At 35.9% G+C, this 57,671-nt stretch carries 51 protein-coding genes (1 of these 51 running past the window's edge); 33 read left to right on the top strand and 18 right to left on the bottom strand.

The annotated features are described in order from the left end of the window. A protein-coding gene (locus A9G09_RS10860; RefSeq protein ID WP_141671575.1) for a hypothetical protein crosses the window boundary here: on the top strand, positions 1-139 show its 3' end. 1,106 nt of this gene lie to the left of the window's left edge; only the last 139 of its 1,245 coding nucleotides appear in the window; the start codon falls outside the window, past its left edge; its stop codon occupies positions 137-139. A gap of 698 nt (positions 140-837) precedes the next feature. Here the strand turns inward: A9G09_RS10860 and A9G09_RS10850 are convergent. The 6 genes from A9G09_RS10850 to A9G09_RS10825 form a co-directional block, all read right to left on the bottom strand. Next, entirely contained in the window at positions 838-1,953 is a 1,116-nt protein-coding gene (locus A9G09_RS10850) for an ABC transporter permease (protein ID WP_065634856.1), read from the bottom strand. Between the two features lie 19 nt (positions 1,954-1,972). After that, positions 1,973-3,091 carry an ABC transporter permease gene (locus A9G09_RS10845; RefSeq protein ID WP_065634855.1) on the bottom strand — a complete coding sequence of 373 codons (1,119 nt, stop codon included), beginning with the start codon at positions 3,089-3,091 and terminating at the stop codon, positions 1,973-1,975. After that, entirely contained in the window at positions 3,088-4,818 is a 1,731-nt protein-coding gene (locus tag A9G09_RS10840) for an ATP-binding cassette domain-containing protein (RefSeq protein WP_065634854.1), read from the bottom strand. The genes A9G09_RS10845 and A9G09_RS10840 overlap by 4 nt, the downstream gene beginning before the upstream one ends. A gap of 10 nt (positions 4,819-4,828) precedes the next feature. Beyond that, positions 4,829-5,818, bottom strand: coding sequence for a secretion protein HlyD (gene hlyD, locus A9G09_RS10835; protein WP_065634853.1), 990 nt, complete (start codon positions 5,816-5,818; stop codon positions 4,829-4,831). A gap of 18 nt (positions 5,819-5,836) precedes the next feature. Next, positions 5,837-6,331, bottom strand: a complete 495-nt coding sequence (locus A9G09_RS10830; RefSeq protein WP_065634852.1) for a MarR family transcriptional regulator — start codon at positions 6,329-6,331, stop codon at positions 5,837-5,839. Positions 6,332-6,478: 147 nt separating this feature from the next. Continuing rightward, entirely contained in the window at positions 6,479-7,006 is a 528-nt protein-coding gene (locus A9G09_RS10825; RefSeq protein ID WP_065634851.1) for a DUF4865 family protein, read from the bottom strand. Positions 7,007-7,113: 107 nt separating this feature from the next. Here A9G09_RS10825 and A9G09_RS10820 point away from each other — a divergent pair, with 107 nt between their 5' ends. After that, entirely contained in the window at positions 7,114-7,851 is a 738-nt protein-coding gene (locus tag A9G09_RS10820) for a LysR family transcriptional regulator (protein ID WP_065634850.1), read from the top strand. A gap of 17 nt (positions 7,852-7,868) precedes the next feature. On the opposite strand, the gene A9G09_RS10815 is transcribed toward A9G09_RS10820, so the two are convergent. After that, entirely contained in the window at positions 7,869-8,735 is an 867-nt protein-coding gene (locus A9G09_RS10815; RefSeq protein WP_065634849.1) for a helix-turn-helix transcriptional regulator, read from the bottom strand. Between the two features lie 254 nt (positions 8,736-8,989). Here A9G09_RS10815 and fsa point away from each other — a divergent pair, with 254 nt between their 5' ends. The 3 genes from fsa (at position 8,990) to A9G09_RS10800 (ending at position 11,197) form a co-directional block, all read left to right on the top strand. Then, a complete protein-coding gene (gene fsa / locus A9G09_RS10810; RefSeq protein WP_065634848.1) occupies positions 8,990-9,652 on the top strand; it encodes a fructose-6-phosphate aldolase in 663 nt (220 codons plus the stop codon). A 151-nt stretch (positions 9,653-9,803) separates the two neighbouring features. Next, on the top strand, positions 9,804-10,592 hold the full coding sequence (locus tag A9G09_RS10805) for a siderophore-interacting protein (RefSeq protein WP_065634847.1): 789 nt from the start codon (positions 9,804-9,806) through the stop codon (positions 10,590-10,592). A 17-nt stretch (positions 10,593-10,609) separates the two neighbouring features. Next, a complete protein-coding gene (locus A9G09_RS10800; RefSeq protein ID WP_065634846.1) occupies positions 10,610-11,197 on the top strand; it encodes an ACP phosphodiesterase in 588 nt (195 codons plus the stop codon). 59 nt (positions 11,198-11,256) lie between these two features. On the opposite strand, the gene A9G09_RS10795 is transcribed toward A9G09_RS10800, so the two are convergent. Both A9G09_RS10795 and ilvY read right to left on the bottom strand, forming a co-directional pair. Then, positions 11,257-13,338, bottom strand: a complete 2,082-nt coding sequence (locus A9G09_RS10795) for a 3-hydroxybutyrate oligomer hydrolase family protein (protein ID WP_065634845.1) — start codon at positions 13,336-13,338, stop codon at positions 11,257-11,259. Between the two features lie 95 nt (positions 13,339-13,433). Then, the gene (ilvY, locus tag A9G09_RS10790; RefSeq protein WP_065634844.1) at positions 13,434-14,357 is read right to left on the bottom strand and encodes an HTH-type transcriptional activator IlvY; all 924 of its coding nucleotides are present in this window, start codon (positions 14,355-14,357) and stop codon (positions 13,434-13,436) included. Positions 14,358-14,556: 199 nt separating this feature from the next. On the opposite strand from ilvY, the gene prfC reads away from it, so the two are divergent. The 12 genes from prfC (at position 14,557) to A9G09_RS10730 (ending at position 30,116) form a co-directional block, all read left to right on the top strand. Next, positions 14,557-16,149 (top strand): peptide chain release factor 3, encoded by a 1,593-nt coding sequence (gene prfC, locus A9G09_RS10785; RefSeq protein ID WP_065634843.1) that lies wholly within the window; start codon positions 14,557-14,559, stop codon positions 16,147-16,149. A gap of 589 nt (positions 16,150-16,738) precedes the next feature. Further along, the gene (gene ptrA / locus A9G09_RS10780) at positions 16,739-19,612 is read left to right on the top strand and encodes a pitrilysin (protein ID WP_065634842.1); all 2,874 of its coding nucleotides are present in this window, start codon (positions 16,739-16,741) and stop codon (positions 19,610-19,612) included. A 100-nt stretch (positions 19,613-19,712) separates the two neighbouring features. Next, entirely contained in the window at positions 19,713-20,585 is an 873-nt protein-coding gene (locus A9G09_RS10775) for a helix-turn-helix domain-containing protein (protein WP_065634841.1), read from the top strand. A 19-nt stretch (positions 20,586-20,604) separates the two neighbouring features. Beyond that, positions 20,605-21,888 carry a 3-phosphoshikimate 1-carboxyvinyltransferase gene (gene aroA / locus A9G09_RS10770; RefSeq protein WP_065634935.1) on the top strand — a complete coding sequence of 428 codons (1,284 nt, stop codon included), beginning with the start codon at positions 20,605-20,607 and terminating at the stop codon, positions 21,886-21,888. 1 nt (position 21,889) lies between these two features. Next, the gene (gene cmk / locus A9G09_RS10765; RefSeq protein WP_065634840.1) at positions 21,890-22,570 is read left to right on the top strand and encodes a (d)CMP kinase; all 681 of its coding nucleotides are present in this window, start codon (positions 21,890-21,892) and stop codon (positions 22,568-22,570) included. Between the two features lie 110 nt (positions 22,571-22,680). Then, positions 22,681-24,363: a 30S ribosomal protein S1 gene (gene rpsA, locus A9G09_RS10760; RefSeq protein WP_065634839.1), complete on the top strand. Its 1,683-nt coding sequence runs from the start codon at positions 22,681-22,683 to the stop codon at positions 24,361-24,363. A gap of 57 nt (positions 24,364-24,420) precedes the next feature. Beyond that, positions 24,421-24,753 carry an integration host factor subunit beta gene (gene ihfB / locus A9G09_RS10755; protein WP_306453255.1) on the top strand — a complete coding sequence of 111 codons (333 nt, stop codon included), beginning with the start codon at positions 24,421-24,423 and terminating at the stop codon, positions 24,751-24,753. Positions 24,754-25,114: 361 nt separating this feature from the next. Next, positions 25,115-27,358 carry a DNA internalization-related competence protein ComEC/Rec2 gene (locus A9G09_RS10750; RefSeq protein ID WP_065634837.1) on the top strand — a complete coding sequence of 748 codons (2,244 nt, stop codon included), beginning with the start codon at positions 25,115-25,117 and terminating at the stop codon, positions 27,356-27,358. Positions 27,359-27,440: 82 nt separating this feature from the next. After that, positions 27,441-28,448 carry a tetraacyldisaccharide 4'-kinase gene (gene lpxK, locus A9G09_RS10745; protein WP_065634934.1) on the top strand — a complete coding sequence of 336 codons (1,008 nt, stop codon included), beginning with the start codon at positions 27,441-27,443 and terminating at the stop codon, positions 28,446-28,448. Positions 28,449-28,451: 3 nt separating this feature from the next. Beyond that, positions 28,452-28,637, top strand: a complete 186-nt coding sequence (locus A9G09_RS10740) for a Trm112 family protein (protein WP_065634836.1) — start codon at positions 28,452-28,454, stop codon at positions 28,635-28,637. Positions 28,638-28,656: 19 nt separating this feature from the next. Beyond that, positions 28,657-29,424 carry a 3-deoxy-manno-octulosonate cytidylyltransferase gene (kdsB, locus tag A9G09_RS10735; RefSeq protein ID WP_065634835.1) on the top strand — a complete coding sequence of 256 codons (768 nt, stop codon included), beginning with the start codon at positions 28,657-28,659 and terminating at the stop codon, positions 29,422-29,424. After that, positions 29,421-30,116, top strand: coding sequence for a DUF2461 domain-containing protein (locus A9G09_RS10730; RefSeq protein WP_141671574.1), 696 nt, complete (start codon positions 29,421-29,423; stop codon positions 30,114-30,116). Before kdsB ends, A9G09_RS10730 begins: the two co-directional genes overlap by 4 nt. Positions 30,117-30,204: 88 nt before the next feature. Here the strand turns inward: A9G09_RS10730 and A9G09_RS10725 are convergent, their stop codons facing one another. Together A9G09_RS10725 and A9G09_RS10720 are read right to left on the bottom strand one after the other, a co-directional pair. Continuing rightward, positions 30,205-30,867 carry a MarC family NAAT transporter gene (locus A9G09_RS10725; RefSeq protein WP_065634833.1) on the bottom strand — a complete coding sequence of 221 codons (663 nt, stop codon included), beginning with the start codon at positions 30,865-30,867 and terminating at the stop codon, positions 30,205-30,207. A gap of 103 nt (positions 30,868-30,970) precedes the next feature. After that, entirely contained in the window at positions 30,971-31,489 is a 519-nt protein-coding gene (locus A9G09_RS10720) for a single-stranded DNA-binding protein (RefSeq protein WP_065634832.1), read from the bottom strand. A gap of 212 nt (positions 31,490-31,701) precedes the next feature. On the opposite strand from A9G09_RS10720, the gene corA reads away from it, so the two are divergent. The 4 genes from corA (at position 31,702) to A9G09_RS10700 (ending at position 34,847) form a co-directional block, all read left to right on the top strand. Next, on the top strand, positions 31,702-32,643 hold the full coding sequence (gene corA / locus A9G09_RS10715) for a magnesium/cobalt transporter CorA (RefSeq protein WP_065634831.1): 942 nt from the start codon (positions 31,702-31,704) through the stop codon (positions 32,641-32,643). 553 nt (positions 32,644-33,196) lie between these two features. Continuing rightward, the gene (locus A9G09_RS10710; RefSeq protein WP_065634830.1) at positions 33,197-34,168 is read left to right on the top strand and encodes a glucokinase; all 972 of its coding nucleotides are present in this window, start codon (positions 33,197-33,199) and stop codon (positions 34,166-34,168) included. Positions 34,169-34,179: 11 nt separating this feature from the next. After that, a complete protein-coding gene (locus A9G09_RS10705; RefSeq protein WP_081297552.1) occupies positions 34,180-34,428 on the top strand; it encodes a YcgL domain-containing protein in 249 nt (82 codons plus the stop codon). Continuing rightward, on the top strand, positions 34,425-34,847 hold the full coding sequence (locus A9G09_RS10700; protein ID WP_065634828.1) for a YcgN family cysteine cluster protein: 423 nt from the start codon (positions 34,425-34,427) through the stop codon (positions 34,845-34,847). The genes A9G09_RS10705 and A9G09_RS10700 overlap by 4 nt, the downstream gene beginning before the upstream one ends. 30 nt (positions 34,848-34,877) lie before the next feature. Here A9G09_RS10700 and A9G09_RS10695 read toward each other — a convergent pair whose 3' ends face one another. Together A9G09_RS10695 and A9G09_RS10690 are read right to left on the bottom strand one after the other, a co-directional pair. After that, a complete protein-coding gene (locus tag A9G09_RS10695; protein ID WP_065634827.1) occupies positions 34,878-35,435 on the bottom strand; it encodes a YggT family protein in 558 nt (185 codons plus the stop codon). A gap of 36 nt (positions 35,436-35,471) precedes the next feature. After that, positions 35,472-36,173 carry a YggS family pyridoxal phosphate-dependent enzyme gene (locus tag A9G09_RS10690; protein WP_065634826.1) on the bottom strand — a complete coding sequence of 234 codons (702 nt, stop codon included), beginning with the start codon at positions 36,171-36,173 and terminating at the stop codon, positions 35,472-35,474. A gap of 35 nt (positions 36,174-36,208) precedes the next feature. Here A9G09_RS10690 and A9G09_RS10685 point away from each other — a divergent pair, with 35 nt between their 5' ends. The 6 genes from A9G09_RS10685 (at position 36,209) to A9G09_RS10660 (ending at position 41,752) form a co-directional block, all read left to right on the top strand. Further along, positions 36,209-37,156, top strand: a complete 948-nt coding sequence (locus tag A9G09_RS10685; protein ID WP_065634825.1) for a type IV pilus twitching motility protein PilT — start codon at positions 36,209-36,211, stop codon at positions 37,154-37,156. A 266-nt stretch (positions 37,157-37,422) separates the two neighbouring features. Next, positions 37,423-39,135: a hypothetical protein gene (locus tag A9G09_RS10680; RefSeq protein ID WP_065634824.1), complete on the top strand. Its 1,713-nt coding sequence runs from the start codon at positions 37,423-37,425 to the stop codon at positions 39,133-39,135. A gap of 231 nt (positions 39,136-39,366) precedes the next feature. Next, a complete protein-coding gene (locus A9G09_RS10675; RefSeq protein ID WP_065634823.1) occupies positions 39,367-39,909 on the top strand; it encodes a hypothetical protein in 543 nt (180 codons plus the stop codon). 105 nt (positions 39,910-40,014) lie between these two features. Continuing rightward, positions 40,015-40,824, top strand: coding sequence for a pyrroline-5-carboxylate reductase (gene proC, locus A9G09_RS10670; protein ID WP_065634822.1), 810 nt, complete (start codon positions 40,015-40,017; stop codon positions 40,822-40,824). 308 nt (positions 40,825-41,132) lie between these two features. After that, complete coding sequence (locus A9G09_RS10665) at positions 41,133-41,342, top strand: cold shock domain-containing protein (protein ID WP_065634821.1); 210 nt, start codon at positions 41,133-41,135, stop codon at positions 41,340-41,342. A 128-nt stretch (positions 41,343-41,470) separates the two neighbouring features. Continuing rightward, positions 41,471-41,752, top strand: a complete 282-nt coding sequence (locus A9G09_RS10660) for a DUF5339 family protein (RefSeq protein ID WP_065634820.1) — start codon at positions 41,471-41,473, stop codon at positions 41,750-41,752. Between the two features lie 15 nt (positions 41,753-41,767). On the opposite strand, the gene A9G09_RS10655 is transcribed toward A9G09_RS10660, so the two are convergent. The 3 genes from A9G09_RS10655 to A9G09_RS10645 form a co-directional block, all read right to left on the bottom strand. Further along, entirely contained in the window at positions 41,768-42,253 is a 486-nt protein-coding gene (locus tag A9G09_RS10655; RefSeq protein ID WP_065798709.1) for a thermonuclease family protein, read from the bottom strand. Positions 42,254-42,494: 241 nt separating this feature from the next. After that, positions 42,495-43,016 carry a bifunctional 3-hydroxydecanoyl-ACP dehydratase/trans-2-decenoyl-ACP isomerase gene (gene fabA, locus A9G09_RS10650; RefSeq protein WP_065634819.1) on the bottom strand — a complete coding sequence of 174 codons (522 nt, stop codon included), beginning with the start codon at positions 43,014-43,016 and terminating at the stop codon, positions 42,495-42,497. Between the two features lie 147 nt (positions 43,017-43,163). Next, positions 43,164-44,936 (bottom strand): Lon protease family protein, encoded by a 1,773-nt coding sequence (locus A9G09_RS10645; protein WP_218056907.1) that lies wholly within the window; start codon positions 44,934-44,936, stop codon positions 43,164-43,166. 190 nt (positions 44,937-45,126) lie between these two features. On the opposite strand from A9G09_RS10645, the gene A9G09_RS10640 reads away from it, so the two are divergent. Further along, entirely contained in the window at positions 45,127-46,899 is a 1,773-nt protein-coding gene (locus tag A9G09_RS10640) for a DUF3413 domain-containing protein (RefSeq protein ID WP_065634817.1), read from the top strand. A 20-nt stretch (positions 46,900-46,919) separates the two neighbouring features. On the opposite strand, the gene lipA is transcribed toward A9G09_RS10640, so the two are convergent. Together lipA and lipB are read right to left on the bottom strand one after the other, a co-directional pair. After that, positions 46,920-47,879 carry a lipoyl synthase gene (lipA, locus tag A9G09_RS10635; protein ID WP_065634816.1) on the bottom strand — a complete coding sequence of 320 codons (960 nt, stop codon included), beginning with the start codon at positions 47,877-47,879 and terminating at the stop codon, positions 46,920-46,922. A gap of 13 nt (positions 47,880-47,892) precedes the next feature. Then, entirely contained in the window at positions 47,893-48,510 is a 618-nt protein-coding gene (gene lipB / locus A9G09_RS10630; RefSeq protein WP_065634815.1) for a lipoyl(octanoyl) transferase LipB, read from the bottom strand. Positions 48,511-48,886: 376 nt separating this feature from the next. Between lipB and aceE the strand changes: the two genes are divergently transcribed. The 5 genes from aceE to A9G09_RS10605 form a co-directional block, all read left to right on the top strand. Next, positions 48,887-51,553: a pyruvate dehydrogenase (acetyl-transferring), homodimeric type gene (gene aceE, locus A9G09_RS10625; RefSeq protein ID WP_065634814.1), complete on the top strand. Its 2,667-nt coding sequence runs from the start codon at positions 48,887-48,889 to the stop codon at positions 51,551-51,553. Positions 51,554-51,565: 12 nt separating this feature from the next. After that, complete coding sequence (gene aceF, locus A9G09_RS10620; protein WP_081297550.1) at positions 51,566-53,155, top strand: pyruvate dehydrogenase complex dihydrolipoyllysine-residue acetyltransferase; 1,590 nt, start codon at positions 51,566-51,568, stop codon at positions 53,153-53,155. A 16-nt stretch (positions 53,156-53,171) separates the two neighbouring features. After that, positions 53,172-54,596, top strand: a complete 1,425-nt coding sequence (gene lpdA / locus A9G09_RS10615) for a dihydrolipoyl dehydrogenase (RefSeq protein WP_065634813.1) — start codon at positions 53,172-53,174, stop codon at positions 54,594-54,596. Positions 54,597-54,899: 303 nt separating this feature from the next. Then, a complete protein-coding gene (locus A9G09_RS10610; protein ID WP_141671572.1) occupies positions 54,900-56,600 on the top strand; it encodes a ShlB/FhaC/HecB family hemolysin secretion/activation protein in 1,701 nt (566 codons plus the stop codon). A gap of 124 nt (positions 56,601-56,724) precedes the next feature. Next, positions 56,725-57,671: filamentous hemagglutinin N-terminal domain-containing protein (locus tag A9G09_RS10605; protein WP_141671559.1), on the top strand; the 947-nt coding region annotated here is incomplete at its 3' end.

Genomic DNA, 57,671 nt, shown 5'->3' with positions numbered 1-57,671 from the left:
AGATCAGCTGTTTTGGACAGCAGACTATTGGGGAACATTATCGGGTGGTAACAGTGCGCACTTTCGAATAGGTTTGTACTATGGTGATGTTGGTGTGGGTGTCGATACCAATATGCATTATGTTTTATGTAAAGAATGATTTAACTACGTGTTTATTTAATGACTATCCAATTGATTTAAATAGTATAAATTAGATAAGGATTTCATGTTGCAATAAGGATTTATGATCAATATTTGTCATAAGTTGGATTATCAACAGAATTTAAATAAGGCATTTTTATTTAAAGAAGGTGCTTTTTTAAGCACATATAATCTAACTGTATTTGTCATTAACCAGCAATTAGGTTACTGTTTTAAAATTGTTTTATTTCAATTTAAAACATATCTTAATAAGTCGATTTTTGTGTGTAGCTTTTTCCGTAACTAAGCTAAGCGAACATTTGCCATAAGTGATTTCAACCGAGTTTGGCGTACAACTTGAGGGCGAGTATGGTGTGGATGGTTATAGCGATGAATACACGCGACGTTGCCATAACATTAACGAAGTAAATGTTGTGGCAAAAGCCCGCAACGAGTCGTTGTAAACGAACGAGGCGCGGGCGTCGGAGCCGCAAGCATACAATTAGATTAAAATTTAAGCAATACATCTATCTAACTCAGTAAGCAGCAGGTAAGTTATTCACGCGGTTGGCCGCCAAATTTTTTTTCTTCAGACGCTGATTTGGTTTTATAGAGCGTTAAAAATAATAAATAACAAGCTTGTCGTAGTATAAGTGGCATAAAAATAGGTCAATAATCATAATAGGCATTATTCGAATCTTCGAATGTTATGAGATGTTACACATACTTTTTAAATAGATAGTAAGCACTACCACCTAATAATATTGTGATGGCATACAGTTTCCATAAACTATGCCAGATAATAGCAAAACTGACATTTTTTAGATAAATCTGCTTTGTTAGTTCTACAAAATGGCGCACCGGATTAATTTCTGTTAGATATTGTAAAAAAATTGGCATGTTTTCGACCGGCGCAATAAATCCTGATAATAATATTGCCGGCATCATAAAGGTAATAATACCAATAAATGCTTGTTGTTGAGTTGAACAAAGCGCAGAAATAAATAAGCCAAATCCAACTAACGATAATCCATAACTAAACATACATAAATAAAAATAAATGAGTGATCCTTGAAAGGTAATGCCATAAAGAAAAATGCTGGCAATCAGTATCAGACTGCCTTGTAACATGGCGACAATAATTGCTGGTATTGCTTTACCAGTAAAAATTTGCCAAGTCATTAAAGGTGAAATGCGTAACTGGTCAAGGGTACCTTGTTCGCGTTCACGCGCTACCGAAAGTGAGGTGACAATCATAACGCCGATAGTCGTAATTAACGCAATTAAGGACGGTAAGATAAAATGTTTATAGTCTAAATTACTGTTGTAACGATGACGGACAATCAATTGACTACTATTTTGCCCTAGTTGTTCTTGCTGATATTGCATAATAATTTGTTGAATATAGCTAGCAGCAATTTGCGCACTGTTAGACTTGCGACCATCTAAAATAATTTGGATTTGTGTGGATTGCCCACTAAGTAATTTTTGCGAAAAATCACTAGGAAATTGCACCGCAACTAAGGCTTTTTGATAATTAATTGTATCACTAATGGCCTGCTGCGAATCGAGTACTAATATTTTAGAAAAAGAACTCGAATGTGCAAATCGATTAATTAACTCTGTACTCGGTTCATCTATTGTTGGTCTATACACGGCTATTGTTGCATTGGTGACATCAAGCGTAGCGGCAAAAGGAAAGATAAAAATTTGCAGTAAAACTGGCATGACTAAAATAAGACGGGTTTGTTTATCTTGCCAAAGTAGGGCGAGCTCTTTTTTTATTAGAGTCAATGTTCGATATAGGGTTATTGTGTTAATTAATTTTATCATAGTATTTGTTCCGGTTATCTTAATCTAATTGCATACGGGTTTTTTTAAATATCACCACAAATAAAAGACAGATGCAGATGATTAAAAAAAACGCATTAATTAGCATTACCGATACAATATCGCCGGCTAAAAACAGCGTTTGTAAAATATTGACGTAGTAACGAGCCGGGATGATATAAGTAACGAGTTGAATAATGGCCGGCATACTGTTGATTTCAAATACGAATCCCGAAAGCATAACGGCTGGTAAAAATGCCGCATTTAATGCAATCATAGCTGCATTAAACTGGTTGCGGGCTAATGTTGATATCAATAAACCCAGTTGTAAAATAACCAGTAAAAATAAACTACTCACAATTAATAATAGTGTAATCGAACCGCGAAAAGGCACTTGCATGATGCCCACCGTCACAATTACACAAATAATTAACGCGAGTAGACCAATTAGATAATAGGGAATAAGCTTTGATAATAAAAACTCTAACTTAGTCATTGGCGTTGATAATAACGCTTCCATCGTGCCACGTTCCCATTCACGAGCAATCACCAGAGCAGTTAGAATTGAACCTATCACTGTCATAATGATCGTAATAGCGCCAGGTAAAATAAAGTTTTTGCTTATCGCCGCTGAGTTAAACCAAACGTGCGAGGTTATTTCAATACCTTGACGATGGTCAATCAATCGTTGTTGGTTTTGCTTTTGTTGCCAAATTTGCCATATGCTCGTTAAATAACCTTGTACAAAATTAGCAGTATTGGGTTCACTTCCATCGGTGATGAGTTGAATGGTTCCTTGGTGATTTTGTACTGCTTGCGCAAAATTAACGGGTATGGCAACTATCCCTCGAATTTGTCCGGCGCTTAATTTTGTTGATAATTCATAGCGGTTATTTGAAAACACAGGATCAATAAAGGGGGAACCATTCAATTCTTGTACAAAATCGTGAGCCGGCTGGCTTTGTTGTTCGACTAATACACCAATACGAATTTTGTTGGAATCTAAACTAATACCGTAACCAAATAGGAACAATAATAACAAGGGAATAATAATGGTGATTATCCAGCTACTTGGATCACGAAGGATTTGCTTAATCTCTTTGTTACACAGTGTCAATGTACGGCTGAATGAAAACATCATAATGTTTTTCCTGATTTAGCATCAACGACCAGTTTAATAAAAGTTTGCTCCATAGTTGCATTGTCGGCGACGGATTGCTTTAATTGATTTGGTGAACCTAAAGCAATCACTTTGCCACCATTAATTAAAGCGATACGATCACAATATTCAGCCTCATCCATAAAGTGCGTTGTCACCATAACCGTTACACCTTTTTCAACCAGACTATTAATATGAATCCAAAATTCACGACGCGTTATCGGATCGACCCCTGATGTCGGTTCATCTAAAAAGACAATTTCGGGTTTATGCATCAAAGCACAAGCTAAAGCTAATCGTTGTTTAAATCCTAGTGGCAATGATTCAGGTTTTTTAGCTAACATTGGCGCTAAATCGAATGCGGTTATCATCTCGTTAATACGTTGTTTTTGTTCATCTGCCATCAAGCCATAAATCCCCGCAAAAAAGCGCAGATTTTGATACACACTCAATTTATCATATAGCGAAAAGCGTTGCGCCATATAGCCAATGCGTTCACGTACTTGGATCGCACTTTTTTTCAGATCTAACCCCAAGACTAAGGCTTTTCCGCGACTAACAGGCAATAAGCCGCACATCATTTTAAACGTTGTTGATTTACCTGCGCCATTCGGACCTAATAAACCAAAAATTTCGCCACGTTTAATGGTAAAATTTACCTGATCTGTGGCAATAAAGCTGCCAAAAGTTTTTGTCAAATCTTTGGCTTCGATAACAATATCATCTAATGAACCCGATATTTTCGGCATAATTTTAGTCAATATCGATTCTTTATGAGTAATACCACCAAGCAAATCGATAAATGCATCTTCAAAACGTCCACAAGTGGGTTTACTGGTAATATCGGGGATAGGCAGATGCTTTAATATTTGCTCAATAGATTGATCTGATTTTATAATCAAGCGAATATTATCGCCTTCAATCACACCGTCACTTACTGCGGGTAATTTTAAAACTGTTTGTAATAACTTTCGATTTGATGTAGATGAAGAAAGCAAGTAAACTCGATTGGCAACGCGCTGGGTTAGCCGTTGCGGTTGTCCATTAAAAAGTAATTCACCTTTATTAAGCAATAAAATGGATTTACATTGTTCAGCTTCGTCAAGGTAAGATGTACTCCAGATGATAAGCATCCCTTCATTGGCTAACTGATGCACCATTTGCCATAGTTCCTTGCGTGAAATCGGATCAACGCCAACACCCGGTTCATCGAGCAACAAAATTTGTGGATCGCCCAATAAAGTACAAGCTAGACCAAGTTTCTGCTTCATCCCGCCGGATAACTTACCGGCTAGTCGTTCAGTAAAGCGTGCCAAATCGGTAAATTTAAGCAGTTTATCGAAAATTTGCTGACGATCTTCGCTTTTGATATCACGTAGATCAGCAAATAAATTAAGATTTTCTAACACGGTCAAATCTTCATAAAGACCAAACTTTTGGGGCATATAGCCTACAATTGTCCGTAGTTGATCACGGTTTTCTATCGGGTTTAATCCTGCAACAGTAATTTTGCCTTCACTTGGCGTAAGCAACCCTGCTAACATTCGTAACAAGGTGGTTTTGCCGGCCCCATCCGGACCCACCAAACCAGTCACCCCATGTGCGGAAAGGGTTATCGATAACGGCTTTATAGCAATTGTTACCGGTTGATTGTTTTGCACAAACTGTTTGGTGACCTTATCGAGTACAATTTGCTGATGATTTTGCATAATGTCACCATTATTGTGAAAATTTAATGGTTACCGGCATACCTTGACGTAACATCTCATCTGCTTGACCTTCACCGGTTTGGTTAATTTGAATTCGCAAACGGTAAACTAAATCAGTGCGTAATACGGGTGTTTCAACCGTTTTCGGGGTAAATTCTGCCGTAGGAGACACAAAGCCAATTTGACCGATATAGGGTTTGTCCGGCTGAGAATCGGTATATACATAAACGGTTCGACCCGGTATGGCTTGACTTAAATTGACTTCATCGATATAAGCACGCACCCAAACTGGCCTATCTAACGAAATCGCATAAATCGGTGTGCCTGCATTCAACATCGTACCGGCTTCAACTGCGCGAGTTAAAATGGTGCCGTCAGTAGGAGCATAAAGTTCGGTATCCGATAAATTAAGTTCAGCTTGTTCAAGCTGAGCTTTTGCCACTGCAACGGTTGCTTGTGCTGATTCAATTTCCTCTTTGCGATAACCGTTAGTGAGTTGATCTAGCTTTTGTTTTGCTGTCTGTAAATTGGCTTTGGCTTGATTTCGCAAGGTTAAGCTGTTATCCAGTTGATCTTTAGATATCGAGGCGGATTTAATCAATGTTGCCATGCGTTGATAATTGCTTTCGGCATAATCATAACTCGCTTGATACTGTAAGACTTGTGCAGCAGCTTGCGCGACTTCTTCTTTACGATAGCCGGTGGTGACTAAATCCAATTGCGCTTGCTGCATCATTAAATTGGCTTTCGCCTGATCTAAAGCAATTTGATAAGGTTTAGCATCAAGTTTAGCTAATAGATCACCTTGTTTGATATGATCGCCTTCTTCATGATTCAACTGCATTAAGCGACCTGAAACACGAAAACTACTATTCACAGTGCGAATATCGACATTACCATATAAAACCAGTGAAGCCGGGCTTTTATAAATAAACCAAACGATACAACTTATTGCCAAAATGAATAATAATATTAGAGGTATGAGCTGTTTTTTCTTCATAAATATTCTCGCTTATCGTTATTCAGTAAGGTGCTTTAAAAGTTTAGTTAAGATTGAACGTAACTGCTGCCGTTCTTCCTGCGAAATAATTTGCCAGGCAGCAACCATTTTCTGTTCGATAGGGGGTAGCTCATTTTTAAAAAAATTAGTCCCCTTATTTGTCAAAATCAGACAGTGGGAACGACGATCGTTCGCATCATCTTGACGTTCAACCAGACCATTTGCGACCAATGTCTCGACACAACGGCTGACTTGCACACGCGAAAAATTGGTTAACTCGCTGACTTGTGACGGCTTCACACCGTCAGGATGATGCCAATGAATCACCAGTAAAATGGCAAATAATTTGTCATCAAGCTGATACTGTTGGTAAGTTTGGTTAAGATTTTCTAACAGTGTTTCGGTACTAAACTGCAATAAACGAGTCAAAAAAATCTCATCATAGTTGAATGAAAGTCCACGAGATTTAAATTTATCAATCAGTTTTTCAACGGTTGTAATAGGGATCGCCATAAAAAAGCCTTATTAAATTAGTTTCAATTGAAACTATAACAAATGAAACTAATTTTAACAATAACAATTTATAGCATTCATTAACATGCTGTTATTTAAATGTTTTCCAATTGTAACGGCACTATTTTGCCGTTAGCTTTTAGTTAATTATTGACCGAGTGAAAGATGTAATACCTGATAGAGATTGTGATTAACTAATGTCGGTTTTTCATGAAAAAAAGTGAAAATACAATACATCCATTTATCAGGATTATAGATTACTATTTGTCCTGTTTGATTTTGATGCGTGGGATGTTTGAAGTCGAACCCTTTTAATTGTGGTTGAGCCGTAATGACGAAGTTTTCTTCTAACATGTAATTGCTTTGTTTAAAACGATCACTGAGATTGACTTGCGCAGCCACGCCTATATGAATATTTTGCCAACCAAATGAAGTCAGAATATTGTCATAATAACCGTCAAATATGAACGTTGTCATGCCTTCTGTACGTCGCCAAATATAGAGTGGGCAATAGCTATTGGCAATATTATCGTTATCTTTTTCTGAAATTAAGTAAGCTTTAAATAATAAATCTTTAAAACCATCCGTTTTGTGGCCATTAGTCATAATTCGTTGTTTGATTATCTTCATATCATAATCAGCCGGTAAATTTATTTTATATTGCATTGCTTGCATAATTTGTCTCCTTTCAATGTTTGATTTAGTTTAGAAAAGGAATTGAGATTTGAATAATCCTCATTTATGATTGGGGTATCAAAAAAAGTGATAGGTACTGTTTTTAAATGAATTTCAAAGGATTATTGATTTTTAAGACGGTTTATGAAATGAATAGTCTTAATAAAGCCGCTAAAATTTTAGGTTATACTCAATCAAATTTGACGGCTCATTTAAAAAAAATAGAGCATGAGTTACGTGCAAGCTTATTTATTCGTCGATTTGATGGTGTCATACCTACAGAAGAGGGGCAACAGTTTTATCATTTCGCTATTCAAACACTCGATAGATTTGCACAGCTTCAGACATCATTTAAATTTCGCCAACCTACGCTATTAATTTCTGAACTTCTTTTTCAATTTATTGTGATTGAACAACAAAAATATGCAATTGGAACAACGGAGATTGTTATAAAAAGAACCAGTGAGATGAACCATGTTATTAATGAGCAATTTTTTGATAATGTGATTACGTTTAAAAAATTTAATCATGCTGATTATTGTTTAGTGGCTACAAAATATTTACCTGTTACTTTTTTAAAAAGCCATTCAAATATCACTCATCAACAACTGCCTATTTTAATTAATAATGATGTTGATTGTCCGCTAAGAGCTAAGACTTTAGCTATATACCAACAGACGAGTAATATTATTACCGTTGATTCTTTAAGCCAATTGTTGAACCTTGTCGAAAAAGGGCAGGGAATTGCATTATTGCCGTTATTTTTGCAAAAAGATAATTTTGAAAAATTTAATGATGAACAGTATTTGATTGCATTTTATTGTTATCAACACCAATCGATTTAGTTTTTAAACCTCATTTATTATTTTTGTGATAATTTGCTGTGGTATTGACGGCGGTATTCGGTTGGTGTGCGTTCGGTTTTTTTTCTAAAAATTCGGCAAAAGTAGTTACTATCTTGAAAGCCCGATGCTTGTGCGACTTCTTTGACATTTAAATCATAATTTTTTAATAGTGATTTGGCATATTCTATACGTACATGATTTAAATATTCATTTAAGCCAATTTTGCCTTCACGTTGAAATAGATGAGATAAATAGTTAGGCGAGATGTAAAACATATTGGCTAAAAAGTCGCGGGTGATATCGTCACAAAAATGGGTATCGATATATTGTCGGATCGCTTGAAAAATGCTAGCCGTTTTCGATGCAGTTTCGACATTGACATTGAGAAGATCTAAAGTATTACTCAGTAGACTTTGTATCAAAAAGTGCGCGGTTTGATTGTTTTCTGATGGTTGATTATGCCAAGTCAGTTCGGCGAGAGCTTGAATAATAAAAGCGCCGACTCTTGGACCGCGCCTTAACGTATTGATTTGACCATAAGAGGTAAATTGGTTGCCATTCCAATGTAGTAAACTGAGGTTAATTTGTTGTTTGGCAAATAAAATGGTTAATGTGGTGACAGGCTCTTCTAGAATGGGTTTATTCCAACTATGGGCCACAGTATATAAGAGGTCATGGGCTGAAAGCGTTTTGTGAATAATATTGCCGGCATTATCAGTCCATTCAATTGGTTGTGTACCTTCCAGCACAATCTCTATCTTCGGAAAATCAATCTGGTAAGCTTGCAGTGGCGGTGCATTGCTATTATCGGCAAAGTAGATGTGATTGATCTTTATTTGTCCATTAACCAGCTTAGTTAGTGTGTTATTGATGGATATTTTCATGCTATTTAAGTGAGTATGATATCAAGAAATACACGCTGTTTTATAGAGTATATATCGTCAATGATTAAAGCAAAGCATAATAAAATATCTTTATTATTAAATGTGTTAATTATGTGATCAAGATCTCATTTTTATATTTAGCGTACAAAAATCCAGTAAATAGCAAAATCGTCTTCTAGGCTAACAAAACAATATTTTTTACTATGCTAGTGTCTTATCACTCAGATAATCAACCTATATACAAGAGGCATAGTATGGAATTATATTTAGATACAGCGGATATTTCAGCAATTAAGCGTCTTGCCGCAATATTGCCCATTAAAGGTGTCACGACGAATCCAAGTATTGTGGCAAAATCAGGAAAGCCGATTTTTGAGTTGTTAGCCGAGTTACAAGAACTGTTAGGTTCGGATAAAGTACTCTTTGCTCAAGTACTGTCGAATCAAGCTAATGAGATGATAAAAGAAGCTAAGCAACTAAGAAAAGCTGTGCCAACTATCGTAACTAAAATACCCGTTAATGCCGAAGGTTTAATTGCCATAAAGGAATTGAGCAAACAAGGAATACCAACATTAGGTACGGCGGTATATGGGGCGGCACAGGGTTTTTTAGGTGCTTTAGCCGGCGCTAAATATATAGCACCTTATGTTAATCGCATTGATGCTCAAGGCGGCAATAGTAAAGAGACAATTCAAGAGTTACAGACATTATTAGATTTACATTGTCCTGAATCTATGGTGTTAGCGGCCAGTTTTAGAACACCACGACAAGCCTTGGATTGTTTATTAGCAGGATGTCAATCAATTACGTTACCTGTTGATGTGGCTGAACAATTTATTTCTGATCCAGCTGTGGATGCAGCAATAGTAAAGTTTGAGCAAGATTGGTGCCATGCTTTTGGTTCCTTAACTTATTAATTCAAACTGTCAATACTGTTGTATGCATTGCTCGTAAAGCTAAGCTTTAATTGCGGTATTGAACGCAAAACCGTTAAATAAAAAGTTGGCTATATTTTGGCTATTTTGTTGTATGATAATGCTAATAACATGGAATGAAAGGATCTTAAATATGACAGAACAACATAAAAGAGTGATTGTTAATGCAATATTGACAGTGGTTAAGATTGAAAAAATATCCCATAGTTTTGTTCGATTACACTTTACTTGTAGTAAGCCACTCACGATTGATAAATCTTGGGTTTGTCCACATATTAAATTACTCTTTACTGATCCTGAATCTGGTCAGATTCCTTTTCCCCAGTTAGATGAAAATAATAAAATTATTGTCAATGAACGAACTCGCGAATTGGCTCGAACTTATAGTGTGCGTTATTTTGATGAAGCAACACAACAATTAGCAATTGATTTTGCTATTCATCCAGAAGGTTTGGCAACGTTATGGGCACAGCGGGCAACTGTTGGCGCTCAAGTTGGTGTAGTTGGTGTTGTATCTAAATTAAACGTTGATGATCAGCAGTTAGTTTTTATGGGCGATATCGCTGCCGTGCCTACTATTAGTTACGCTATTGAGCACTTGCCTGATTATCAAAAAGTCAATGCTTTTATTGAAGTTAATCATCCAACCGATGTATTACCCCTACCTGTTCGAGACAACCAACAAATTCATTGGTTAGTCCGTGACAAAGGACAACCAAGTCAACTGATTGATAGCATCTTGGCGACAGCTTTTACCGATAATCCACCACTACTTTTTTGGGGGGGAATGGAGGCATCGCTAGCACAGCAGCTGCGTCGAGCGCTAAAAGACAAATATAGTAATTTACCAGCCGATGCATTCCAAATTACCAGCTATTGGCGTGAAGGATTTGCTGAAGGGCAGTTTAAACACCGTGAATAATTGATTATTCTTATTGTATGAATATTCTTGCACATTTACATTTGGCAACATTGGCAAACAGTTCCTTGATTGGCAATACCGTTGCCGATTTTGTTAAAGGTGATCCTTATATAACTTATCCGCAAACTATTGCAGATGGCATTATGCTTCACCGCAAAATCGATAGCCTGATCGATTCTTTACCCGAAGTGAAGCAAGCTAAACAGTTATTTAGAAAAACTTACCAACGAGTGGCGCCCATTGCATTAGATATTGTTTGGGATCATTTTCTGTCTAAATATTGGTCAGAGTATGGTATAAAATCTTATGCTGCCGTAGCTGAATTTAATCAGTTGACCAAAGAGCAAATTGCCCCTTTTATTGCTAATTATCCAACAGATTATCAATATTTTATGCAGTCCATGTGGCAAGGTAAATGGCTGGAAAATTATGCTTATATTGAATTTATTGAAAAAGTACTTAAAGGTATGGCTGCGCGAAGACCTAAACTCATTTTATTAAAAGAGACAATTGTTGATATTAAGCAACATTATTCAGCGCTTGAATCACTTTTTTTTAAATTATATCCCCAAATGATAAAATTTGTTATTTCCAATCATTTTTAAAAAATAGGCGATTATCGGAATAAGTTTAGTTAATCAACTTATCCGATAATCTTTAATTGTTAATTTGGAATAGTAAGTTTACCGTTTTCTTTCTTAATGACATTGTTGCGATTTGGTGATTGTGAAATCGGCACTAAGTTTTTAATGGTAGCATCAAGGGTAATGTCATTATTACTTACTCGTGGTTTTGTATGAACCACTTGGCTTTCGGGCAGGGTTGCTTTATTCGTTAGATTTGCCCATAACCACTCCATTGCATCTTCACCATAATAATCTATAGGGAGTAAAATGTTCTCAAATGGCGGTTTACCATCTAAATAGCTCGTATTTTCAACTTCAATGTAGCGTAATTGTGAATTTTTACCTTCTACTTGGCTATTTAACGCGACATAAGCTCGTGATGTGTAATCCGGTAATTGTTTAACATTATTACGGCCATGTACAATATAGGTTTTGATTCCATTTAAATTAGCCGAAGCAATGATTTGCCCCATACCATATTGAACGCGCGGATCGTTTATTTTTTTATATAAACATATAGCCCCTTTACTATTATAATCAATGTTTTCTTTGCTTTCAGAACTAGAATAGAAATCTCTTCTAGGTGAAATCACATCTTCATTATTGACCAGCGCTAACGCAGTTGAATCATTACCAATCCATACAGGTAAATGCCCATTAGATAATCCCCAAAGTTGTTCAAAGGCGACTTCTTTTAATGGTGCAACTTTACCGGTATAGTAAATAGGATTTTGTTGCGTGCTAGCAACCGAATAGTTGCACATTCTTTCGGTGATGTCGTAGTGTCCGTAAGCGCTAATGTATTGATAAGGTAAACTGACCGTTTCTTTAAAATAAAAATAGGGTAATTGCATATCCATTTCAGGCGTCCACCCATATTTATGCAGCTTTTCAAGCGCTTCTTCAGGTGTGCCTTCTTTTAATAGTTTAGCTTGTTTTAAGTCATTACAGCGGTTTTGTGAAAAAACATATTTATCGGCAAAAGGAATATGGTTATCTTTATTGTTTTCAATAATTGCTGGCACAGCACAAGGGATATAAAGTGAAGCATATGCGCTGTATTGTGCTATCGATTGATATTCGATTTTAACAGGAGGATTTTTACCAAATTGTACGCTAGCGGGTATTTTTTTGGAATAAGGTACAATTTGCGGGTTTACTGCGACGATTCCTTTTATCACATTATTTTTGTCAAGTTCACCCGCTTTAAGTGCCGCACCGCCGCCATCACTCGCTCCATAGACTAATACTAATGTATTGTCTTTGTTATATTTGATTGTTTTATCTGGTGAATATAATGTATTGAGTTGATAAAATGCAAATTCGATAGAATTTAAAACAAATTCCCCCCAACGCTGCTCTGAATTCTGTCTTGAATGCAGTTGCTTTATGGCGTAGCGGTTGGGATAGGCTTTAACATACCTTTCTCGATTGTTAATATCTGGTTTAAAAAGAAGATTATCTGTTTGTGTTTTGCCATCAATGGCAAATCCACGCTGATTAGTGATATCATAAATACCATTGCCTAATCCCTTATCGTTGTAAACAACCGCACAGTTATGACGTAATCCCCATAATCCTCTAATTTGTACATCGTGAGCATTAAATAATCCATCGGAATCGGTGGAAGGCACCGCAACAATGCAAGGTTTGTTTTTATCAAAATCCAAAGGGATTTGTAATAATAAACCGACAGTTTCTTCTTTATTTTTAAGGGTGGCTAAAACCTCAGTACCTGCCACTTTGCCATCAAACAATGGGGTTAAGGTTTTACGCTGATAACCAAAAAGAGTGCCTTCTCCCGTTTTAGTATCAATGAATCGGTTAAGTTTTGATTGCCTTAATTCTTGAGTTGTTGGCTGCTTAGGGTTAGCCTGCTTAAGATTGATTTTAGTTGTTGATAGCGGTGTAAAGCCTAAACCCGCTGTGGCTAAGTCATCGCTATCACCATCATAATAGTTTGTACTTTCTATGGTTAACCATTGAGGTTTTACAATAGTATTATTCTCGTCACGGCTAATATTTAAACGTGTATTACCTTTGGCCTGTACTGTAAAAACAATCGTAGTTGTAGTAAGAAGAATTAATGATGTTAATATTTTTATCGTTCTTGTGTTCATGAAAATATTTCCTTTTTTAACAACCAAGCTTGTCGTCAAAGTATTTTTTATGTTGCTTGCAGTATTAATAATGTAACTATTTTCTAGGTAAATGATTATACACGATATTTTGTTTGTTGGGATTGGTTTGGTAAATTAAGATTGCATAATCCCCAAAACGCCGCAATAATTTTTTCTGATAAACGTCTTTTTTGAACACAGATCCCAACGTCAAACGGTTCCATTAAATTGGTTGACCATTCAGTAATTCTTTCCCGAATTCTTTCAGGGCTATTTTCCATAACAACTTTAGGTAATAAGGCTACACCGCAACCTAATGCCACCATAGAAACAATTGCCTCGTGACCTGCAACTGTTGCATAAATTTTGGGGCTCATGATTTTTTGCTGTTTAAACCATAAATCAATGCGGTGCCGGCTTGGGCCATGTTCCGGTAGAATAAAAGGTATATTATGCCAATCCGGTTTTTTTTGGTGTAATTTATCACTAAATGAGCTATTGAGTTTGGGTATGAGTAACACCATCTCTATTTCACCAAACTTTAAAAATTCGACTCCTGAAGGTAATTGTTTAGGCTTGCCTGCAATGGCTAAATCGGCTTGATTGGACTGAATTTTTTCAACCGCATCTGCTGCATCGCCGGTTGAGAGTTTAATTTCTACAAGCGGGTAATTAATTCGAAAGCGGTCAAGTATTTCAGGTAAATGGCTGTAAGCGGCTGTTACTGAACAAAATAGAGTTAATTCGCCAACTAATTGTTGATTGGATTGATCTAATTCTTGCCGCACTTGCTGATGCAAACTGATTACTTGCTGAGCAAAACGTTTTACCTTTTCTCCTTCTGGTGTCATTTGGACTTGGCGATTGTCACGAATAAAAAGGGTATGACCAAAATGTTCCTCTAAGCGTTGTATTTGTCTGGATAGCGTTGAAGGGCTTACATGCATAGCATCAGCGGTCATACCAAAATGGCATGTTTCGCATAAATGTAAGAACAATTTTAAATCACGAATATTCATAACAAAATCCAATTTATACTGAAAGCTAGGTTTTCTTTCAAACTAAAAAAATGGCAACTAATCAATACTAGTTTAAGCAAACATTATGCATAGATAAACCAATAACGCAAATAACAACATAAATAACTGCAATGGTAAAAATTGACTGGATCTGTTAAAATGGTCAATTATTTTTTGCAGGATAATTATCGTTAATTTTATGACAGAACAAGCTTATTTAGATGAAGTGAATGCGCGTCGCACTTTTGCTATTATTTCGCATCCCGATGCAGGTAAAACAACCATTACCGAAAAAGTATTATTATTTGGTCATGCCATTCAAACAGCTGGAACGGTAAAAGGTCGCGGCGCCAATGCCCAGCACGCTAAATCCGACTGGATGGAGATGGAAAAGCAGCGTGGTATTTCGATTACAACTTCTGTCATGCAGTTTCCTTATAATGAATGTCTGGTTAATTTACTCGATACCCCAGGACATGAAGACTTCTCAGAAGATACCTATCGAACTTTAACGGCCGTTGATAGCTGTTTAATGGTGATTGATGCAGCAAAAGGGGTTGAAGATCGCACGCGTAAATTAATGGAAGTAACGCGTTTACGTAATACGCCGATTTTGACCTTCATGAATAAGCTTGACCGCGATATTCGTGATCCAATGGAACTGCTTGATGAAGTTGAGAATGAGCTCAATATCATGTGTGCACCAATTACTTGGCCAATTGGTTGTGGTAAGTTATTTAAAGGTGTCTACCATTTAGCCAAAGATGAAACATATCTTTATCAATCAGGTCAGGGTCATACCATTCAAGAAGTCCGTATTATTAAAGGCTTAACTAATCCTGAATTAGATGCCGCAGTTGGCGATGATTTAGCTGCTCAGCTTCGTGATGAACTTGAGTTAGTGCAAGGTGCATCGAATGAATTTGATTTACAAGCGTTTTTATCCGGTGATTTAACTCCCGTCTTTTTTGGTACCGCATTAGGTAATTTTGGTGTTGATCATATGTTAGATGGCTTAACGGCTTGGGCACCAACACCACAGCCCCGACAAACAGATAAGCGCGAAGTTGAGGCAAGTGAAGAAAAGTTTACAGGTTTTGTCTTTAAGATTCAGGCAAATATGGATCCAAAACACCGAGACCGCGTTGCGTTTATGCGTATTGTGTCGGGTAAATATGAAAAAGGCATGAAATTGCGCCATGTTCGTCTTGCTAAAGATGTCAATATCTCTGATGCATTAACCTTTATGGCAGGCGATCGTGAACATGTAGAAGAGGCTTACGCAGGCGATATTATTGGATTGCATAATCATGGCACTATCCAAATTGGTGACACCTTTACCCAAGGTGAAGATCTTAAGTTTACCGGTATTCCTAACTTTGCCCCGGAACTATTCCGTCGAATTCGTTTAAAAGATCCGCTAAAACAAAAACAATTATTAAAAGGATTAGTGCAATTGTCTGAAGAGGGCGCTGTGCAGGTATTTCGACCATTAGCCAACAATGACTTAATCGTTGGAGCAGTTGGTGTACTTCAGTTTGATGTGGTCGTTGCTCGATTAAAATCTGAATATAATGTTGAAGCAATTTATGAACCAGTGAATGTGACCACCGCACGCTGGGTAGAATGTAGTGATGTGAAGAAATTCGAAGAGTTTAAACGCAAGTGTGAGCAAAATTTAGCGTTAGATGGGGGTGATAATTTATCCTATATTGCGCCAAGTATGGTTAACTTAAATCTAACTCAAGAACGTTATCCAGATGTCGAATTTAGAAAAACACGGGAACATTAATTGTTATTATTTTTCTATTGTTGTTTGAAAAAATGAAGAGCTGGGTTTTCCCAGCTTTTTTATATTGTAGAGAAATTGAAACGATATAAAATAAAGGCGACAGCCAGTATTAGTATCCGTACTTTGATCACTCAATTAATTGTATAACATTGCTGACGAGTTGACTGTCAACATTTACAACAAGATTTAAGGTGTTTGATTTTTAGGTAAATAGGCGACGAAGAAAATTGCTATAGATTACGTTGTAATTGACTCGTTTTTCTATCTCAATCCAATATTGTTATTGAACGTAACTTGTGACTTAGTTGATGACTTACATTTAACCAAGCTCTTTTTAATCTAGTAATGGCGTCAAAAATGTGGCGGGTAAATTGCCATAATAGATTAGTGACACCAAGTGCTTTCAGATTATGATTTACTAGATTATCTTTTATTTAAGATAGATAATAGAAAACTTACATCTCAATTTTTAACCAGATAAATTTATCTGATTAAATTTTTTAAAAAATTACTAGGAACTGCGGTCAGTTTTCTTTTTTAGAAATTTATTAAATTCATCATAGAATATGACATATTAGGCGGAGAATATATGCATAAGATAAAAATAACGCTCTTAATTGTGCTAGCTTTTTTTTACTTCAATTCATCTTTTGCGATTGAAAACAAACTTTCACATCCTGTTTTATTAGAAAAGGTTCAACAAAGTGATCGCGATAATCGCCAATACGAAGTCATCGAACTAGCCAATAAAATGCGTGTATTATTAGTATCCGATCCTAAAGCCGTGAAGTCATTAGCATCGCTCGCCTTACCTGTTGGCTCTTTACAAGATCCTGCTGATCAACAAGGTTTAGCTCACTATACTGAACATATGGTCTTGATGGGGTCAAAAAAGTATCCTGAACCAGCTAGTTTTTCTCAATTCTTAAATCGCCATGCAGGTAGTTATAATGCGAGTACTGCTGCTTACCGGACTGCTTTTTATTTTGAAGTTGAAAATGGCGCATTTAATCATGCGTTAGATTATTTAGCTCAAGCGATTGCTAACCCTATTTTAGATCCAAAATTTGCAGATAAAGAGCGAAATGCCGTTAATGCTGAGCTGACAATGGCCAGATCAAACGATGGTTTTCGTATTGGACAAGTTGATTCTGAAACAATTAATAAAAAGCACCCTGCGTCACAATTTTCAGGGGGAAATTTAGAAACCCTAAGTGATAAATCAACAAGTAAATTACACGATGCGTTAGTTAATTTTCATAAAAATTATTACTCAGCTAACATTATGGTAGGGGTTGTCTATAGCAATCAATCTATTAATAAATTGGCAAAACTTGCTGAATCTACTTTTGGTCAAATTCCTAATAACAATATTCAAGCTCCAAAAGTTGAGCAAACCGCTATGACAAGTGACGTATTAGCTAAACAAATTACTATGTTACCTGCTCAGCCTAAAAAATTGATGCTGTTACAATTTCCAATTGAAAATAATTTAGTTAAATTTGCCGATAAAAGTGATGAATATATTGCTTATTTAATTAGTAATCGTAGTCAAAACACGTTATCAGAACAATTACAAAATCAAGGATTGATTGAAAACATTAGTGCATCAAACGATCCTATTCGTTATGGTAATAGTGGTGTTTTTAGTATTAATGTAAGTTTGACTGATGAAGGCCTTGCTCAAAAAGATAAAGTGATAGCGGCTATTTTCAATTATTTACAATTAATACAAAAAGATGGGGTAAAGGATTCTTATTACGAAGAACTTAAAAAAGTATTAGCACTTGAATTTAAATATCAAGATATTGAACGAGATATGTCTTATGTTGAATGGCTATCTGATCAGATGTTGCTTTATCCAATCCAAAATATTTTAAACGCTGACTTTATTGCATCGCATTTTGATAAAGATGCGATAATCAACCGTTTAAAGAGCCTAACGCCAGATAATGCTAGAATTTGGACCATTGCACCAAATCAACCTACTGATAAAGTTGCCTATTTTGTTGAAGCACCTTATAAAATTGATGCTATAACAAGTGAACAAAAATCAAATTGGTCGAATTTAGCAAAAAGCTTTTCGTTTACTTTGCCTGAACTAAATCCTTATATTCCAGATGATTTTACGATTGTTAACCCAAATAGCAATCAATCTGAGCCTTTAGAATTTAATAAGCGCGGTAATCATATCCATTTTGTTAGCCAATATTTTGGTCAAGAACCTAAAGCCGCAATTGTCGTTTCATTACGTAATGATCAAGCTTTTAGTGATGCGAAATCTCAAGTTGCGTTTGATTTGCTCGATTATCTTGTTAGCCGTAATCTAGCACAACTTCAATTCCAAGCTAATGTGGCCGGCATTGAATTGTCGACTGGTCGTGATAATGGTTTGATGGTGACAGCTAATGGTTTTAATCAGCACCTTCCCGAAATGGTATTAGCGGTACTTAATCGTTATCAGCAAATAATTGTTGATGAGCAAAGTTTAGCCTTAGCTAAATCGTGGTATATCCAAAAATTAGATGCAATTGAGCATGCGAATAGTTATCAGTTAGCCGCCAATCCTGTCAATGCATTATCTGTATTACCTCATTACTATGAACGTAATTTAAGAAAACAAATCACAGCAGATATGAGTGTTAACGATATTGTAGCTTATCGTGATGAGCTGATGACGCATTCAGTTCCTTATATGCTAAGTTTAGGTAATTTATCGAATCAAAGCTCGTTAGATCTTTATCATAAAATTCAAGAAAAATTTGCATCTAACGCGCAATTTACACCAACTGATAACCTTAAAATTAATGCACCATTAACGGCACGCATTACTCAAGAGGCGAAAGCAACTGATAATGCTTTAATGATGAGTTATATTCCGACTAATTATGATCGAAATTCGAGCCGCGTCTTGAGTTATACGCTTTCAAAGATTATATCGCCTTGGTTTTTCGATCAATTACGATCTAATGAACAGTTAGGTTATGCTGTTTTTGCTGTATCAATGTCAGTAGGCGATTCTTCTGGTATTAGCTTTATTATACAAAGTAATCAATACGATCCTGCTTATTTGCTAGGCCGTTATCAGCATTTCTATCCAATTATGCTGCAAAAATTACAAGCATTATCCAAAAATGATATAGAACAATATAAAAAAGCAGTGCTTGATGAATTGACGATGCCACCTCAAACGTTAAATGAAGAATTAGAACGTTATCTGGCTGATTATCGTTTATCACATTTTTCGTTTGATTCACGCGATAAGAAAATAGCCGAAGTGAAAAAAATTGATAAACAAGACCTAATTGATTTTTATAATAACGCTATTGTTAAACAGAAAGGTTTGGTGTTTGCTTCGCAAGTATTAGGGCAAGCGTCACAAGGTTCGAAAAAACCTGAAGCGATTACTGAATATACTGAATTTGCAGATGCATCAAAATTACAAGATGTTTTGCTAAAATAGTTGACTAAAATGTGGATGTTACCTTAAACATTTTTAGCGAAAATTGGCATTGTTATCACCTTGTGATACACTGCCAAGATTCGAATATTTTGAGTCAATTATGATTAGTGAAGCAATTGATTATTTGGCAATAGGGCAGCGATTACGCGCTTACCGTATTGCCGCCTCACTTAAAGCCGAAGATGTAGCTAAGAGTTTAAGAATTTCAAGAGCTGCTGTTTATCGCTTAGAAAAAGGTGAAATCGTTAAAATTGAAACATTAGAGCGATTAGCACTATTGTTAGACACTTCTTTAGCCAGCCTGCTTGGTATTGATACGGAATATTATTCAAGTGGCGAAGGGTTTTTTGAACGTATGCGTCAGTTGGAAGAACAATCAACCCATATTTATTCACACTTTGATCCCTTCTCTTTTTTGCTAACTTCACCACACTATTTATCGCATTTGGCTATGATGCTTGAGGAGTCCGGTGAAGCGATTGAATCAGATAAATATGCGGTGAGTTTATCAATTTTGAAACATCGTAAAACGCAATTTTATCAGTCTGTTCCTAAAGTGATTAATTTAATAAGTTTACGCAATGTTGAGCGTTTTTTGCATATTGGTTTAGTCGGTAATTTAACCATTTCGCCGGGAAAAAAATCGGAAAGAATGTTATTAGCGCGTCAAGAAGTTTATCATTTAATTGAACTTTTAGAACACCAATCTTATGCGCCGACAATTGCTATTACTGAACAGGCTATTCCGTCGATAGCTTTTCAAATCTTTTATCAAGATCAAAATCCGATCTCTTTAGCGATGAGTCCATTTCGTTTGGGGGAATTACCCAATGTGACAACGGGGATTGCTTCAATTACTTCATCATTTGATGCAATCAAGCGATATCGTTCTTTATTTGATAAATTATGGCAAAATAGTGCTAAAGATAAGCAAGCTATTGATTTGTTAAAAGCGACGCTAGAAAAATTTTAAAAAATATTTATAGAGAGTGATTATGTTATCTATAACATTACAACCGATAAAAAAAATTAATGGGACAATCAATTTACCTGGGTCAAAAAGTGTCTCTAATCGAGCATTACTATTATCTGCACTGAGTAAAGGTAATACCCGTTTGACCAATTTGCTTGATAGTGATGATGTACGTTACATGCTTGATGCTTTGAAGGCTTTAGGTATTAAGTATCAACTATCTGATGATCGCACTATTTGTGATATTCAGGGCATCGGTCGTCACTTGCAAGTGACTCACCCTTTGGAATTGTTTCTTGGAAATGCTGGCACTGCGATGCGTCCATTAACAGCGGCATTATGTTTGGGTAACAATAATATTATATTAACAGGCGAACCTCGTATGAAAGAGCGCCCAATAGGGCATTTAGTCGATGCTCTGCGTCAAGGCGGTGCTAAAATCGACTATCTTGAAAACGAAGGTTACCCACCACTGCATATTCATGGTGGTTTTAGTGGAGGCAATATTAACGTTGATGGAACGGTTTCAAGTCAGTTTTTAACCGCTTTATTAATGACTGCACCGCTAGCGGATAAAGATACCGAAATTACCATTATTGGTGATTTGGTTTCGAAACCTTATATTGATATTACAATTAAGATGATGGCGATTTTTGGTGTCACAGTTACCAATCATGATTATCAAAAATTTACCATTAAAGCCAAACAATGTTATCAATCTCCTGGCAATTATTTAGTCGAGGGTGATGCTTCGTCCGCTTCTTATTTTTTAGCCGCTGCGGCAATTAAAGGCGGTACGGTGCGTGTTACTGGTATAGGTAAAAAAAGTTTACAAGGCGATACCCAATTTGCACATGTACTTGAAAAAATGGGTGCTAAAGTGATTTGGGCAGATGATTATATTGAATGTACTCGGGGGGAATTAAATGGTATTGATATGGACATGAACCATATTCCCGATGCAGCAATGACTATTGCCACTACAGCTTTATTTGCTAAAGGACCAACTACTATTCGCAATATTTATAACTGGCGCGTAAAAGAAACCGATCGTTTATATGCGATGGCAACTGAACTACGAAAGGTTGGGGCTACGGTTGAAGAGGGGCCTGATTATATTACTATAGTTCCTCCTGCAAAATTAACGCATGCAAAAATCGAAACATATAACGATCACCGCATTGCAATGTGTTTTTCATTAGTTGCATTATCAGATACACCGGTGACCATATTAGATCCTAAATGCACAATGAAAACTTTTCCAGATTACTTTGAACAATTTGAACGATTAAGCGAATATTAATATGACTAAAACTGTTCCCGTAATTGCCATTGATGGACCTAGTGGCGTAGGTAAAGGCACATTATGCCAAGCATTGGCTAATCATTTTAATTGGCACCTTTTAGATTCAGGGGCTATTTATCGAGTATTGGCATTTTCAGCCTTGCAACAAAACATCGCGCTTGATGATGAAAGCCAGCTTGTTAAATTGGCGTTAAATCTGCCTTTAACCTTCGATTCTACGGGGGCTGAAGTAAAAGTTTTATTACAGAATAACGATGTAACTAACGCTATCCGCACCGAACAAACAGGTGGAGCCGCATCAAAAGTGGCTTCGTTAAGTCAAGTGAGAGTTGCATTATTACAACGACAGCGTGATTTTAAACAGGTTCCAGGGTTGATTGCTGATGGTCGCGATATGGGAACCGTTGTATTCCCAGATGCACCAGTCAAAATCTTTCTCGATGCCAGTGCGCAATCTCGAGCAGAAAGAAGAATGAAACAGTTGCAAGATAAGCAAAATCATGCTAAATTCGCCGAAATTTTGCAGGAGATAACTGCGCGTGATGAGCGTGATCGTAATCGGGCTGTTGCGCCGTTAAAACCTGCTGTTGATGCACTTATAATTGATACTACATCACTTTCTATTCAAGATGTTTTTAATCAATCTATTAAGTATATAAACCAAAAACTCGAGCAATAAATTTTTTTATTGCTTGAACCAAGCTCCACAAAAGGATAGGTGGAGTTCCGTAAACAACCCCACAAGACATGATGTAATGTGGACGTTAATATTAATTTAAGTATATAAATATGACTGAATCTTTTGCTCAACTCTTTGAAGAGTCTTTAAATCAACTAGACACTCGTTCTGGTAATATGATCCGTGGTACTGTCGTTGCAATCGACAAAGATGTTGTTTTAGTTGATGCTGGTTTAAAATCTGAATCAGCAATTCCAGTAGAGCAGTTTAAAAATGCCCAAGGCGAATTAGAAGTTCAAGTAGGTGACGTTGTTGACGTTGTGCTTGACTCAATTGAAGATGGCTTTGGTGAAACAATCTTATCTCGTGAAAAAGCTAAACGTCATGAAGCGTGGCTGACACTAGAAAAAGCAGTTGAAGATGCTGCAACAGTTTTAGGTGTTATCAATGGTAAAGTTAAAGGTGGCTTTACGGTTGATCTTAATGGCGTACGTGCGTTCCTACCTGGTTCACTTGTTGACGTTCGTCCATTACGCGATACTTCACATATTGAAAATCGCGAAATTGAATTAAAAGTTATTAAATTAGATCAAAAACGTAACAACGTTGTTGTTTCACGTCGTGCAGTTATCGAATCTGAAAATAGCGCAGAAAGAGAACAACTTCTTGAAAATCTACAAGAAGGTTCAGAAGTTAAAGGTATCATTAAAAATCTTACTGATTACGGTGCATTCGTTGATCTTGGTGGGGTTGATGGTTTACTTCACATCACTGATATGGCTTGGAAACGTGTTAAACATCCAAGTGAAGTGGTTGAAGTGGGTCAAGAATTACTTGTTAAAGTGCTTAAATTCGATAAAGACCGTTCACGTGTTTCTCTTGGCTTAAAACAATTAGGCGAAGATCCATGGGTTTCAATCGCTAAACGTTACCCAGAAGGAACAAAAGTAACTGGTAAAGTAACTAACTTAACTGATTACGGTTGTTTTGTTGAAATTGAAACTGGTGTTGAAGGTTTAGTACACGTTTCAGAAATGGATTGGACAAACAAAAACATTCACCCATCTAAAGTAGTTAGCTTAGGTGATGTGGTTGAAGTCGTTGTTCTTGAAATTGATGAAGAACGTCGTCGTATCTCTTTAGGTCTTAAACAATGTAAACCAAACCCATGGTTACAATTTGCTGAGTCACACAATAAAGGTGATAAAGTTAGCGGTAAGATCAAATCAATCACTGACTTTGGTATCTTCATCGGTTTAGATGGCGGTATTGATGGTTTAGTTCATCTTTCAGATATCTCTTGGAATATGCCAGGCGAAGAAGCAGTTAAAGCTTATAAGAAAGGTGACGATATCGAAGCGGTTGTGTTACAAGTTGACGCAGAGCGCGAGCGTATTTCTTTAGGTATTAAACAATTAGAAGATGATCCTTTCAATAATTTTGCTGCAAACTATAAAAAAGGCACTATTGTTAAAGGTAAAGTGACTGCTGTTGATGCTAAAGGTGCAACTATCGAAATTGCTGATGGTATTGAAGGTTACTTAAAAGCTCAAGATATTGCTCGTGAACGTATTGAAGATGCAACTACTGCACTGAAAGTCGGTGACGAAGTTGAAGCTAAGATTGTTAACATTGATCGTAAGTCTCGTGCGATTTCATTATCAGTACGCGCTAAAGATGAAGCTGATGAAAAAGAAGCACTTGCTGCTGTAAATAATACTGCAACTCAAGAAGAAGCATCATTTACTAATGCAATGGCTGAAGCTTTCAAAGCTGCTTCAAAAACTGAGTAAAAATTGTTTATGTAAAGAGTAAAGAGGGCTTGCCCTCTTTTTCTTTTGTGGTATAAAATAAATCAGTTATATACCACACAAAATAAATTAGGAGTGACCATGAACAGATCAGATTTAGCCGAAAAGATAGTTAACTGGCGGACACACCTTCCTGTACAACTAGTTGATGATGCTGTAAGAGATATTATCGAACAGATCGCTTTAGCTATGGAAAGTAATGATCGTGTTGAAATTCGAGGTTTTGGTAGTTTTAGTTTGAACTATCGTGCCCCACGTAAAGCGAGAAATCCTAGAACAGGTGGTAATGTTGAAGTTAAACATAAATATATCCCTCACTTCAAGCCGGGTAAAGAATTACGTGAACGAGTTAATAATGCTGCCAAAGCATAAGTTTGCATAATATTACAAAAAAACCTTTGACTAAAATCAAAGGTTTTTTTATTTATAACAATACAGGTATTCATCAATCAATGCTTGCAGCACCATTCTAGATTACCGACACCTCTTCTTTAGCTGTGATTCGAATTAACGTAAAAAAAGTTTATCTAAAAATCAGTTTAGTTTTGTAAAAGTTTTTCAACTAATCAATAAAATGGAAGCAACCTCTAGAAATTAGCAAATGGAATATTTTGAGAAAACGGTTATATGATAGCTTGATAGCCAATCAAAATTAATTCTATCAAAATCAATGCGGCAACTTTTTTCACTGGATCTATTAGCAATAATTTTTTCTTTAGGTTGTTTGCCACTTATGTTTTTATCTTCATTACCTTCTTATGAACAGTGGTATATGTTGGCTATTGTTCTTGTTAATTTTATTTTGATTGTCCCATCAACGTATTATCGCTTTACAATCATGATTGCGGTATTTATCCTTAGCTTTTTATGGTCTACTGCTTATAGTCATCAATATTTATCTAATATTGAACCTTATATCGATAAGACCTTGGTTGTGCAAGCTAAAGTCGAAACAATTGATGTTCAAGCCCAAAACATAACAGAACCGTATTATATAAAATTTGCCCTAATCAATTCTGACCAGCATTATTTGTCTTTTAATCCGACTATTTCAGTCTATTGGGATCAGCCAATTATTCCTAAAGCTGGTCAAATTTGGCAACTTACGTTGAAAACCAAAGTCAGCCAAGGTTATTTGAATGAAGGGGGTTTTGATAGTCAACGCTTTGCAATTGCCAACAGACGCCTATTATCAGCAAAATTAAAACAAGCTAAATTACTTGAAGATAAGCGTGATGTTAGACAAGTTATAGCAGATTATGCGTTACCCTATATTAATCTATGTGTTTACCGAGGAATCATGATTGCGCTTGCTTTTGGAGAGCGCACACAAATAAGTGGTGAAGATCGCCTAATAATGATGCAAACAGGTATAGCTCATTTAATGGCAATATCTGGTATGCATATTCTTTTAGTTTTTTATTTTTGTTGGTTTATTGTTAAAACAGCTATGTTTTTACTGCCAAATCGTTATATACATTATTTTGTACCAATAATAGTTGGTTGGCTAAGTGCGTTATTTTATGCTTGGCTAACAGGATTTAATCCGCCAACACTACGTGCAATATTCGCACTATCAATATGGATATATTTACGCTATCAAAGCTACCATTTAAGCGCTTGGCAAAAAGTTAATCGAATTATTGCAATATTACTCTTATTTGATCCGTTGATGATTTTATCAGAAAGTTTTTGGTTATCTTGCTACGCGGTTATCAGTTTACTCTTTCTATCCCAATGGATGCCTTTACCACACCGTTTTAAACAAAAAAAACGTTGGTATTTAATCCGGTTATTGCATCTACAATTTGGCTTAACGTTATTATTATTACCTATACAATTTTTTATTTTTCACGGGATAAGTACTGTTGCATTATTCTCCAATTTAATAGCAATTCCACTTATCACACTATGTACCTTTCCTGCTATTTTATTGGCACTATTATTTAGTTTGGTAAATTGTTTTTATTTATCCTTGTGGTTTTGTTTTGTTGCAGATATTTCTCTTAAAGGATTATTTTTATGTTTAAAAGCAATGAATATGTTGTGGTTGACGTTACCGGCTAATTTTTATCTACTAAGTTTAATTGGTTGGTTGATGATTATTGTTATTCGTACTGAACTTTGGCGTCATTTTTTCGTGACTATATTGTCTATTTTATGCTTAATGATTTCACCATTTTTTGTTGTTCTTGATTATGTTTGGCGAGTAGACATGTTAGATGTTGGCCATGGGCTGGCTATTGTGATTCATAATGGAAAGTCAGCTATTTTGTACGATACAGGTGCTAAATGGGATAAAAATTCAGTAGCAGAGCAGGTCATTATACCGTTTTTATTGCAGCATAATTTAACAATTGAAGGCATTATTATTAGTCACCAACATAATGATCATATTGGTGGGCTGAATATTTTAAAGCGTATCTATCCAAAAGCGTGGCTGATGAGTTCATCATCATCATTAAATAATGATTATTTATGCTTAGCGGGTAATCACATTACGTGGAAACAGCTTTCTTTTAATATTTTATGGCCTAAAAAGCTTGTTAATTATGCACAAAATAAAGACTCATGTGTGATACAAATAACTGATGGTCTATTCTCGGTATTGTTAACGGGGGATTTAGAGCGAACGCAAGAGTATCAGTTAATTGAACAATATGGAGTTAAATTATCTTCAACATTTTTACAAGTTCCTCATCATGGTAGCATGAGCTCATCAAGCTATGCTTTTTTAAATCGGGTAAAACCGAAAAGTGCATTGGTGTCGACTTCGCGCTATAATGCTTGGAACTTACCCGCAGATAAGATTACTTTACGTTATCATGAACTTAACTTAGATTATCATGTTACTGCAAGGACAGGTCAAATTAGTCTATTTTTTAATAAATTAGCGTGGAATATCAAAACAATGCGGGAACAAGTGAGTCCTAGGTGGTATCATGATTGGCTTGGGCGTTTACCTATTTATGAGTAAAATAATAGCCAATATCGCAATATTTATATTACGTCAGATGTGGCAGTAATGGTAACAAAACATAATCAAGTGATAATAAATGATGATTGAAAAATTATGGTATGGTAAAAATAGATTATATTGGTTACTTATTCCTTTTTCTTTGTTATATGGTTTGATTGTTTTTGTTCGTCGCCAGTTATATCGATTCGGCCTTTTAAAATCATGGCATTCACCTGTTCCGATTGTTGTTGTTGGCAATTTATCCGTCGGCGGTAATGGTAAAACACCTTTCACGATTGGTTTGATTCAAGCTTTACAAGCTAAAGGGTTACATGTTGGTGTTGTTTCACGAGGATATGGCGGTAAAGCTGATTCTTATCCCTTGATTTTAGATGACAATACAACAACAGCTCAAGCGGGTGATGAACCGATTCTGATTTATCAACGCACTCAGGCGCCTGTTGCGGTAGCACCGAAACGGGTTGATGCGGTCAAAGCTTTATTACAACACTATCAGTTAGATGTTATTTTGACTGATGATGGCTTACAACATTATGCGCTAGCTCGTAACATAGAAGTTGTTGTAGTCGATGGTAAACGTCAATTTGGCAATGGGTGGTGGATTCCTGCAGGTCCAATGCGAGAGCGACAAAACCGTTTAACGTCAGTAGATTTAATAATCATTAATGGTGATAGCGATAGTCTGTTAGCTGAGAAATATCCTAATAAAACTTATACTATGCAATTGGCTCCCAACTATGCCATTAATTTGCTTACTCAAGAAAAAAAACCATTATCTTCGTTACAAAATATCTGTGCTATTGCTGGAATTAGCAATCCTAAACGTTTTTTTGATATGTTAACAATGATGCATGCGAATTTAATTAAAACGGTATCATTTGCTGATCATCAACAATTTACTTTGCCATTGTTAACAGATATAGCAACTGATCAACAAATTATTTTAATGACAGAAAAAGATGCAGTAAAATGTCAACAATTTGCATTACCAAATTGGTGGTATTTACCTGTAGATGCCATTATACCTATGCCAGCAATTAACCATATCTGTTCATTATTAGCGGATATAACATCACATAGAGAATAAATTATGAAAACGCTTCTTCTTAATGCTATTGCTTGCCCTAAATGTCATGGCAAATTGCAATATGATAAAGAACATAATCAGCTAATTTGTCAAACTGATAAATTAGTTTTTCCTGTAAAGGATGGTATTCCCGTATTACTTGAAACCGAGGCGATGGCGCTGACTCAAGTAAAATTTAATCAAGAATAGAACATTACAAGGATTAGTTATGAATTTTTCTGTTATTATTCCAGCAAGATATGCATCAAGCCGTTTACCTGCAAAACCTTTAGCAGATATACATGGTAAACCGATGATCGTACGAGTGATGGAACAGGCAAAAAAGTCATCGGCAAATCGAGTCATTGTTGCAACCGATCATCAGCAAGTTTTCGAGGTAGTAAAAAAACATGGTGGTGAAGTGATTCTAACCAGTGATAAACATAACTCGGGGACTGAGCGTCTGGCCGAAGTCATTAATACCTTTCAATTTGCTGATGATGAAGTGATTGTTAATGTTCAAGGTGATGAGCCACTTATTCCCCCTATTATTATTGATCAAGTCGCTGAAAATTTAGTCAAATATAAAACAGGCATGGCAACTTTAGCTGTGCCTATTGAGTCGGTTGAAGAAGCGTTTAATACTGGCGCGGTTAAAGTTGTGATGGATAAAGATGGCTATGCACTTTATTTTTCTCGAGCGACTATTCCTTGGGAGCGGGATCGCTTCGCGAAAGCTAGCAATTTATTTAATCAATCCAGTATTGGTGATTTTTACCTTCGCCACATTGGTATTTATGCTTATCGAGCAGGTTTTATTCGTCAGTATATCAACTGGGCACCTTCTTCACTTGAGCAAATTGAAATGCTTGAACAGCTTAGAGTTCTTTGGTACGGTGAAAAAATTCATGTTGCAGTAGCTAAAGAGTCACCCGCTATTGGTGTTGATACGCAACAAGATTTAGAAAAAGTCAGAGAGTTATTTAAGGAGCAATAATGGCCATATTTAACGGCTTTTCTCAAGCGGGTTTAAATTTTTTACAAGATGCTTGGATTCACAACAGTAAAACTTGGTTTGATGAACATCGTTCGATTTATGATAACGACTTAGTTAAACCATTTAAGTTATTGGTTGAACAATTAACCCCAGAAATGTTAAAAATTGATGAGTGGTTTGAAACCAAACCTGCGATAGGTAAAACCATATCACGCATCCATCGTGATACTCGATTTTCCAAAGATAAAACACTGTATCGAAGCCGATTGTGGCTAACATTTAAACGACCAAACAAGGATTGGAAAGAAGCGCCTGCTTATTTTTTTGAAATTAGCCCGAATAGTTATCAATATGGTTTAGGTTATTATTGTGCATCCAAACAAACTATGGATATTTTTCGTGAAGAGATTGCTAATGATACTGCTAAGTTTTTAGAGATGATTCGTTGCGTCAAAAAACCTTTTGAGTTGGTTGGTGAAAGTTATAAACGACCACTGATTAAAGATCAAGATGAAAAGATAGCAACATGGTATAACCGTAAAAGTTTAGCTGTTATGGTAACCAATAATCATATAGCTGATGTACTAGATAGTGATCTGCCAAATAAATTGATAAAAGGATTTAAAAAAATCGTTCCTCTTTATGATTATTTAATGCGGGTTGAAATGATCAAAAATATACCTAAACTTTAATTGATGTCAGAACAGTAGGGCATCAACGTGCCCTATGTCTCATTATCAGTTAGTGCTTGGATTAACTATCTGAATATTATTTAATCAGTTAAATATTGGGGAAATTTAATACCAGCTCTTTTACGCCGTTAATGATAAATTGGGTACCGACACAAACTAATAAAAATCCCATAATTCTAGAGGTTGCTTCAATACCACTTTTCCCCATAAATCGCATGATACTGCCTGCACTACGCATACAAAACCATAAAATAATACACAATAATAGTGGCACCATTATAGAAGTGGTATAAACGACCCAAGTCGATACGTTGTAACCACCACTTTTAACCGTTGAAGCCATACTAATAATCATCGCAATCGTACCTGGGCCAGCAGTACTCGGCATTGCTAATGGGACAAACGCAATATTGTTTGATGTTTCTCGTTTTTTTGCATCGGCTTCTAACGTTTTATGAGATGGTTGCTGGGGGAATAGCATTCTAAAACCGATAATACCGACTATCATTCCACCCGCAATACGTAATCCAGGAATTGATATACCAAAGGTATTCATCACTAATTGTCCACCATAAAATGAGACAACCATGATAATAAACACGTAAATACAAGTCATTTTAGACTGATAGTTACGCTCTTCATTGGTCATATCACCGGATAAACCTAATAGTAATACAACAGTCGTTAATGGATTAGTTAATGGTATGAAAAGAATTAGACCAAAGCCAATAGTTTGTACAAGTTCCAGCATATCAATTTCAAGACTTAATAAAAAACATTAAGATAAGTATAATTGAAATTGATAAGATATGATACATGGGCGTAATAAAACGCCCAAAAAATCATTTGCTTGATTAGAAAGGAATATCGTCATCAAAATCCATTGGTGGTTCAGGGGCTTTAGGTTGTGATGCCGGTGCACTTTGAGTTGCTTGTCGGGTTGACGCTGGCGCTGATGAAAAATTATTTGCGCTTTGCCCCCAATTTTGTGAGCCATCATCAAAGCTTTCGTTACTTGAGCCACGCGATCCCAAAATTTGTAAGGTTCCCCCCATAGTATTGATAACTACCTCAGTGGTATACCGATCTGTTCCCGATTGATCTTGCCATTTTCGAGTTTGCAATTGTCCTTCAAGATAAACTTGCGTTCCTTTTCTAATGTATTCGCCAGCAATTTCAGCTAATTTACCAAACACGACAACTCGATGCCATTCAGTGCGATCACGGTTTTCACCGGTTTGTTTATCCTTCCATGATTCTGATGTTGCAACACTAAAATTAGCGACAGCATTACCATTCGGCATGTAACGGACTTCAGGATCTTGTCCTAAATTACCAACTAAAATGACTTTGTTTATTCCTCGATTTGCCATTATAAACTCCTAAAAATTGCATAAAGATTTAATTTCGATATTGTAGCATGAGACAGAAGTAACATCACCGTATTTAATTTAATTATGCGAGCTATTATCCATTTTTAAACATTGAGAAAGATTTGTCTCACCATAGGAATTTCTTATTATAACAGGTATAATGCCACACATTTGTTGTGTAGTGTTCTAAACATATTTTTACTGGAGGCCTTATGATTAATGCGTTTGGACTAAAAAACAAACAGTTAGTGAAAATTAATGAAGGCGATATAAATAATGCGACTTGGGTTGATTTAATTGAGCCAGAAGAAGCCGATCGTGATTTTGTTTTAACCCATTTAGGACAGAACTTAGCAACGAGCATAGAGTTAGATGATATTGAGGCGTCAGCCCGTTTTTTTGAAGATAACGAAGGATTACATGTGCATTCTTTCTTTTTTTATGAAGATGCAGAAGATCGTGCAGGTAATTCTACTGTTGCATTTACAGTCCATAATGGACGTCTTTTTACCTTAAGAGAACGAGATCTTCCTGCGTTTCGTTTATATCGAATGCGGTCACGATATCAGAGCATGATAGACGGTAACCCTTGGGAAGTATTGCTCGATCTATTTGAAGTTAAAGTTGAGCAGTTAGCCGATCAGATTGAAAATATCTATAGTGAATTAGAAGAGTTGAGCTTAATTATCATGGATCGCTCTTCGCAAGAACATTATGATGAAGCGATTACCTCTTTAGCCGAGTTAGAAGATACCGCATGGAAGGTAAGACTTTGCTTAATGGATAGCCAAAGAGCGGTGAACTACTTAGTTCGACGAGCAAAAATGCCCGTTGATCAGTTAGAGCAAGCACGTGAAGTTATTCGTGATATTGAGTCACTTGTTCCACATAATGAATCCTTGTTCCAAAAAGTAAACTTTTTAATGCAAGCTGCGACTAGCTTTATTAATATTGAACAAAGCCGAATTATCAAGATTTTCTCAGTGGTGTCAGTTGTATTTTTACCGCCAACGGTAGTTGCTTCGGCTTACGGAATGAACTTTGAAAACATGCCAGAATTGAAATGGGAATATGGTTATCCATTCTCATTAATATTAATGTTACTTGCTGGTGTCGCACCTTATATCTATTTTAAATTAAAAAAATGGTTATAGATAAAAGCATATTAAATATGGTTCGAAATTATTACTATATTGATTTATTATCGAGTTATCACCTTGATGTTAATCAAGGTTAACTCGTTAAGCATATACTCATAGTAGAAAGTGTTCATCTTGATGCTTATTATCAATGATTACTGTGCAAACTGTTGATATGCTTTGACTAAGTTTATGAGTAAAGATTATCAATTAATTTGAGACAAAAAGAGTAAAGAATCACAATTAGTTTATTAGTACTACTTTATAAATAGTATGACCAGTGTTAAACAAGAACAGTCATTTATACAATGACTACATATGAATAACGCCGAATAAAGCGAAATTCAAATAGTTCTTGCTTACTTTTTTAGGCGTACAATAATTGCATGGGTAAGAAGCAAAGCATCTTAAAATAACGTTATGTTTCACGCCAAAAATCATTGCTAGCGGTGAGATTTTTAACTTATTTGACTCGCTTTTTAACAAGTAGCTCAAAAATGCTTTAAATACCGATGATTTTGTACGCAGCAATAGGATTTAAAAACAATTTGTAATAGAAGGGAATAACATGAGTCAATATGCTTTAGTCACTGATATTGGTGGAACCAATGCCCGTTTTGCGTTGTACGATTTAATCACTAACAAATTATCTGCTATCACAAAAGTTCTGATTTCAAAAGATGATGATCTATTAGTTTTGATTAAAAACTATCTTGCTAATCAATCAATCAGTGTCGATATGGCCTGTATTGCAATTGCTTGCCCTATTGATGATACGGATATGGTGAATATGACCAATAATAATTTGTCGTTTTCACGTTCAGCGCTGATTAAAGCATTAAACTTAAAACAACTTGAAGTAATTAATGATTTTACGGCTGTATCGACCTCTATTCCACAATTAACCGATAAAGATTTAGTAAAAATTGGTGGGGATGACGCTGATTTAAATTACCCAATTGCGATTTATGGTGCTGGAACTGGTCTTGGTGTATCGCATTTAATAAAAGTTAATCAACATTGGATCAGTTTGTCTGGAGAAGGTGGGCATACCGAATTACCAATGACCAATGAGAAAGAAGATCGTCTTTTAGCTGAGTTACGCAAAAAGTTTGGTCGGGTATCGTCTGAGCGATTTTTATCTGGAAATGGTATTGTAAATATATACCAAGCATTATTAAACATTAATAATCAACCTATAGAAGAGATTACGCCTGATGTAATTGTCAAAAAAGCGTTGTCCAATAGCTGCCCACTCTGTTTAGAAACGCTAACCTATTTTTGTACTTTTATGGGACGATTTGGTGGTAATTTAGCATTAACACTGAACACACAAGGTGGCGTTTACATTGCTGGTGGCATCGTACCACGTTTTATCGAGTTTTTTAAATCTTCACCTTTTCGGCATGCTTTTGAAAACAAAGGGCGAATGTCGTACTTGGTTAAAAAAATCCCTGTTTATGTCATTACTCATGAAGATCCTGGTCTATTAGGTGCAGGTGTTTATTTACAAAATAGTCTTAATAAAATGAAGGAGTAGGTTCATCGGTTATGATGTGGTGTTATATTTATCGAAGTCCAAAAAAAGAAAATTGTTATTTATATCTGGAAAAGGAGAATGATTTTTCTACTATTCCTGAAAAAGTAATGTCAATTTTTGGTTCACCTGTATTGGTGATGAAAGTATTATTAGACGGTAAACGCCGTTTTGTTGTTGGTACTTCAGATGAAATAGAAGAAAAAATAAAAGCAGATGGTTTTTTCTTACAAATGTTAAAAGAAGATGATTTTAAAGTATGACAGAGCGATTTTGGGAATCTAAAACGTTAGATCAATTAACTGATGCACAATGGGAACAGTTGTGTGACGGCTGTGGTCAGTGCTGTCTTAATAAGTTGATGGATGAAGAGACCGAAGAAATCTTGTATACCAATGTCGCTTGTAACTTGCTTGATTCTAATACGTGTCGTTGTAAGCATTATCACAATCGTTTTAAATATGAGCCTGATTGTATTAAGTTAACGCGTGAAAATCTTCTTACTATTGAATGGTTACCGTTAACTTGTTCTTATCGTTACTTTTTACAAACAGGGCAACTACCCGAGTGGCATCCACTCATTACCGGTGATAAAAAGCTTATGCATCAGTTGAGGATATCAGTTAAGAATCGAATTGTGTATGAAAAAGATGTAATTTGTTGGGAAGATCATATTTTATAAAAGGGAGAATACTCCCTTTTTTAAAAGCTTTTATAATATTAGCCAAATACTTCCGACCACATCGATGGCAAATAAATTTAAGAACATTAGAATAAAGATAAAAATCATAAATGAAATATCAATCATGCCAATAGGTGGAACAATGCGTCGAATGGGTGCGATAAAGGGTTCAGTCAACTCTGCGAGTAGCTCATCAGCGACCGATTGTCCACGGCTTACCCAACTTAGGATAGCTCTAAATAACAGTAACCAAAATAATAAATGACCAAAGGCGTGTATCATAGCAGCAACGGCATATGCTAAATACTCAGGACTCCAAACTGGTGCATTAATCATGGCAAAATGTAAAATAAAAATAATTTTAACTAGCGCGACCAGATAGAAAATTAACCAGGTTGCACTATCAACTCTTCCTATTGACGGAATTACTTTACGTAATGGTCCAATAATGGGTTGAGAAATGCGAACTATAAATTGAGTAAATGGATTATGAAAATTAACTCTTACACTCTGCATCCATAGACGTAAAATGATCACATACAGACAAACAGTTAAAACAGCTCTTCCCAAGAAGATCAGTGATATCATTTAACACTCCTAAAAATTTTATAAGCTTGCAATATATCATAAATACTGCCTTGCGCCAAAGATCGCCGAGCCAATTCTAACCATAGTACTGCCTGCAACGATTGCTGCTTGCATATCAGCAGACATTCCCATAGATAATGTATCAAGAAATGGATAATCTATTTGTAGTGATTTTAAAAGTTGCTGCATCTGCTTAAATACATCTAATTGCTTGTTAAAATCATTCTCGATTTCAGGAATAGCCATTAAACCACGTAAATTCAAATTGGGTAATGCTATAACTTGCTTAACTAACTCAGCGACTTGATTGGGTGCAATACCAGACTTGCTCGCTTCTTGGCTTATATTAACTTGAATTAATACATTAAGTTTATTCATATTGGCTGGCCTTTGCTCATTTAATCGCTGAGCGATTTTAAAACGATCAATTGTGTGCATCCAATCAAAATTTTCTGCCACTAATTTTGTTTTGTTTGATTGTAATGGGCCAATAAAATGCCAAATTAAAGGGGCATTGGGCATATTTTGTTTAAAAAATTGAATTTTTTCGACGCCTTCTTGAACATAGTTTTCGCCAAATGCAAACTGACCAGCACTAATAGCTTGTTCGATTAATGTCACAGGTTTTGTTTTACTGACGGCAATTAGTTCTATGCTATTGGGATCTCTTTCGCATTCTAACGCAATATCTTTAATTTTGTTTTTAATGGTGAGTATATTGTCATGTACTGTATTCATGTGAATCCCGAATCAAAGTTAGTTGGAATAATTGAATGTTAAATTCATTTTTGGCTCTTAGTGTAACGCAAAATGCCTCTGATTTGCACCTTTCAAGTGGTGAAGCTGTGTGTATTCGGATTAATGGGCAATTACAATTTTTATCAGAACACAGGTTATTGCCAATAAGTTTAGAGACGGAGTTATTATCGTTATTAACTGGCGATCAAAAACAACAATTATACCAAAATAAGCAAATTGACTTCGCTTATCAGGTAAAGGAATTAGGCAGATTTAGAGTGAATATTTTTTATCAATATCGAGGAATCTCAGCTGTTTTTCGCATAATTAAACAACACATTCCGACCCTTGCCGAGATAAATGCGCCTGAAATTTTTAAACAACTTATCAATTATGAAAGTGGCATTATTTTAGTTACCGGTTCAACAGGGAGTGGTAAGTCAACCACACTAGCATCATTAATTAATCACATTAATTTTAATCAATCAAAGCACATATTAACCTTAGAAGATCCGATTGAATTTATTTATCATAATCAAAAATCATTAATTCAACAAAGAGAGTTAACAAATTTGGAGCAGACTGTTGATAGCCTTTTAAGACAAGATCCTGACATAATATTGCTTGGGGAATTACGTAACAAAAAAACTATCCAAACCGCATTAACAGTAGCTGAAACAGGGCATTTAGTTTTTGCTACGTTGCATACAAATTCCGCTATTGAAACTATTAATCGTATTATTGATGTATTTGAAGACAGTTCACAAGATTTTATTCGTACTCAATTATCTCATAGTTTGAAGGCAATAATAAGCCAGAAACTAGTCACCACCGAAAATGGACGTAAAGCTTTATTTGAAGTGTTAATTAATACCCCCGCAGTAAGTAATTTAATTAAAGAAGGCAAAGTTAAACAAATTTATTCTTTAATGCAAACAGGGCAACAATATGGTATGCAAATTATGCCCAAGCAGTTTGAATAGTTTAAAAAAATCATAAAAAATAGATTGTTACCAATTTAAGACTAAAATAGTTATCGTTTTATTGGGTTGATCATTATTATAATTTTTACATTATTTGCTAGGAAAATGATGCAATTATATTATGATATATTTAATAATATCTGGTATCATTTGCGAGCACTTGATTACTTAATCTAATTGAGTTTTAATAATTAAAAATCAACCTATTGAATTTTATGAAAAAATTAAGTAAATCGCTACAGGGAGTGGCAAAAATATGTTAAAATGTGGTCTTAATCGGGCATCGGGCATCGGGCATCGGGCATCGGGCATCGGGCATCGGGCATCGGGCATCGGGCATCGGGCATCGGGATTTATTAGCGCATCAAGTCGTTAGCGGTCAGCAAACTTTTCAATCTTTATTACCGAACTTATCACCAGTTCCTTTTATAATTTCTTTTTCTATCTATCTACTAACTATTTCAGTTTTATTGTCGCATCAGCTTACTAAAGCGACATTGTTTTATGCAAAACAATCATTATTAAGTAGATGGTTAATAAAATTAGTAATAGCCAGTCCTCTATCTTCTTGTTTACTAATATTGTTGTTGGTTGATACGGTATTGATAAATACGGCTCATGGTCTAACAACACAAACAGCGCAGGTAATAAATGGAAAAGGTCCTTATTTAAGTTTTGATGACGGAAAGACCGAGTCGGATACGGTTTTGCCACTATTATCGTTGACCTTACCAAATAAGAAGAAGATATTGGCATCCGAAGATAATTCAAGTATGACTAATCCTATTTTAATGGATGGCGGCTCTGTCACATTTAATGATATAAAAACAAGTATGCCCTTTACTAGTTACCCTTCAACTACTTTAGCGAATGTAATTGTGAAAAACAATTATTGGCGCGATGAGGATGGAGATAAACTTTTAACGATAACGGGGAATCTAAAGGTAAAGTGGGAAACAGCTAATGGTGATGATGTGACAAATTATGTCAAGTCAAATCCAAATTATCAGTTAAATGCGTGTCAATCACCGTATAAAATGACGATGAGTGCCGATAGTGGATCGTTAGTAACGACTTTTGGCATACCAAGTATAAGTATATTCAGTGGTGGAAGTCATAGTTACTATCTACATTATAAAGTTCCGAAAACGTGTTATGCTAAACCTAGTGTTATCAATGGTAGTGGTTTTTTTGCCGGTCCTTCAGAACAATGGGATCCAAGCAAGGGTTTTAAATTACAGGATGTAAATCAACCCGAGTCTAATTTTCCAACGACGGGGTCAAATGGTTTGAATTTTTCATTAATGGTTGAGGGGATTTCTGCACAAGCGGCCATTATACTCAATGGTTCAGTGGTTAGACCGGTAGAAGGGTCTGGTGTAACATTACAATTAACGGCTCGAAGTAGTAATATGATTGATGTTAAACTTATTGGACCAAATAAAGATTCCGCAAATAAGTGGTTTTCTCCAACTACATTTAAAATTTATGGGGATAATAAAAAGAAACTACTGCTGTATTCATTTAAGATATCCCGTTGGTTTATTGCTGATCCAAGTGGTGCTAGTGGATTAGGGCAAGTTGATAGTGACTATGAAAAAACCAAAAGCTTCTGTAATGGTTTATTATATTATCGAATACCAAGTGTTCGCGATTATACCAATGGCAATGGTAATGATTGGAATGGTGGTTTACCTAATTTCACTCATTTAGATTACCAAAGAAGAATTAGTTATAAAGATAGCTCAGCAAAATGGGTTGGTGGAATATTTAGTGAATGGGGTATGACTTATACTGATGAAGGCGAATATGCTGCTAGCGACTGGCGTTATTGGCATGGCTACTGGACAAGTGATATTTACAGTGATGGTAATCCATTTTATGTTGATCCGAGTTTGGTTGGTGGTGGTTCTGGTATTAGCCATAAATTTCCTCAAAACTATATTAATATTAGAGCTGCTTGTGTGAACAATTACTAATAACACTAAAGCACTAATATTATTTATTTCAGCAGCTAACGGATTTAGATATAAAACATAATAGAACATTAACCTTATGCTTGTAGTGCGAAGCACACCAAGCAAGTTGAAAAAGGTTAACATGGCATAAGAACCTTATTGCGCAAAGCGCGGTAAGGTTCTAAAAAATTGAATAAATTTTAGTCATTAGCTGTTTTAAAATTCCAAAGAATTATTAAAATTAGATATCAAATGAATACTCAAGAGAAAATCAATTTAACAGAAAATTGTTCAGCCGTGTGCTTTATTAAAGATAGTGGTTTATTTTGTAGACTTTATAATCAGTCAGCTTACATTGTTACTCAATTGCTTAAGCGTTCTTTAAAATTACAAGTTAAACAAATAAAAAAGCTAGATAATCAGTATGTGATTAGTTGTGGTTTACCAATAAAAAGTGTTTTAACTTATTTTCCTCACGTCAATAAAACAGATTGGGGATATCAATTGAATGGCGAGTTTGATACCCAAGCTTATCCAAAATGGCGGGCTGAGCAAATATCATTAGTAGAGAATAAAATTAAACAACAAAATATTGCTTTAATACCTGAGGATATTATATCGCAAACTCATTTTAATTTATTAAATTTGTCCCAAATTTTCCGATTAACATCACATCAAATAGCTTATTTAATCAATCGTCCAATAACAAAATATCCGAGCTATACAGATAATCAGTTTTTGAACGAATTAAAACGTTGTTTAATAAGGCATTCTATTGAACATCAAAATAAATGATCTATTGATCCATCTGAAATAAACAAACTCATAAAATTTTGAACTTCAGCTAAAAAGTACTCTATAATAATTAGATAAATCATTCTTTGATAGGAGTATAAGTAAATGGAACAAAAAATTGGATTTATTGGTTTAGGAAATATGGGAAATGCCATTTTACAAGGGATTTTATTAAGTAACATTGTTCCAGGATCTCAGCTTTATGTTTATGACCATCATCCAGAAAAAGGGCAACGCCTTAATCAAGAATATGCTGTTAATAATCTCAATTCCGAGCGTGAAGTTGCGCGTGAATCGGATATTGTTTTTATTGCGGTTAAACCAAATGTCATTGTAGATGTATTAAATGATATTCAAAAAGAGTTAAAAAAGAATACGATTGTTATCTCAATTGCAGCAGGTGTCACAATTAAAACTATTGCAAAAAGCGTTGGTTATGAGCAAAAGATTATTCGAGTGATGCCAAATACGCCGGCATTAGTAAATGCGGCAATGTGCTCAATTACCCCTAACACAGAAGTGACAGACGATGAATTAACAATCGTGCAGTCGTTATTGAATTGTATTGGTGAAACCGAAGTTGTGCCTGAATATTTGATTGATGCGGTTGTTGGTGCTAGCGGATCTTCACCTGCATTTGTATTTATGTTTATTGAAGCGATTGCTGATGGTGCTGTTAAAGGTGGTTTGTCGAGAAAACAAGCTTATAAATTTGCAGCACAAACGGTGTTAGGATCGGCTAAACTGTTACTTAAAACCGGTAAACATCCTGGTGAGTTAAAAGATATGGTTTGTTCGCCTGGTGGAACAACCATTGAAGGTGTACAAGTTCTTGAAGAAAAAGGATTTCGAGCGGCAGTTATCGATGCAGTAGAAGCAACAATCAAAAAATCGAAAGATTTGTCCGAAAAATAAATTGTTAAGTGTGACATATTACTCTAATAGAAATTCATTTTGTATACCTTTCTGTTAGAGTAATGAAATGTTGAAAGTAAAACATTTCTTGCATTCAATCGAAATTTATGCGTTAATAGTTACCAGCATATAACATGCAGATTTATTTTGTAACATTTAGATATTCGCAGTTTGTAGTTTACTTTATATCAGGGATTCGTATTAGTTTTCTTCAGTCTCCTCTTCTTAGTGTTAATAAGTAGTCTAGGTTTTATGTTTTAAAGATGGCCGTCAGCGGCTAAGATTAATTTATTTATAGGAAGATTGTTATGTCTAAGAAAACTGGTCAAGTTAAATGGTTTAATGAAAGTAAAGGTTTTGGTTTTATTTCGCCTGCAGATGGCAGTAAAGATGTATTTGTACATTTTTCAGCGATTTCTGGTGATGGCTTTAAAACTCTAGCTGAAGGTCAACAAGTAGAATTTTCTATCCAAGATAGTCCTCGTGGTCCAGCTGCTGCTGACGTTGTTCTAATTTAAATACCTCCCTTCATATCCTATCTTATCAGCAACTATTTGCTGGTAAGATAACAAGCAAAATAATTCTACATATATACTTTTAAAAAATACTTTATAACGTATCAATAGTAAAATAATATGAGGAAAAAATGAAAAAATTACTACTTACCATCTCATTACTGGGATTATCTTCTTTTGCTATGGCAGACTTATCAGCGTCTTGTAAAACTTACTTTGATAAAGTGGATAACTTAATTAAAGCCATTCCAGATAATGCAGCGACTAAACAACAAACGGATATGTTGAAACAAAATTTAGAAATGGGTAAAAAGCAAGTTATTGCAATGTCTCAAGCTGATCAAGAAAATGCTTGTAAGAAAGGATTAGATGCATTAAAACAAGCAGAAGCAGCATTATCTTCTAAAAAATAATGCGCTAAAGTTTATTTATCGTTTATTACGATGTCGAAAATCCCAAGGGGCTATAGGATTTTTATCTTTCCAAAGCCCTTTTTTGTTTTGTTTGGCTTGCGTTTCTAATCTTATCATTTCTTGATTATTCGCTATTCCTTTATAACGGTAAGCCCAAGCATAGCCGCTTTCAACCATCTTAGCATTGATATTTATCTTATTCGAAAATACAGTACCTAATGTTCGTTGGTATATATCTTTTTTACTCTCTTTTATAAAAACAGCTTTACCAGCAACAAGTGACGCTAAATATTTTCTCGACACATTGCCATAAGCTTGTTTTTTTTCGGGCGCATCGATATCTAACAATCTAACTCTAATTTTTTGTTTAGCGTTGGTTAATACATCAATTGTATCGCCATCAATCACTTTGACTACTTTGCCTGCAAAATCAGCATAAACAAAAGAACTGAATAAAAAAGAAAAAACACTAATAATAAAAAAACGTTTCAACAAAATCATATTTAACAACTTAAAAAATAAACTTATTATGGTGATTACTATCAATATAATGAACTAGTTTATATTGTTATAAGGAATATAATTCGGTCATAGGTAAAATAGCTAACTTAGTTGAGCTGCAATGAAAAATAGCAAAAACACGTTGCTATTAATGATACCCAACCAACCACTACTGTCTACTAAATAGTTAGTTTAGCCTTACAACATGCGCGTTATAAGGCTAAGTAATCTTAGCTATGAATTAAAATTCGCTGGTATCTTTAAATAATCCAACTTTTAGATCAGTTGCTTCATAAATTAATTTACCATCAACATAAACTTCGCCATCCCCAATTCCCATAATTAATTTACGGTTAATGACGCGTTTAAAATGAATTTTATAAGTCACTTTTTTATTTTTTGGCAGGATCTGACCTTTTAATTTTAATTCACCAACACCAAGGGCGCGTCCTTTACCTTTACCGCCAATCCAACCAAGATAAAAGCCAACTAATTGCCATAATGCATCTAAGCCCAAGCAACCAGGCATCACAGGATCATTTTTAAAGTGACATTTAAAGAACCACAAATCAGGATTGATATCGAATTCTGCTTCAACATAACCTTTACTATAGTTGCCGCCATCTTCATTCATTTCAATCACACGATCCATCATTAACATTAGATCAGAAGGTAAAGGAGGACCATCATGACCAAATAATTCACTATTGCCTGATTTAATTAAATCTGCTTTATCGTACGAAGACTTACGTTCAAATGTCATAAAAAAACCTTTTATTTGTTGTTATTACTTTCATGGTCAAAATAACGGTATTATTAATATCCATGTTATAAAAATAGATAGTGCTTAAACAGTATCAGTTTAACTCATTAATAAATGAGATTTTGCTTTAAAGTGTATTGGTTATTATTATTTTTTGCAATATTTTTGCCATCTACTCAACCAACTGTCGTGTTTTTTATCTTGCAGTAACAGTGATTGCATGCGCGCCTGAATCAATTTGTATAAACTAATACCATGCTCATCTTTATAGGGAATACTCGTTAGTAAATACAAGGCATCGGCAATATGCTCAACTGCCCAAATTGAAAATTTATTTTCTATCACTGCATTAATCACTTCATCGCTTAAACTCAAATGGCGTTGGTTACTGGCGGGAATAATAACACCTTGGTGGCCAGTTAAACCTTGATGCTGACAAACGGCAAAAAAACCTTCTATTTTTTCATTTACGCCACCAATTGACTGTACATGACCAAACTGATCAACTGAACCGGTAACAGCTAATTGTTGATCGATAGGCTGATTGGATAATGCACTAATAAGTGCACAAAATCCAGCAAGTGAAGCACTATCACCATCGATTTCACTATAAGATTGTTCAAACACTAAAGATGTTGAAAAAGGTAATTGATGATTTATCGCAAATTCAGACATCATAAATGCTTGCATTATCATCATTCCTTTAGAATGAATGTTGCCTGCAAGGTCAGTTTTACGTTCAATGTCAATCAATTCACCATCACCAAAATGAATAATGCAACTTAAACGAGAGGGTTCTCCAATGGCTCTTGGATAACCTGGATATTCAATGACAGATAACCCATTTATTTGCCCAACAACCTGATCTTTGGTATTAATCATTATCTGGTTGGTAAATATTTCATCATAAAACCGCTGAGTTAAATAACTTTCGCGCCAGAGCTTTTGCTTGATTGACTTGCTTATAGCTGACTCATCAATGACACTATTTTGCATATAATGGGCAGCATTAACTAATAAGGCGTAAACCCAATCAACCGCCATCGGAAGATAAAATTGATCGCCGGTATAACGTGTTGCTTCTTTATATAACCTTGTGAATGCTGATTTATCAATATGTGGTAAGTTTTGATTGTCAGCTAAAAATTCTAAGTAATTAAACCACTGTTCTATCTGTAAAGGTGAGTTAACGGCTAATTCGTTTTCAAACTCACTATAAATTGAAGTAGAGTAAAACTCGGGATCGAGATCTTGTAATTCGGTTAAGCTTAATCTATCACCGACTAAAATAATGCGTAAATCAAGAGGCATTTTGGGAATAGCAATAGGCAATGGGTGTAATTCATCAGCAGAAAACCATTCAAATTCTTGTTTTATCACCATCTGTTTTAATTTAAACCACAATGATGGTTGGGCAAGTAACGAGCGAAGTCCTAAAATCAAAAAACCACCATTGGCTTGATGAACTAATCCTGCTTGTAATTTGATAGGATCATTTTCCGGTTGTCGAACGCAGCCTAATAGCATTTCACTATCGAAAGAGAGGGCTGTTAAACACGTATCTTGAACAGCGAAGTTATCTTGTTTACTTTTGGCCTTTGTTAGCGTGATTTTGTTATCATTGATATAATAACTAAAGCCTAAAATAGAGGTTGAAATACTAGGTTTGATTGCTTGTTTAAATAAACTAAAAAACAGTTCGCTTTCTGTCCCTTTTAGGAGCATAAACCGAGGGGTATAAGTTTGCTTTTGCTTTGGGCACAATAGTGAAAAGGCATCGGCAATTCGTGGTTGCCATGTCAATAAATTATTTACCTCTTTAGTGGCTAAATCAGAAGGTATTTTTTTGTTATTAACGATGATTTCGATTTGTTTTAAATCTGGTTGAAGCTGTTGTGCTTCGAGTTGTTTGATTGCCAAAATGAGTATCTTTTTTGTTAGCCAAATAAATCTTTAAATTATAGCAAGTATCGATTGTAACGCCAACAAATTACCGAGATCTTTATGCTAACAAATAAAAAATTTACAGAAAGATTTTTCAAAATCAGGTAAACTATGCCATAAATTAATAGTTACTAATCATTGTTATCATCATTGCCAACAATTAAATATGCTCAAACTTAAAAATAATCATTTTAAAGATGAACAAGTTTCACAAATTGTGAGCTGGGGACACTGGTTTACATTATTTAATATTTTTGTCGTAATTATTCTTGGTAGTCAATACTTGATGATTGGGGACTGGCCTCGCACATTTATGGGAAGATTTTATGCCATTATTAGTGCGATTGGGCATTTTAGTTTTTTGACTTTTATTGCTTACTTGATTTTACTTTTTCCATTAAGTTTTTTCATTTATTCATCAAGATGGCAACGCATCATTGCAACAATTATAGCTACTTTAGGTATTACCTTACTTTTAATAGATATTGACGTTTTTTCGCATTTTCGAATGCATCTTAATTTATCGATTTGGCAATTGCTAACTACACAAAAGGCTTCTTTTTTAAGTACAGCATTTATTCTTATTCCGTTTATCCTCCTTATTGAGATTTTATTTGCAATCTGGAGCTGGAAAAAGTTACGTAGCCTTACTAAACGAAAACGATTTGCAAAGCCTGTTGTGCTTATATTTATTCTTTGCTTTATATCTTCCCATCTTATTCATATTTGGGCCGATGCTAATTTTTATCGACCAATAACCATGCAGCGTTCAAGCCTGCCACTGTCTTATCCACTTACCGCAAGGCATTTTCTTGAGCGTTATGGTTTTATTGAGCAAAATGATTATCGTAATCGAGTTATTCAAGAAGGTAATCCATTCGCGCTTGCAATTGAGTATCCACTTGGACGTATTACATTTAATACCGAACAACAGATGAAAAATGTAGTAATGATTGCTATAGATGGGTGGAATTATGACTTGCTTTGTAACAATATGCCTTGGTTAAATCAATTTGCGCAAAACAATCTCTTTTTTGCTAATCATTATGGTGCAAGTAATCAGTCATATTTAAATGATTTTTCATTGTTTTATGGGTTAGATCCAAATTATTACAACAGTATTTTAGCGAGTCACAAAACTTCGGCTTTAATTGATGCGGTGATAAAGCAACATTATAATTTAGGATTATTTTCGGCAGATGGTTTTGCTGAACCTCTCTATCGTTATGCATTACTCTCTAATTTTACATTGCCAGAACCTAAAAAACAGACTAATCGACAGGTGACGGATAACTGGATGGCATGGCATGACAAACAGAATGAATTGGATAACCATGCACCTTTATTTTCTGTCATTCAATATTCACTGGGCTTTAAAAATAAAAATATACCGATAGCGGAATTAAAAACAGAGGCAAAAAAATTAGATCAGTATTTAGAATCGATAATTAGCTACTTAAAATTATCAAATGCATTCGATAATACGATTATTGTTATCACTGGTTCAAATGACATTAGTGTTAATGAAAATTTGAAAATTGCTTTACGTGATAATACAAAAAGTTTTAGTCGTGAATCACTAAAAGTACCGTTAATTATTTCTTGGCCAAATAAAGAGATGAAACAAATTAGTGATGTAACTACGCAAACTGATATTTTGAGTACATTAATGCAAGAAGCATTTAACGTTACCACACCACCTCAACAATATAGCCAAGGTAAAAACCTATTTGATCAAAAATCTAGACAATGGATCATTGCTGGTAATGAAAACGAAATAGCTGCGCTTTATAGTGATAAAACTGTTGTACTAGATGAATTTGGACGTTCAAAAGTTTATGATTTAAATGATAAACTAGAAAAAGATGAGAAGATAAGCTTACCAATATTCTTACAAATTGTAACTGAAAACCGTCGGTTTATGGTTTATGATGATTAAAAGAGTAAAAAAGGTGAAGATTACTTCACCTCTTTTCCCATGGCTTGTAAATCGGCATGATAAGATGAACGAACAAATGGGCCGCATGCGGCATGAGTGAATCCCATATTTAATGCGATTTGTTTTAACTCATCAAATTCTTCCGGTGGCACATAACGCTCAACCGGTAGATGATATTTGCTTGGTTGTAGATATTGACCTAACGTCAGCATAGTTACGCCATGAGTGCGTAGATCTTTCAATACCTGAATCAGTTCTTCATTAGTTTCACCAAGTCCCACCATTAAACCAGATTTTGTGGGTATTTCAGGATGTCTTTCTTTAAAAGCGGCTAATAATTTTAGTGAACCTTGATAACTCGCACCGGGACGAATTTTTTTATATAAACGAGGAATGTTTTCTAAATTGTGGTTAAAGACGTCGGGTGGATTGTCACTTAATACCTTAACCGCTTCATCAATGCAACCACGAAAATCCGGCGTTAAAGTTTCAACTTTAATATTAGGACTTAATGCTCTAATTTCTTTGGTACACGAAGCAAAATGGCTCGCGCCTCCATCTTTAAGATCATCACGATCTACCGAGGTAATTACTACATAACGCAGTCTCATTTCTTGTATAGTTTTAGCTAATTTTATGGGTTCTTCACGATCTGGCGGTAAAGGTCGCCCGTGTGCAACGTCACAAAATGGGCAACGACGCGTACAAATATCGCCTAAAATCATAAAAGTCGCGGTTCCATGATTAAAGCACTCAGCTAAATTAGGACAAGAAGCCTCTTCACAAACTGAATGTAAACCGTGTTTGCGCATGGTATTTTTAATATGCGAAATGTTATCAGAATGAACCGGTAATTTGATTTTCATCCATTCTGGCTTTTTCAGTGGCGCTACATCTTCAACTGTAATGGTTGGGATTAATCGTGTTTTATCAGCATCACGATATTTTGAACTTCTGATTATTGTTTCATTATTTTGCATAATTTATATCTTATTAGTTTGTTAACTGCTTGATGAAATTATTGGTTAACAATTGTTTTATTTTTTTACGATCAATTGGCGAGACATATTCTTTTAATTGTGTCATTTGTAATCCTGCATAACCACAAGGATTGATATTTTGAAAAGGTCCAAGATCCATATCAATATTCAATGCAAGCCCATGCAATGTGCAGCCTCTTTTAATATGTAACCCGAGTGAACAAATTTTCTTATTATTTATATACACACCCGGTGCATCGACTTTAGCGTAAGCTATAATACCATAGTGTTGCAAAGCATCGATGACACTCTTTTCCAAATAACTGACAATATCACGAATGCCGATCTTACGTCGTTTCAAATCAAATAATATATACATAATTTGCTGACCAGGTGCATGATAGGTAATTTGTCCGCCGCGATCAGTTTGTACAATCGGAATATCTGTTTTGCATAACAAATGTTCTGGCTTGCCAACTTTTCCTTGAGTAAAAACAGGATAGTGCTCAACTAACCAAATTTCATCCAATGTTTGTTCATTGCGATTAAGTGTAAATTCATGCATGGCTTGATAAGTTTGCAGATAGGGCTGTATATCTAAATCCTTAATAATAATATTTTCTACTTTCATCTTCACTGTAGCTTTAATCTGCCATTTTTATCAAAAACTTACATCTATATATCAGATTTTACTATAACTTGACAATACATAGCTAATCACGGTATAACCAATCTCATTAATTCAGATAAATTAATTTTTATTAAATTTGATTTATATCAATTGATTATGATCTTATTTAAATCAATAATTGAAATGGTTGATTAATTTGATAGGAATTAACATTCTTTTCTAAACTATGGTTTGCTTTACTTTTTCTTTGAAAATGGCAGACTTATACTAAATAAGCTCCGTAATGCAGAGTAGAAGGTTATAAGTTAGTTATGGCTTAAGTTATAGCTAAGGATAGCAAAAGCTGCATTTTTTTTAACAAAAAAGAGGTTTTTATATGTCGGACATGCAAGTGAATGATATCGATCCTATTGAAACACAAGATTGGCTAAAAAGTCTTGATTCAATTATTCGTGAGGAAGGAATCGAACGTGCACAATATATTATTGAACAAATAGTCAATAAAGCCAAAGATGGTGGTGTACCTTTACTTTTTGGTTCTTCAACCAGTAACTATATCAATACCATCCCTGTAGAAGAGGAGCCTGCATATCCGGGGGATTGGGAAATTGAAAGACGCATTCGTTCAATTGTTCGTTGGAATGCTATTATGATGGTACTTAGAGCGTCTAAAAAGGATTTAGAGCTTGGCGGTCATATGGCATCATTCCAGTCTGCTGCTACATTTTATGAAGTTTGTTTTAACCACTTTTTCCGCGCTAGAAATGAAAAAGATGGTGGTGACTTAGTTTATTTCCAAGGTCATATCTCACCAGGTATTTATTCACGTGCATTTGTTGAAGGTCGTTTGACTGAAGAACAATTAGATAATTTCCGTCAAGAAGTTCATGGTAAAGGGTTATCATCTTATCCTCATCCAAAATTAATGCCTGAATTTTGGCAATTCCCAACTGTTTCTATGGGATTAGGTCCGGTTAGTGCGATTTTCCAAGCTCGATTCTTAAAATATCTAAACCATCGTGGACTAAAAGATACTTCAGAACAAACTGTCTATGCATTTTTAGGTGATGGTGAAATGGATGAGCCAGAATCAAAAGGGGCAATCACAGTTGCAACTCGTGAAAAACTAGACAATTTAGTTTTTGTTATCAACTGTAATTTACAACGCTTAGATGGCCCTGTAACTGGTAATGGTAAAATCATCAATGAACTCGAAGGTGTATTTGCTGGTGCGGGTTGGAATGTCATTAAAGTGCTTTGGGGTGATCGTTGGGATAAATTATTACAAAAAGATAAATCAGGTAAATTAATCCGCCTAATGAACGAAACACTTGATGGTGATTACCAAACATTAAAATCTAAAGATGGTGCTTATGTTCGTGAACACTTCTTTGGTAAATACCCTGAAACTGCTGCCTTAGTTAAAGATATGTCTGATGAAGAGATCTTTAGATTAAATCGAGGTGGCCAAGATCCATCTAAAATGTTTGCTGCATTTATGCGAGCAAAACAAACTAAAGATCGACCAACTGTAATTTTAGCTCATACTATTAAAGGTTATGGTATGGGTGAAGCGGCTGAAGCGAAAAATATTGCTCACCAAGTTAAAAAAATGAATATGGATGGTGTTCGTCATGTTCGTGATTTCTTCAATATTCCTGTGACAGACGATGCACTAGAAAAATTACCATATATTAAATTTGAAGAACATACACCTGAATACAAATATATTCATGAACGTCGTAATGCGCTGCATGGCTATGTTCCGTCAAGATTAACCAAGTTCTCTGGAACAGTTTCAATTCCACCATTAAGTGAATTTGCACCATTACTTGAAGCACAAACTAAAGAAATTTCAACAACAATTGCTTTTGTTCGTGCTCTTAACATCATGCTTAAGGACAAAGAGTTAGCACCACGTTTAGTGCCAATTCTTGCTGATGAAGCACGTACTTTTGGTATGGAAGGCTTATTCCGTCAAATTGGTATCTATAATCCACATGGACAACAATATACCCCACAAGACAGAGAACAAGTCGCTTACTATCGTGAAGATGAAAAAGGTCAGATTTTACAAGAAGGAATCAATGAATGTGGTGCGACAGCTTCTTGGATTGCTGCTGCAACTTCATATAGTACTAATGATTTCCCAATGATTCCATTCTATATTTATTACTCAATGTTTGGTTTCCAACGCATTGGTGATTTAATGTGGGCAGCTGGCGATCAACAAGCTCGCGGATTTATGATCGGTGGTACATCTGGACGCACAACCCTAAATGGTGAAGGTTTACAACACCAAGATGGTCATAGCCATATTCAAGCTTTAACTATTCCTAATTGTATCTCTTATGATCCTGCATATGCTTATGAAGTCGCTGTAATTATGCAAGATGGTTTACGTCGTATGTATGGCGAACAAGAAAATGTTTACTACTACATTACAACTCTTAACGAAAATTATGCGCAACCAGCAATGCCAGAAGGTGCTGAAGAGGGGATTCGTCGAGGTATTTATAAACTTGATACTGTTGCAGGTCAAAAAGGTAAACCAACTGTTCAATTATTAGGTTCAGGTTCTATTTTACGTCACGTACGTGAAGCAGCTGATATTTTAGCAAAAGATTATGGGGTTAACTCAGAAGTCTACAGTGTAACATCATTTACCGAGCTTGCTCGTGATGGACAAGATTGTGAACGTTACAATATGTTACATCCAAGTGAAACACCAAAAGTGCCTTATGTTGCACAGGTGATGAACAACAATCCAGCGGTTGTCTCAACTGACTATATGAAACTGTTTGCTGAACAAATCCGCGGTTTTGTTCCTGCCGAAAGTTACCGAGTATTGGGTACTGATGGCTTTGGTCGCAGTGATAGTCGAGAAAACTTGCGCCATCATTTTGAGGTAGATGCATCTTACGTTGTTGTTGCTGCATTGGGTGAACTTGCTAAACGTGGTGATATTCAAGCTAGTGTGGTTGAAGAAGCCATCAAAAAATTTGAAATCAACCCAGATAAACTCAACCCACGTATTGCATAAGAGGTAAAAAGAATGAGTATAGAAATAAAATTACCCGACATTGGTGGTGATGAAGTTGAAGTAACCGAAATTTTAGTCAAAGTCGGTGATAAAGTTGCTGTTGACGATAATATTATGACTGTTGAAGGTGATAAAGCGTCAATGGAAATTCCAGCACCACAAGCAGGCGTAGTCAAATCTATCATTGTGAAAGTTGGTGATAAAGTAAAAACTGGTGTTGCTATTATGGAATTTGATGAAGATGGTGCAAGTGCACCAGCTACCAAAGAAGAGCCAAAATCAGCGCCAGCTGCATCTGCTGCTCCAGCCGCAAGTCAAATTGTTGATGTCAATGTGCCTGATATCGGTGGTGATGAGGTTGAAGTCACTGAAATTTCGGTTAAAGTTGGTGATAGCGTAGCAATCGATGATAACATCATTACTGTTGAAGGCGATAAAGCGTCAATGGAAGTGCCTGCAACCGTTGCCGGTGTCGTTAAAAATATTGTTGTTAAAGTTGGCGATAAAGTTAAAACTGGTTCTAAAATAATGGAATTTGAAACTGCTGCAACTAGCGCGCCGGCAAAAGCAGACACTTCAACACCGGTGTCAACACCCGCTCAAGTAGCTGCGGCGCCTGCAACAGTAGCCGAGCCGGTTAAGGCGTCAGCTCCAGCAGCGGCTGGGAATGATTTTGTTGAAAATGATGCGTATGCACATGCAACACCATCTGTTCGTCGTTTAGCTCGCGAATTTGGCGTTAATCTTGCTAAAGTGACACCAACAGGTCCTAAACATCGTATTTTACGTGAGGATATTCAAGCTTACGTTAAAAATGCGGTTAAACAAGTTGAAAGTGGCAATGCGGGTGGTGCATTACCTGGCTTATTACCATGGCCAAAAGTTGATTTCAGTAAATTTGGTGAAGTAGAATCATTACCATTAACTAAGATTCAAAAAGTATCTGGTGCTAATTTACATCGTAACTGGGTGATGATTCCGCATGTTACTGAATTTGATGAAACAGATATTACTGATCTAGAAGCATTTCGTAAGCAACAAAATGCTGAAGCTGATAAGAAAAAACTTGATCTTAAAATCACACCACTTGTGTTTATTATGAAAGCGGTGGCAAGTGCGTTAACGGCTTACCCACGCTTTAACAGTTCATTATCTGAAGATGCACAAACCTTAATCATTAAAAAATACATTAATATTGGGGTAGCAGTTGATACGCCAAATGGTTTAGTAGTGCCGGTATTTAAAGATGTGAATAAAAAAGGTATTGTTGAACTTTCACGTGAATTGGCTGAAATTTCTAAAAAAGCGCGTGACGGTAAATTAACAGGTTCAGACATGCAAGGTGGTTGTTTTACTATTTCTAGCCTAGGCGGAATTGGTACCACTTCATTTACACCAATTGTAAATGCGCCTGAAGTCGGAATTTTAGGAGTGTCGCGTTCAACCATGAAACCTGTTTGGAATGGTAAAGAGTTTACACCGCGCTTAATGTTACCATTGTCATTATCATTCGATCACCGCGTGATTGATGGTGCTGACGGTGCACGCTTCTTAAGCCATATTGTTAACGTATTATCCGACTTACGTCGTTTAGTGATGTAGTGGAGGAAAATAGATTATGAGTCAAGAAGTTAAAACACAAGTTGTGGTTTTAGGTGCAGGACCAGCGGGATATTCCGCTGCGTTCCGTGCAGCCGATCTTGGTTTAGATGTCATCTTAGTTGAACGTTACTCGACGTTAGGTGGTGTATGTCTGAACGTAGGTTGTATTCCTTCTAAAGCATTACTGCATGTTGCTAAAGTAATGGATGAAGCTAAATCATTAACTGAACATGGTATTCATTTTGGTACCCCAAAACTTGAATTAGATAAAGTACGCGGTTGGAAAGAGAAAGTCATCAATCAGCTCACTAATGGATTAGCGGGTATGGCTAAAATGCGTAAAGTCAACGTAATTCAAGGCGAAGCGCAATTTACTGGTAGTCATACTATGGATGTGACATCGTCAAAAGGCATTACCAAAATTACCTTTGATAATGCGATTATTGCAGCTGGTTCTCGTCCAATTACATTACCATTCATTCCTCATGAAGATCCGCGTATTTGGGATTCAACCGATGCATTAGCGTTAACCACCATTCCTAAAAAATTATTATTAATGGGTGGGGGCATTATCGGACTTGAAATGGGTACTGTCTATCATGCCCTAGGTTCAGAAGTGGATGTGGTTGAAATGTTTGACCAAGTGATCCCTGCGGCTGATAAGGATGTGGTTAAAGTTTTCACTAAACAAATCCAGAAGAAGTTTACTCTAAGACTGGAAACAAAAGTCACTACCGTTGAAGCAAAACATGATGCCATTTATGTCACCATGGAGAAAAAAGACGGAACGACCGAAACACATACTTATGATGCCGTGTTAGTCGCAATTGGACGTACCCCAAATGGTAAACTAATTGGCGCTGAAAAAGCTGGCGTAAATGTTACCGATCGTGGCTTTATCGAAGTTGACAAACAAATGCGCACTAATGTACCGCATATCTATGCGATAGGTGATGTTGTTGGTCAACCAATGCTTGCGCACAAAGGTGTGCATGAAGGGCATGTTGCTGCTGAAGTGATTGCCGGTAAAAAACACTTCTTCGATCCAAAAACTATCCCTTCAATTGCTTATACCGAGCCAGAAGTGGCTTGGGTTGGCTTAACTGAAAAAGAAGCCAAAGCTAAAGGTATTGATTACGAAGTTGCAATCTTCCCATGGTCAGCATCAGGACGAGCGATTGCTTCTGATTGTTCAGAGGGTATGACAAAACTGATCTTCAATAAAGCTGATAATCGCTTGCTTGGTGGTGCGGTTGTCGGTGTTAATGGTGGTGAGCTACTAGGTGAAATCACTTTAGCTGTTGAAATGGGATGTGATGCAGAAGATATTGCATTAACTATCCATGCTCATCCAACATTACATGAATCAATCGGCTTAGCGTCCGAAATTTATGAAGGATCGGTAACCGATCTACCGAATGTAAAAGCGAAGAAAAAATAGTTAAAACAGACTTTTTAATTGTATATAAAATGCCATTAGTATTAAAAATGCTAATGGCATTTTTATTTCGATTAACAATCCCATTTTCAACGCCAATAACAAACGCAGTATTTAAACTTTTTATTCATTGGTATGATTTAAATTCAGGACGTTACATCTCAATCAACTTATTAATATTTACATAAAACTTACAGTAAAATCACAAACATTTACACCGAATTTACAACCTGTGTATACATATCGGTTATTACTCATTAGTATGGCCGACATGGTTTTATGTGTCTATTTTGTAGCGTTGTGATTATGTCTTTCTCCGTAAAAAATTTTGTATTAACGGCTGTCATTACTATTTCGCCGTCTTGTTTATTATTCGCCGAGCCGCCACCGATAAAAGTTATTAGTGATGGGCAGCTTATTCATCAACAAGAGCGCGACAAGGCTTTACAAGAAACATTGACGCCCGCCACTCCCGATATCCGTTTATTACCGCCATCAACCCACACCGGCGAACTTAATTTTCCTACTGAATCATTATGTTTTGTTATCAATCAAGTGCAGTTACTTGAGCGGGATAAATTACCCTGGTTTATTCCCTTAAATAAATTGGCTAAACAGGCTGAGCACCACTGCTTAGGCTCGCAAGGTGTTAATTTATTGATGAAAGCGATACAAGACAGACTGATTAGCTATGGTTATATCACCACGCGAGTGGTGGCGCCAGAACAAGATTTGGCAAGTGGTAAGTTGCAACTATTATTGGTTGAAGGTAAAACCCGGCATATTTATTACAGTGATGATAGTGATAACTATGCCCAGCTTTATACAGCCATGCCAGCACGCGAAAATCATCTTCTGAATTTACGGGATATAGAGCAAGGACTTGAAAATTTACAACGATTACCGACAGTGAGTGCTCAAATGAAGTTAGTGCCGGGTGATAAACCGGGCGAAAGCGATATTGTTATTAGCCGCAACCAAAGCAAGATGTGGCGACTGGGGTTGTCAGTTGATGATTCAGGGACCAAAACAACAGGGCGAGACCAAGGCGGGGTGACATTTTACTTAGATAATCCCTTATCGCTAAGTGATTCCTTTTATGCCTCAGGCGGGCATGATATTAATGGAAAAGGTAAATATGGCTCACGCAACTATTTGCTGTCTTATTCAATCCCGTTTGGTTACTGGTCGTTAAGTGCATCTTTGTCAGGCAATAAATATCATCAAAATGTGGCAGGTCAAAATCAGGATTACCAGTACAGTGGTCGCAGCCGCAATGCCAATATACAACTGAGTTATGTGCTGCATCGAAATGAGTCACAAAAAACCACATTAAGTTATGGCCTAATGTTACGTCAGTCACATAACTATGTTGATAATACCGAGATTGAAATCCAACAACGAAAAACCACAAGCTGGCAATTGGGCATTGCTCACCGGCATTACATTGACAATATTACTATCGATGCCGGCGTCACTTACCAAAAAGGGGTTCGTTGGTTTAATGCAAAAAAAGCGCCAGAGGAGTACAACCCGGAAGACAATGGCAGCGCCTTGTCAGATATTTTCTTAGTTAACTTTTCTACCAATGTCCCTTTCACCTTAGGTGAACAGCACTTTCGTTATCGTTTAGATTATCAGGGACAATATACGCGTGGCTCACACTTAACTTCACCGGACCAGTTTTCTATTGGTGGGCGCTGGAGTGTTCGGGGCTTTGATGGTGAGCTCACATTAAGAGCAGACCGCGGCTGGTATCTTCGTAATGAATTGGCCTGGCAAGCACCCTTTAATCATGAAACCTATTTAGGTCTTGATACCGGTGAAGTATCGGGGGGTAAAAGTGAGTATCTGCTAGGGCGGCATTTAACCGGTGGCGTATTGGGATTACGGGGAAACAATTATGGTTTTTACTATGACCTGTTTGCTGGCAAGCCAATTCGCAAACCGAAAGGTTTTCAAACCAATCCGCTGGCATTAGGTTTTAGTGTGATGTGGAATTATTAGGTTGAATAACAAGATGTATGTTGTGTTATGTGTATAACTAACAGCGAATAAATAAAAAACATAAAAAATAAAAATAAAAATAAAGCTAAAGATAAAGATAAGGGATAGGAATAAGGAATAGATTATGAATAAGCGCTTATACCGAGTAATTTTTAACAAAAAACGTAATATGCAAATGGTGGTTGCTGACATTTCGAAAACAGCAAATGGTCAGGCAAAAACCACCACAGATACGCAACAAACTGCGATTGAATCTATTTTTGCAACGCTCAAACCGATAAGCTTATTCGTATCTATTTCGCTGGGTTTTGTCACGCTGACTTCGCCGGTTTATGGCAGTCAAATAGTGGCGGATAACCAAGCTGGCCGCAACCAACAACCGATAGTGATATCAACGGCGAATGGCGTGACACAAGTCAACATTCAAACCCCGAACAATAAAGGGGTATCGCATAACAAATACAAACAATTTGATGTATCACAGCAAGGTGCGATATTAAATAACAGCAGTAAAATCAGCCAAACACAAATTGCGGGTTATGTACAAGGTAATGAACTATTAAATAAAACCGGGCCGGCAAAAATCATATTAAACGAAGTCAATTCACGTAATCCCAGCCAATTAAACGGGGTGGTTGAAGTTGCCGGTCAAAAAGCGGAGGTTATTATTGCTAACCCTTCCGGCATCACCTGTAATGGTTGTGGTTTTATTAATGCCAGTCGAGGGACCCTCACCACCGGTAAACCCATTATCAATAATGGTGAAATAAATGGTTACCAGGTTGAACAAGGACACATTACCGTAACCGGTAAAGGGCTTGACAGTTCCGGGCAAAACTATACTGATTTGATAGCACGTACGGTATCGATTAACTCGGCAATATGGGCCAATGAAGCGAATGTAATCACCGGTCGTAATCAGGTCAGTTACGATACACAAACTATCACCCCACTAGATAACGCTACTGACAATAAACCGGAAGTTTCGATTGATGTTTCACAGCTTGGTGGAATGTATGCTAATAGTATTCGTATGATTGGTACCGAAAAAGGGGTGGGTGTGCATAATGC

This window comes from Gilliamella sp. wkB292 (assembly GCF_001690235.1).
GTDB classification, from domain to species: domain Bacteria; phylum Pseudomonadota; class Gammaproteobacteria; order Enterobacterales; family Orbaceae; genus Gilliamella; species Gilliamella apicola_F.
This window is presented reverse-complemented; position numbering and strand designations above follow the sequence as displayed.

Excerpts from the sequence above, each read along its gene's own strand:
- hlyD (WP_065634853.1), bottom strand. The coding sequence starts at position 5,818 with ATGAAGAAAAAACAGCTCATACCTCTAATATTATTATTCATTTTGGCA.
- rpsA (WP_065634839.1), top strand. The coding sequence starts at position 22,681 with ATGACTGAATCTTTTGCTCAACTCTTTGAAGAGTCTTTAAATCAACTA.
- A9G09_RS10655 (WP_065798709.1), bottom strand. The coding sequence starts at position 42,253 with ATGATTTTGTTGAAACGTTTTTTTATTATTAGTGTTTTTTCTTTTTTA.
- A9G09_RS10840 (WP_065634854.1), bottom strand. The coding sequence starts at position 4,818 with ATGCAAAATCATCAGCAAATTGTACTCGATAAGGTCACCAAACAGTTT.
- kdsB (WP_065634835.1), top strand. The coding sequence starts at position 28,657 with ATGAATTTTTCTGTTATTATTCCAGCAAGATATGCATCAAGCCGTTTA.
- A9G09_RS10850 (WP_065634856.1), bottom strand. The coding sequence starts at position 1,953 with ATGATAAAATTAATTAACACAATAACCCTATATCGAACATTGACTCTA.
- A9G09_RS10775 (WP_065634841.1), top strand. The coding sequence starts at position 19,713 with ATGATTAGTGAAGCAATTGATTATTTGGCAATAGGGCAGCGATTACGC.
- A9G09_RS10720 (WP_065634832.1), bottom strand. The coding sequence starts at position 31,489 with ATGGCAAATCGAGGAATAAACAAAGTCATTTTAGTTGGTAATTTAGGA.
- A9G09_RS10740 (WP_065634836.1), top strand. The coding sequence starts at position 28,452 with ATGAAAACGCTTCTTCTTAATGCTATTGCTTGCCCTAAATGTCATGGC.
- cmk (WP_065634840.1), top strand. The coding sequence starts at position 21,890 with ATGACTAAAACTGTTCCCGTAATTGCCATTGATGGACCTAGTGGCGTA.
- A9G09_RS10705 (WP_081297552.1), top strand. The coding sequence starts at position 34,180 with ATGATGTGGTGTTATATTTATCGAAGTCCAAAAAAAGAAAATTGTTAT.
- aceE (WP_065634814.1), top strand. The coding sequence starts at position 48,887 with ATGTCGGACATGCAAGTGAATGATATCGATCCTATTGAAACACAAGAT.
- ptrA (WP_065634842.1), top strand. The coding sequence starts at position 16,739 with ATGCATAAGATAAAAATAACGCTCTTAATTGTGCTAGCTTTTTTTTAC.
- A9G09_RS10675 (WP_065634823.1), top strand. The coding sequence starts at position 39,367 with ATGAATACTCAAGAGAAAATCAATTTAACAGAAAATTGTTCAGCCGTG.
- lipA (WP_065634816.1), bottom strand. The coding sequence starts at position 47,879 with ATGCAAAATAATGAAACAATAATCAGAAGTTCAAAATATCGTGATGCT.
- A9G09_RS10845 (WP_065634855.1), bottom strand. The coding sequence starts at position 3,091 with ATGATGTTTTCATTCAGCCGTACATTGACACTGTGTAACAAAGAGATT.
- proC (WP_065634822.1), top strand. The coding sequence starts at position 40,015 with ATGGAACAAAAAATTGGATTTATTGGTTTAGGAAATATGGGAAATGCC.
- A9G09_RS10725 (WP_065634833.1), bottom strand. The coding sequence starts at position 30,867 with ATGCTGGAACTTGTACAAACTATTGGCTTTGGTCTAATTCTTTTCATA.
- A9G09_RS10820 (WP_065634850.1), top strand. The coding sequence starts at position 7,114 with ATGAATTTCAAAGGATTATTGATTTTTAAGACGGTTTATGAAATGAAT.
- A9G09_RS10695 (WP_065634827.1), bottom strand. The coding sequence starts at position 35,435 with ATGATATCACTGATCTTCTTGGGAAGAGCTGTTTTAACTGTTTGTCTG.
- A9G09_RS10830 (WP_065634852.1), bottom strand. The coding sequence starts at position 6,331 with ATGGCGATCCCTATTACAACCGTTGAAAAACTGATTGATAAATTTAAA.
- A9G09_RS10750 (WP_065634837.1), top strand. The coding sequence starts at position 25,115 with ATGTTTTTATCTTCATTACCTTCTTATGAACAGTGGTATATGTTGGCT.
- lipB (WP_065634815.1), bottom strand. The coding sequence starts at position 48,510 with ATGAAAGTAGAAAATATTATTATTAAGGATTTAGATATACAGCCCTAT.
- A9G09_RS10640 (WP_065634817.1), top strand. The coding sequence starts at position 45,127 with ATGCTCAAACTTAAAAATAATCATTTTAAAGATGAACAAGTTTCACAA.
- fsa (WP_065634848.1), top strand. The coding sequence starts at position 8,990 with ATGGAATTATATTTAGATACAGCGGATATTTCAGCAATTAAGCGTCTT.
- A9G09_RS10665 (WP_065634821.1), top strand. The coding sequence starts at position 41,133 with ATGTCTAAGAAAACTGGTCAAGTTAAATGGTTTAATGAAAGTAAAGGT.
- fabA (WP_065634819.1), bottom strand. The coding sequence starts at position 43,016 with ATGACATTTGAACGTAAGTCTTCGTACGATAAAGCAGATTTAATTAAA.
- prfC (WP_065634843.1), top strand. The coding sequence starts at position 14,557 with ATGACAGAACAAGCTTATTTAGATGAAGTGAATGCGCGTCGCACTTTT.
- ilvY (WP_065634844.1), bottom strand. The coding sequence starts at position 14,357 with ATGAATATTCGTGATTTAAAATTGTTCTTACATTTATGCGAAACATGC.
- A9G09_RS10660 (WP_065634820.1), top strand. The coding sequence starts at position 41,471 with ATGAAAAAATTACTACTTACCATCTCATTACTGGGATTATCTTCTTTT.
- A9G09_RS10800 (WP_065634846.1), top strand. The coding sequence starts at position 10,610 with ATGAATATTCTTGCACATTTACATTTGGCAACATTGGCAAACAGTTCC.
- A9G09_RS10825 (WP_065634851.1), bottom strand. The coding sequence starts at position 7,006 with ATGCAAGCAATGCAATATAAAATAAATTTACCGGCTGATTATGATATG.
- A9G09_RS10815 (WP_065634849.1), bottom strand. The coding sequence starts at position 8,735 with ATGAAAATATCCATCAATAACACACTAACTAAGCTGGTTAATGGACAA.
- A9G09_RS10700 (WP_065634828.1), top strand. The coding sequence starts at position 34,425 with ATGACAGAGCGATTTTGGGAATCTAAAACGTTAGATCAATTAACTGAT.
- aceF (WP_081297550.1), top strand. The coding sequence starts at position 51,566 with ATGAGTATAGAAATAAAATTACCCGACATTGGTGGTGATGAAGTTGAA.
- A9G09_RS10690 (WP_065634826.1), bottom strand. The coding sequence starts at position 36,173 with ATGAATACAGTACATGACAATATACTCACCATTAAAAACAAAATTAAA.
- corA (WP_065634831.1), top strand. The coding sequence starts at position 31,702 with ATGATTAATGCGTTTGGACTAAAAAACAAACAGTTAGTGAAAATTAAT.
- lpxK (WP_065634934.1), top strand. The coding sequence starts at position 27,441 with ATGATTGAAAAATTATGGTATGGTAAAAATAGATTATATTGGTTACTT.
- A9G09_RS10795 (WP_065634845.1), bottom strand. The coding sequence starts at position 13,338 with ATGAACACAAGAACGATAAAAATATTAACATCATTAATTCTTCTTACT.
- A9G09_RS10685 (WP_065634825.1), top strand. The coding sequence starts at position 36,209 with ATGTTAAATTCATTTTTGGCTCTTAGTGTAACGCAAAATGCCTCTGAT.
- lpdA (WP_065634813.1), top strand. The coding sequence starts at position 53,172 with ATGAGTCAAGAAGTTAAAACACAAGTTGTGGTTTTAGGTGCAGGACCA.
- A9G09_RS10610 (WP_141671572.1), top strand. The coding sequence starts at position 54,900 with ATGTCTTTCTCCGTAAAAAATTTTGTATTAACGGCTGTCATTACTATT.
- A9G09_RS10805 (WP_065634847.1), top strand. The coding sequence starts at position 9,804 with ATGACAGAACAACATAAAAGAGTGATTGTTAATGCAATATTGACAGTG.
- A9G09_RS10710 (WP_065634830.1), top strand. The coding sequence starts at position 33,197 with ATGAGTCAATATGCTTTAGTCACTGATATTGGTGGAACCAATGCCCGT.